The following is a 54,144-nucleotide window of genomic DNA, read 5'->3' as shown; positions in this document are numbered from 1 at the left end:
GCGGGATCGGTCTGCCCGGCGGCGCGGTCTTCATCGAGCAGGGCCGGATCAAGGGCCGCTGGAAGCACAGTCTGATCTCGGCGGCCGGCCCGCTGGCGAACGTGCTGTTCGCGCTGGTCTGCACGGCCCCGTTCTGGCTGGGCGCCCTCGACGGCGTGCCGGTGGCCTTCCAGTTCGCGCTGGCCTTCCTGGCGTTCCTCCAGGTGACGGCGGCGCTCCTGAACCTGCTGCCGGTGCCGGGGCTCGACGGCTACGGGGTGCTGGAGCCCTGGCTGTCGTACAAGGTGAAGCGGCAGGTCGAGCCGTACGCGCCGTACGGCTTCTTCATCGTGATCGCGCTGCTCTTCGTGCCCGCGATCAACGGCGCCTTCTTCGACGCGATCGACGCGCTGATGCGCTCGCTCGGCGTGCCGGAGGCGAGCCGCTACTGCGGTTCCCAGCTCTTCCGGGTCTGGGAGGAGACGCCGGAGTTCTGCCAGGTCCGGTGAGGTCCTAGCCCTGCGCGGCTGCCTGCTTCTCCGCCTTGGCGCGGCGGATGTAGTACCAGGCCATGTTGGAGGACAGGCCGGCGAGGAGGACCCAGATCACGCCCAGGAAGTTGCCCTGGACGAAGGAGACGACGGCCGCGGCGACGGCCAGGGCGCAGACCACGAGGGCGTAGAGGGCGAGGCGGGGCATGGGGGACGGCTCCTGTCCGGGTACGGCTGATGGTGCCCGTCCAGTGTCCCCCATGCCCGTGGGCGCCCGGTCTCCGGCTCGGAGGTCGGCTCGGCGTCGGCTCAGACGTCGGTGACGCGCAGGCCCGCGTGGGCCTTGTAGCGGCGGTTGACCGAGATGAGGTTGGCGACGAGGGACTCGACCTGGTGGGCGTTGCGCAGCCGGCCGGCGAAGACGCCGCGCATGCCGGCGATGCGGCCGGCGAGGGCCTGGACGATCTCGACGTCGGCGCGCTCCTCGCCGAGGACCATCACGTCCGTGTCGATCTCCTCGATGGACTCGTCCTGGAGGAGGACGGCCGAGAGGTGGTGGAAGGCGGCGGCGACCCGGGACTCCGGGAGCAGCGCGGCGGCCTGCTCGGCGGCGGAGCCCTCCTCGGGCTTCAGGGCGTAGGCGCCCTTCTTGTCGAAGCCGAGCGGGTTGACGCAGTCCACGACGAGCTTCCCGGCGAGCTCCGCGCGCAGCGACTCCAGGGTCTTGGCGTGCCCGTCCCACGGGACGGCGACGATCACGATGTCGCTGCGGCGGGCGACCTCGGCGTTGTCGGCGCCCTCGACGCCGTGGCCGATCTCCGCCGCGATGTCCCGGGCGCGCTCGGCGGCGCGGGAGCCGATGATCACCTTCTGGCCGGCCTTGGCGAGCCGGTAGGCGAGGCCGCGGCCCTGGTCGCCGGTGCCGCCGAGGACGCCGACGACGAGACCGGAGACGTCGGGGAGGTCCCACGGGTCCTTGGGGGCGGGCTTGCTCTCAGTCGTAGTCATGGCCCCGACATTACCGACCGGTCGGTGCTCCCGTACGGGTGGAGCGGGGACAACTGTCGGCGCGGCGGGCCCGGCTGGGGCAGGATGCCGTCCCATGGATGCCGTGAGGGTCGCGTTGCTGCGGGAAGTGCTCGCCGGGACGGAGTGGCCGGGGGCCGCCCGCCGGTTCGCGGGGGCGCTCAGGTCCTCGGTCGTCCCCCACCGGGGCGGGCTGCTCCTCGTGGGCACGGAGGAGTACGAGCCCTGGCACCTGGCCGCGCATCTGGTCGACGAGGCCGCCTGGTCGGGGCTCCCGGAGCTGGCGCCGACGCTGGTACGGCACAAGGTGCGGCCCGGCGATCCCGCGCACCTGGCCGTCGGGCTCGGGCGTCTGGAGGCGGCGGGGCGCGGGGCGACGCTGCTGATGGTGGCGCCGGAGCGGCCGGACGCGGGGCTGCTCCAGCGGGTGCACGACGCCCGGCGGGCGGGCGCGACGGTGCTGTCGCTCGACGGCGGTGACACGGAGGTGCGGGGCCTGGCCCACGAGACGCTCACGGTGGCCGAGGACGCGGGCGTGGACCTGGACACCGTCCAGCACCTGGTGAGCGCGGCGGCCGGCGAGAACAGCCTGCCGTCCCCCCGGGGCGGCCGCCGCCTCCGCGACCGCCTCTCCGGCCTCGCGGACCGCCTGACGGCCCCGCCGCCGGCCCGCTGGTAGCGCGGGGCCTTCCGCGAGGCCTCGCTCGGGGCCTCCGGGCCCTCCCGCGCTCGGGGCCTCCGGCGCTCGGGTCCGTAATTCGGTTGCCCCCGGCATCCGCCGGACGGAGCATGGCCCCTCGTGTCCTCCCCCCTGTTTTCGAAGCTCTCCGCCCTGTTGCCCGACCTGGCGCCGTGGCGGTCATCGCCCGACTTCCGGCTGCTGTGGGTGCAGGGGCTCGTCACGTACTTCAGCAGCGCGATGGCGATGATCGCCCTGCCGTTGCAGATCAAGGAGCTGACGGGCTCGCCGCTCGCGGTGGGCGCGATGGGCGCGGTCGAGCTCGTGCCGCTGGTGGTGTTCGGCCTGTACGGCGGGGCGCTCGCGGACGCGGTGGACCGGCGGAAGGTGATCCTCGCGACGGAGGCCGGGCTCGGCCTGCTGGCCGGTCTGCTGCTCGTCAACGCGCTGCTGCCGGAACCGATGCTGTGGCCGCTGTACGTGGTGGCCGCCGGGGTCTCGGCGCTCGCCGGGCTCCAGCGCCCGGCGCTCGACTCGCTGCTCGCCCGGATCGTGCCGCACGAGCAGCAGACGGCGGCGGCCGCCCTGAACTCGCTGCGCTGGCAGATGGGCTCGATCGCGGGCCCGGCGATCGCGGGCCTCGTCGTGGCGTACGCGGGTCACGCGCCCGCGTACGGGGTGACGATCGCCGGTTTCGCCGTGTCGGTGCTGCTCTGCCGCCGGCTCTCCCCCGCGCCGGCCGCGCATGACGCGGAGAAGCCCTCGCTGCGGGGCATCGCGGAGGGCGCGCGGTACGCCTGGTCGCGGCCGGTGCTGCTCGGCACGTACGCGATCGACCTCGCCGCGATGTTCTTCGCCTTCCCGAACACGATCTTCCCGTTCCTCGCGGACGAGCTGGACGCCGACTGGTCGCTCGGCCTGATGTACGCGGCGGGCTCGGTCGGCTCGCTGGTGCTCGGACTGACCAGCGGCTGGACCTCGAAGGTGCGGCGGCACGGCCTGCTCGTGGTCGGCGGCGCGGCCGGCTGGGGCCTGTCGATCGCGGCGGCCGGCTGGTTCGGGAACGTCTGGCCCGTGCTGCTGTGCCTGGCCTTCGCGGGCGCCGGCGACATGCTGAGCGGCCTCGGCCGGGCCACGATCTGGAACCAGACGATCCCGGAGGAGCTCCGCGGCCGGCTGGCCGGCATCGAGGTGCTCTCCTACAGCGTCGGCCCTCAGCTCGGCCAGGTCCGCGCCGGCGTGATGGCCGGCTGGACCGGGACCCGTAGCGCCGTCTGGACGGGCGGCGTCGCCTGCGTCGCCTCGGTCGGCCTGCTCTGCCTGGCCCTCCCCAAGCTCCTCACCTACGACTCCGACACCGACGAGGACTCCCTCCGCCGCAAGGCCCAGCAGGAAGAGGTCCGCCGCGAGGCGGCGGGCACGGCCTGACCCGGACGTCGGGCACGTCCTACTCCGGGACGTGCGGCGGGACGGCCGGCGGGGGCCCGTCGGGGCCGTGGAAGACGGTCCCGGCGGGCCCCCGGCGGTCACTCGTCCGGGGTGCGGTCCTTTCCGGCTTCGTCGTGCCAGCGCGGGTCGGTCTCCCACTCCAGGTTCCGCTCACGGGCGGTCTCCATGGCGTGGGAGGCCTCCTCACGGCTGGCGTACGGGCCGAAGCGGTTCTTGGCGGGGCACTCGGGGCCCTCCTCGACCTTCTTGTGCTCCAGGCAGTAGTACCACTCGCCCGGTTTGCCCACGGTGCGCTTCTTGAACAGGGCCATCGTCGTCGGCTCCTTCCTCCGAGACCATGCTGCCCCAGACCCGGTCGTTAGACTCGCTGGCATGTCTGGCCAGTCGCTTCTCGTACCGGGGGAGCTCTCCCCCCACCGCTCCGTTCCGGGTTCCATCCGCCGCCCCGAGTACGTCGGGAAGCCCGCCCCGGCCCCGTACACCGGGCCCGAGGTGCAGGATTCCGACACCGTCGAACGGATGCGGATCGCCGGCCGCATCGCCGCCCAGGCGATGGAGGAGGCCGCCAAGCACATCGCTCCCGGTGTCACCACCGACGAGCTCGACCGGGTCGCCCACGAGTACATGTGCGACCACGGCGCCTACCCCTCGACCCTCGGCTACCGCGGCTTCCCGAAGTCGCTGTGCGCCTCGATCAACGAGGTCATCTGTCACGGCATCCCGGACTCCACGGTGCTGCGGGACGGCGACATCGTGAACCTGGACGTCACGGCGTTCATCAACGGCGTCCACGGCGACAACAACGCCACCTATCTCTGCGGCGACGTCGACGAGGAGTCGCGGCTGCTCGTGGAGCGCACCCGCGAGTCCCTGAACCGGGCGATCAAGGCGGTGAAGCCGGGCCGCCAGATCAACATCATCGGGCGGGTCATCGAGTCGTACGCCAAGCGGTTCGGCTACGGCGTCGTGCGGGACTTCACCGGGCACGGCATCAACTCGTCGTTCCACTCCGGCCTGATCGTCCCCCACTACGACTCCCCCCACCACACCACCGAGATCAAGACCGGCATGACCTTCACGATCGAGCCGATGCTGACGCTCGGCACCCACGACTACGACATGTGGGACGACGGCTGGACCGTGGTGACCAAGGACCGGAAGCGGACGGCGCAGTTCGAGCACACGCTCGTGGTGACCGAGAACGGGGCCGAAATCCTTACGTTGCCCTGACCGCCCCAAGGGGTAGCGTTTTACCGACAGGACGTCGGGAACCAGTTGACTTAGGTAAGCCTAACTTGGCAGGATCGTCACTGGTTCCCGTTCCATCGGTCTCGGAGGCACGCCTTGGACACGCCCTTCTCCACCCTGATCCGTACGGCTTCGCACGAGCAGCACACGGAGGCGGAGACGTCGTCCTTCATGGGTGACCTGCTGGGCGGACGTCTGGCGGTCGACGCCTACGCGCGGTACACGGAGCAGCTCTGGTTCGTCTACCGGGCCCTGGAGGAGGGCGCCGAGGCGCTGCGCCAGGACCCGGTCGCCGGGCCGTTCATACAGCCCGAGCTCTTCCGCACGGACGCCCTGGAGCAGGACCTCGCCCATCTGCGCGGCCCCGGCTGGCGCGCCGGGGTCTCCCCGCTGCCCGCCACCGTCGCCTACGCCGAGCGGGTCGCCGAATGCGCCCGCGACTGGCCGGCCGGATACGTCGCCCACCACTACACGCGCTACCTGGGCGACCTGTCGGGCGGCCAGATCATCCGCGACAAGGCCGAACGGACCTGGGGCTTCGCCCGCAAGGGCGACGGCGTCCGCTTCTACGTCTTCGAGCAGATCTCCAACCCGGCCGCCTTCAAGCGGGAGTACCGGGAGCTCCTCGACGGCGTCAACGCCGACGACCTGGAGAAGCAGCGCATCGTCGACGAGTGCAAGCGCGCCTTCGCCTTCAACACCGCGCTCTTCCAGCAGCTGGGCACGGAGTTCCCGCTCAGCGCGTGAGGGTTCCCTCCAGGCGGACCCGTCCGCCCAGCTCCACGATGCCGTCAGGGCCGGGTGCGGTGAGCAGCTGCGAACCCCGGCCCTGAGTGATGTTCAGGGCCCGGCCGAGCTCGGCGGTGAGGAGCAGGGCGGCGGCGCCGGTCGCCTCGTCCTCGTCGATGCCGTCGCCGCGGCCGGGGAAGCCCCGCGCCCTGACCCGGCCGGCGGCCTCCTCCTCCCACGCCCAGGCGTAGATCCACTCGCCCGGTTCGGGCACGTCGAGCGCGTCGACCTCGGCGGCGGAGCCGTACTGGCGCAGGGTGCGGGACGGCGCCCAGTCGGCGCGCGCCTCGATCCAGGTGAACTCGCCGTCCCCGCGCACCCACACCTCGCCGGCGGGCGGGCAGATGACCTCCAGGTCGAGCAGCCAGGCGGCGCCGATCAGCGGGTAGCCGGCGAACGGCAGCCGCACGCTGGGGGTGTAGATGTCGACGATGCCGCGCTCCGGGTCGTCGACGAACACCGTCTCGCTGAAGCCGAGTTCCTTGGCGAGTGCCTGCCGGGACGCCTCGTCGGGATGGGTGCGGGCGTCCCGTACGACTCCGAGCGCGTTGCCGTGCCGGCCGTCGCCCGCACAGAAGACCCGGAGGACGTCGATGTCAGTGGCGGTCGTGTTCATGGCGGAATTCAACCACCAGACGGTACGGCGGCAGGGCCGCACCCGACGAACGGGTGCGGCCCTGTCCGGCCCGGGCGCGGCTGGTCAGGAACCCAGGGCCCGGCGGCGTACGGCGATGACGACGGCGGCACCGGCGGCGGCCGTCACGCCCGAGACGGCGAGCAGGAGGCCGTTCGGGGCGCCGGAGCCGGTGGCGGCGAGGGCCGCGGTGCCGCCGGCCCCGCCGACGGTCCCGCCGCCGCCCGTGGTGCCGCCGGTGGTGCCGCCGGTGGTCGTGGAGGAGCCGCCGGCGGTCGACGGGAGCGGGGCTCCCGCGTCGGCGGACAGGGTCAGGGTGACCGGGTCGACGGCCGTGCCGGGGCCGTAGAAGCTCATGCCGCTCGGCGCGGCGAACTGGGCGGCGCCGTCCTTGGTGAGCTTCGCCGGGATGTTCGCGAGGGTCACCGCTCCGTCCGTCGCCGTCCAGTCGGCCTTCGACAGGTCGAGCTCGGCGAAGGCCACGTCGTTCCGGGTGCCCCGGGCGGTGGTGACGTCGGCGGTGAGGGTGCCGCTGGAGCCCTTGGCCGTGACCTTCACGTCGCCGATGGTCCAGTCGATGCCGTGCGCGGCGCACGCGAAGGCGAGCTTTCCGGAGAAGGCGGCGTCGGCCTTGCGGGCGTCGGCGTCGAGGTCGGCCTTGACGAAGCCGAACTCGTAGGAGGAACCGTTCTTCCTCGCGCCGGCGGACGGGGTGACGGTGCCGCCGCAGGTCTGGGCCACGTACGTCCGCCAGCTCTGCTTCACGCCCCAGGTGAGACGGCCGTCGACGACACCGGAGGGGGTGGCGGGGGTGGCGGTCGCGGGTGCGGCGGTAGTGGGTGACGTGGTGGCGGGTGCCGTGGTGGGCGGGGCCGTGGTCGGGGGCGCGGTGGTGGGCGGGGCCGTGGTCGGCGGGGCGGTGGTCGGCCGGGCGCCCGCCTTGACCGTGAGGGTGGCCGCGTCGAGCGCGTCGCCCTCCTTGTAGAAGCCGGCGAACGCCGCCGCGCCGTCCTTCGTCAGCTTCGCCGGTATGTCCTTGAAGACCATCGCGCCGCCCGCGCCCTGGGCCGGCCGGACGCCGGTCATGTCGAGCGCGGCGAAGGCGATGTCGTCGCGGGTGGTGAAGGTGCCGTCCTTCTCCTTGGTGACGACGTCCGCGGTGATCTCGCCGGTGGGCGCGGCCGTGCCCTTGGTCGTCAGCCGTACGTCCGAGATCCGGATGTCGAGGACGCCCTCGTGGGCCTCGAAGTGGACGCCGCCCTTGAAGGAGTTGGCGGTGGCGTGGCTGCCCGTGTCGTACGTGCCGGTGCCGTCCACGAACGTGAAGACCCCGTTGCCCGCGGCCTGCCGGGCGCCGCCCTCGACGGTGGTCCTCCCGTGGGCGAAGGGCTGGGCCAGGTACGAGCGGAAGGACTGCTTGATGCCCCAGTCCAGGGTGCCGTCGCTCAGCGTCATCGGCGGCGCGGCCGCGTCGGCCGCGGCGGCGGGCAGGGCGAGCGCGACGGCGCCCGTGCCGAGGGCGGCCGCCGTGGCGACGGCGGCTGCCAGGGTGACGGAACGGCGCAGGGGGGTGGCCATGGGCGGGTCTCTCCTAGGGGTGCGAAAGGGTGCAAAGGGGTATGAAGGGGTGCGCGCGGGCGCGCGGGAGCCGGCGCGGGGCGCCTGGGATGCGGGACGGGGTACGGGGGGGGGAAGTCCGGGACGGTGTACGGGAGATGTGCGGGCTGGTCCGGGGTGGCGCGGGCCGCCGGGTCAGCCCGTGGGCGTGCCGGTACGGCGGCGGCGCACGGCGGCGAGGACCGCGAGGACGGCGACGAGCAGCGCACCGCCGCCGATCGCGAGGTAGGTGCCGGTGGCGGAGGTCTCGGTGGCCGGGGTGGCGGCGGTGGCGGCCGGGGCTTTCGGCGTGGTGGCGCCGGCGGACGGCGTGGGCCCGGCGTCGCTGCCCAGGTCGGGGAGCGGGGGCAGCTGGGCCTTGGTGTCGACGGCGACGGCGAGTGAGACGGGGTCCATCGCCGTGCCCGCCCGGTACATCCCGCCGAATGCCTCGGCGCCGCCCTCGGTGAGGGTGGCGGGGGCTTCGGTGACGAGGGCGATGCCGTCCTTCGCGGCGAAGCCGGGCGCGGCGAAGGTGACGAGGGGGACGGCAGCGCGGGTCGTGCCCGCGGTCGTGACGTCGGCGCTGAGGGTGCCGGTGCCGTCGGCGACCTTCACCCTGACCTTGCCGAGGGTGAGGTCGAGGTGGGCGCCGGTGAAGCGGACGCTGCCCGCGAAGGCGGCGTCGAGGCGGCGCTTCGTGGCGTCGTAGCTGCCCTTCCCGTCGGGGAAGCGGAAGAGCGCGCCGCCGTCCTGGGCTCCGCCGGTGAGCTTCCATCCGCCCTGGGCGATGGCGCCGGTGACGTACTCGCGGAAGGTGCGGCGGACGCCCCAGTCGACCTGGCCGCGCAGGGCGGCGGGCGAACTCGCCGTGGGCGAGGGGCCGGTGGAGGGGCCGGTGGTCGGCCGGCCGGTCGGCGGGGTCGGGGTCGGCTTCGGGGTGGTGGTCACGTCGACGGTGAGGCTGACGGGGTCCAGTGGGGTGCCCGCCGGGTAGTAGCCGGCGAAGGCGGTGGCGCCCTGGGCGGTGAGGGTGGCGGGCACGCCGGTGAGGGCGAGGGGGCTGCCGCCGCCGCGCATGTCGACGCCGCCGAGGTCGAGGGCGGCGAGGGGCACGCGGGAGGTGACGGTCACGCGGTCGCTGCCCTTGGCCTTGCTCGCCATGTCGGCGTAGAGGGTGCCGCGTCCGTTCCGGATGCTGACGCGGGGGCGGCTGAGGGTGAGGTCGAGTTCGTTGCCGCCGTCCGCCCTGCGGTGGCCGGTGAAGCGGACGCCGCCGGTGAAGGCGGCTTCGAAGGCGCCGGTCGCCGGATCGTAGGAGCCCTGGGCGGAGTGGAAGCGGAACCGGCTGCCGCCGGTCGTCGCGGCGCCGCCGGTGAGGCTCCAACCGCCTTGTGCGATGGGCCCGGTGACGTAGCTCTGGAAGGAGGACTTGATGCCCCAGTCGAGCCGTCCGCCCTGCACCGTACGGCTCTCCGCGTGGGCGGCGGTGGCCGGTGCCAGGGCTCCGAGCAGGGCCGCGAGCAGGGTCGCGGCAAGTGCGCGGGCGGATCTGGACAGCAGCATGGAGCCCCTCCGAGGGCTAGTGACTTAGGTAAGGCTAACCTAAGCTACATCGAGTCGGGGTGGAACCCCGCCGCCCCCGTGCACCCCCGGGGACGGACCAGGAGACGAACGACAGGACGGTGCCCGGTGCGCAGAACTCGCCTAGCGGGAGCGCTGACAGCAGCGCTCGCCCTCGCCTTCGCGGCGACCGGCTGCGGCGGCACGGGCCCCGGCGGGGGCGGAACCGGGAGCGGGGGCGGAGCCGGAAGCGCGCCCGCCGCGCGGGCGGCCCTCGCCCCCGACCGGGTCGAGCCGCTGGCCGCACCGGCCGCGCCCCGACTGCCCGTCACCGTCCCCTCGGCCGACGGCCGGAAGGTCACCGTTTCCTCCGCCGACCGGATCGTGCCGCTCAGCGGCTCCCTCAGCGAGATCGTCTTCACGCTGGGCCTCGGCGACCGTGTCGTCGCCCGGGACATCACCGCCACCTTCGAACAGGCCGCGGGGCTGCCGGTGGTGACGCGGGGTCACGACGTCTCCGCCGAGAGCGTGCTCTCGCTCCGGCCGACCCTCGTGCTCGCCGAGTCCACCACGGGACCGGCCGAGGCCATCGCCCAGATCCGGGACGCGGGCGTCCCGCTCGTGGTCGTGAAGCCCGCCGAGGGGCTCGCCGACGTCGGCACCCGGATCGACGCGGTGGCCGCCGCCCTCGGCGCGCCCGGCTCCGGCACGGAGCTGCGCGAGCGCACCCGGGCGCGGATCGACGCCGTACGGAAGGGGATTCCGGCCGGCCGGGAGAAGCCGCGGGTGGCGTTCCTCTACGTGCGCGGCTCGGCCGCCGTCTATCTGCTCGGCGGGGCCGAATCCGGCGCGAGCTCCCTGCTCGAAGCGGCCGGGGCGGTGGACGCGGGCAAGGAGTCGGGGCTCACGAAGGACTTCACGCCGATCACCAGCGAGGCGCTCGCGCAGGCCGCGCCCGACGCGCTCCTCGTCATGAGCAAGGGCCTGGCCTCGGTCGGCGGCGTCGACGGTCTGGTGCGGATCCCGGGCGTCGCCGAGACCCCGGCCGGCGCCGCCCGCCGGGTCGTCACCGTCGACGACGGCGTCCTCCTCAACTACGGCCCGCGCACCGACCAGGTCCTGAAGTCCCTGGCCGGCCAGTTGTACGGGGAGGCGAGGTGACGGCGGCTCCCCGGACGGACCAGCCCGTCCGTCCCCTGCCGGACCGGGCCGACCCGCCGGCCGCGGCCGACCGCCCGCGGCGCGGCCGGGCCACCGTCCTCACGCTCGGTCTGCTCGCCGCCCTGCTGCTGCTCTCGCTGCTGTCCGCCGGGGTCGGGGCGTACGAGATCCCGCTCGGCGACGTCCTCGCCTCCGTCCGGCACCGGACCGGGCTCGGCGGGCACGCGCTCGACCGCACGGCGGAGAGCGTCCTGTGGAACATCCGGCTGCCCCGGGTGGTCCTGGCCGTCCTGGTCGGCGCGTCCCTGGGCTGCGCGGGCGCCCTGATGCAGGGCGTGTTCGGCAACCCGCTCGCGGAGCCCGGCGTCATCGGCATCTCGGCGGGCGCGGCGGTGGGCGCGGTCGGGGCGATCGCACTGGGGCTCACCTTCCTCGGCAACTGGACGGTGACGGTCTGCGCGTTCGTCGCGGGGCTCGCCACGGTGCTGCTGGTGTACGCGATGTCCCGCTCGGGCGGGCGTACGGAGGTGGTGACGCTGATCCTCACCGGCATCGCGGTGAACGCCTTCGCCGGGGCCCTGATCGGCCTCTTCCTCTTCTTCGCCGACAACGCGCAGGTCACCCAGATCACCTTCTGGCAGCTGGGTTCGCTGGCCCAGGCGACCTGGCCGAAGGTCCTCGCGGTGCTGCCGTGCGCGCTGCTCGGCCTGGCCGTCGCGCCCTTCCACTCGCGGCGGCTCGACCTGCTGGCGCTCGGCGAGCGGCCCGCCCGCCATCTGGGCGTGGACGTGGAGCGGTTGCGGGTGGTGCTGATCCTGGTGGTGGCGCTGCTCACGGCGGCGGCGGTCGCGGTGGCCGGGATCATCACCTTCGTCGGCCTGCTCGTACCGCATCTGCTGCGGATGGCGAACGGCCCCGGCCACCGCTTCCTGGTGCCGGGCAGCGCGCTGGGCGGGGCCGTCGTCCTCGCGGCCGGTGATCTCGCGGCCCGTACGGTCGCGGCGCCGGCCGAACTTCCGCTGGGCGTCCTCACCGCCCTCCTCGGCAGCCCCTTCTTCTTCTGGCTGTTGCGCAGGACCCGTCGCAAGCAAGGTGGTTGGGCATGACATCGGTACGACTCCGGGGACTGCTGCCGCGGCCGCGCGCCCGGTCGCTCCCCTCCCCCGCCGCGCCCGGCGCGCTCGTCGCCGAGGCCGTCGGCGTACGGGTGGACCGGGGGCGCCGGACGGTCCTCGACGGGGTGGGGATCGGGGTGCGGGCCGGCGAGGTGCTCGCGCTCGTGGGGCCCAACGGCGCCGGGAAGTCGACGCTGCTCGCCGCGCTCGCGGCGGATCTGGCCCCGGACGCCGGGGAGGTACGGATCGGGGGGCGGCCCGCGGGCGACTGGCCGGCCGGGGAACTCGCCCTGCGCCGGGCGGTGCTGCCGCAGGCCGCCGCGCTCTCCTTCCCGTTCCCGGTCGCCGAGGTGGTGCGGATGGGCCGGGCCCCGTGGGCGGGGACCGCGCGGGAGGAGGAGGACGAGGCGGCCGTCGCCGGGGCGATGGCGGCCACCGAGGTCGCGGCCTTCGCGGGGCGGCCCTTCTCGGCGCTTTCGGGCGGCGAGCGGGCGCGGGTGGCGCTGGCCCGCGTACTGGCCCAGCGGACCGGTCTGTTGCTGCTCGACGAGCCGACCGCCGCGCTGGACCTGCGCCACCAGGAGCTGGTCCTCCGGGTCTGCCGGGAGCGCGCGGCGGCCGGGGACGCGGTGGTGGTCGTCCTGCACGACCTGGGGCTCGCCGCCGCGCACGCGGACCGGGTCGCGGTGCTGCACGAGGGGCGGATCGCGGCGGACGGGCCGCCGGCGGCGGTGCTGGACGCGGAGTTGCTGAGCGGGGTCTACCGGCAGCGGGTGGAGGTGTTCCCGCATCCGCGGACGGGCGTTCCGCTGGTGGTCCCTGTGCGCGCGGGCGGGGCGGCGGCCTCCGTTCCCGCCGCTCCTACCGCCACGTAAACCAAATCAGGACAATCCTCCCCGCTTGACCTGCTCTTGACCAAGCCATGAGAACCCCATGAAGTCCCTGTGATTCCGCCGTGTCCGGTCCGCCGGGCCTGAGAGCTGAATCACTGGACGGGTGGGTATGGCTGAGGTAAGCCTCGGTTAAGTTAGGTCCGCCTCACCCCCGTCCCCGCTTTCCTGGAGCCCTCATGCGAGCCGTCCGCCTCTCCGTCGTCACCGCCGCCGCGACCGCGGCCGCTCTGACCGCCGTCACGGGCTGCGCCGAGAAAAGCGATTCCAAGGCCGACGACGGCACCATCACCGTCGTCGCCAAGGACGACTCCTGTGAGGTCTCCAAGAAGGAGTTCCCGGCCGGCCACGTGAAGCTGGCCGTCGAGAACCGCGGCTCCAAGGTCACCGAGGTCTACGTCCTCTTCCCGGACGACCGGATCGTCACCGAGCGCGAGAACATCGGCCCCGGCACCAAGGCCACCATCACCGCCGAGGTGAAGGCCGGCGACTACGCCATCGCCTGCAAGCCCGGCATGAAGGGCGACGGCATCCGCCAGCAGGTCAAGGTCACCGGCGCCGGCCAGGCCGCCGCCAAGCGCTCCCCCGAGATGGACACGGCCGTCGCCGCCTACCGCCAGTACGTCCAGGCGCAGGCCGACGAGACCCTCCCCAAGGTGAAGGTCTTCACCGACGCCGTCCGCGCCGGTGACATCGAGGCCGCCAAGAAGGCCTACGCCGACTCCCGCATCGGCTGGGAGCGCACCGAGCCGGTCGCCGAGTCCTTCGGTGACATCGACCCCAAGGTCGACGTCCGCGAGGACGGCCTGGAGGACGGCCAGGACCCGGCGAAGGACTGGACCGGCTGGCACCGCCTGGAGAAGGCGCTCTGGCAGGACAAGAAGATCGGCGACCGCGAGAAGCAGCTCGCCGACCTCCTCGACAAGGACCTCGCGGACTGGGTGAAGCGCGTCGGCAAGGCCGAGATCACCCCGACCTCCATGGCCAACGGCGCCAAGGAGCTCCTGGACGAGGTCGCCACCGGCAAGGTCACCGGCGAGGAGGAGCGCTACTCGCACACCGACCTCGTCGACTTCAAGGCGAACGTCGAGGGCGCGCAGAAGTCCTTCGAGCTGCTCAAGCCGGTCGCCTCGAAGAACGACGCCAAGCTCGTCGCCGAACTCGACAAGCAGTTCGCCGCGCTGAACACGCTGCTCGACAAGTACCGCGCCGACAAGAGCGGCTACGCCTTCACCTCGTACGAGAAGGTCGGCAAGGCCGAGCGCAAGGAGCTCTCCGACGGCGTCAACGCGCTGGCGGAGCCGCTCTCCAAGCTCGCCGCCGCGGTCGTGAAGTAGCAGGGGGACCACTCATGAGCGACGAGACGAACACCACGGAGCAGGCCGCCGCGCCCTCCCGCCGCAAGGTCATCGGCTGGGGCGGCGCCGGGCTCGCGCTCGGTGCCGCCGCGGCCGGCGGCGCCGTGGCGCTGACCCGGGACGGCGACGGCACCGCCCCGGTCGCCGACACCGGCGGTGCCGTGCCCTTCCACGGCGCGCACCAGGCCGGCATCGCCACCGCCGTGCAGGACAGGCTGCACTTCGCCTCCTTCGACGTGAAGACGAAGGACCGCGCGGAGCTGGTCCAGCTCCTCAAGGACTGGACGCGGGCCGCCGAGCGGATGACGGCCGGCGCCGAGGTCGGCGAGGGCGCCTACGGCGGCCTGCCGGAGGCCCCGCCGGACGACACCGGCGAGGCGCTGGGCCTCAAGCCCTCCCGCCTCACCCTCACCATCGGCTTCGGCCCCTCGCTCTTCGACGAGCGTTTCGGGCTGAAGGACAAGCGGCCCGGGGCCTTGGTGGATCTGCCCAAGTTCCCGGGCGACAACCTGGACGCGGCCCGCAGCGGCGGCGACCTCTGCGTGCAGGCCTGCGCGGACGACCCGCAGGTCGCCGTGCACGCCATCCGTAACCTGGCCCGCATCGGCTTCGGCAAGGTCGCGGTGCGCTGGTCGCAGCTGGGCTTCGGCAAGACGTCCTCGACGACCCCGGACGCCCAGACCCCGCGCAACCTCTTCGGCTTCAAGGACGGCACCCGCAACATCGCGGGCACCGACACCGAGCGGCTCGCCAAGCACGTGTGGGTCTCCGGCAAGGACGCCGAGGGCGCCGCGGCCTGGATGGACGGCGGCTCGTACCTGGTCGCCCGCCGCATCCGCATGAACGTCGAGACCTGGGACCGCACCCCGCTGGCCGAGCAGGAGGACATCTTCGGCCGCGACAAGCGCGAGGGCGCCCCGGTCGGCAAGGCCAAGGAGCACGACGAGCCGTTCCTGAAGGCGATGAAGCCGGACTCCCACGTCCGGCTCGCCCACCCGGACAGCAACAACGGGGCGACGATCCTGCGCCGCGGCTACTCCTTCACCGACGGCACGGACGGTCTCGGCCGTCTGGAGGCGGGCCTGTTCTTCCTGGCGTACCAGAAGGACGTCCGCACCGGCTTCATCCCGGTGCAGACCTCGCTGGCCAAGTCCGACGTGCTCAACGAGTACACACAGCACGTGGGTTCGGCGCTCTTCGCCGTCCCGCCGGGCGTCCGTGACAAGGACGACTGGTGGGGCCGGGCGCTGTTCTCGTGATCGAGGAGGGGAACCGAGGTGCTCGGTAACTATCTGATCGGCCTGCGCGAAGGCCTCGAAGCCAGCCTGGTCGTCTGCATCCTCATCGCCTATCTGGTGAAGACGGGACGCCGTGACGCGCTGAAGCCGGTCTGGATCGGCATCGGTGTGGCCGTCGGCGTGGCCCTGGCCTTCGGCGCCGGCCTGGAGTTCGGCTCGCAGGAGCTGACCTTCGAGGCACAGGAGCTGCTCGGCGGCTCGCTGTCCATCGTGGCGGTGGTCCTGGTGACCTGGATGGTCTTCTGGATGCGGCGGACGGCCCGGCACCTCAAGGCCGAGCTGCACGGCAAGCTGGACGCCGCCCTGCGGATGGGCACGGGCGCGCTGGTCGCCACCGCGTTCCTCGCGGTGGGCCGGGAGGGCCTGGAGACGGCGCTGTTCGTGTGGGCCTCGGTGCGTGCCTCATCGGACGGCACGTACGCGCCTCTGACCGGCGTCCTCCTCGGTCTGCTGACGGCGGTGCTGCTCGGCTGGCTGTTCTACCGGGGCGCGCTGAAGATCAACCTGGCGAAGTTCTTCACCTGGACCGGCGGCATGCTGGTCGTGGTGGCGGCGGGCGTCCTCGCGTACGGCGTGCACGACCTCCAGGAGGCGCGCTTCCTCGGCGGCCTCGCGGACAAGGCCTTCGACGTCTCGGCGACCATCCCGCCGGACAGCTGGTACGGCACGGTCCTCAAGGGCGTCTTCAACTTCCAGCCGGATCCGACGGTCCTTCAGGTCACGGTGTGGGCGCTGTATCTGATCCCGACGCTCGCGCTGTTCCTGGCCCCGATAGGGTCGGGTGCGTCCGTGCGGGTGAAGAAGCAGAAGGCGACCGATGACAAGGCTGAGGCTGCGGCGAGCGCCGAGACGGCCGGTTGAGCGACTGACGGCAGGATCGCCGGGCCGGCCGGCGCGACCGCTCGAACGCGGGACGCGCCGACCGGTCCGGCTGTTCGCGGCGACGGCGGCGGCGACCGTCCTGTCGCTGACCGCGAGCGGCTGTGTGACCGTGCACGGCGAGACGGCGCTGCTGCCGCCGGCGACGAAGGCCGAGGCGGCGCAGGCCCTCGCGGACTTCACGGCCGCCTACAACCGGGCCGACAAGGCGTACGACCCGGCGCTCGACGCGGGCCGGGTCACCGGTCCGCTCGGCGAGATCAACCAGGCCGGCCTGCGCGCCCGGTCGATCAACACGCCCGGCGGGAACAAGAACCACAGGCCGCTCGAGCTGACGGACGCGCGTTTCGTGCTGCCCAGGAAGGCCGGCTGGCCGCGCTGGTTCGTCGCGGACACCGACACCAACCGGGACGTCGACCAGGGCGCCGGCGACCAGCGCTGGCTGCTGGTCTTCGTGCGCAACGGGCCGCAGCAGCTGTGGGAGGTCGCCTACCTCGGCATCCTCGGCGCCTCGGAGGTGCCCGAGTTCGCCGAGGAGGCCGGATACGCGGTGCCGGTCCCGTCGGACGGTGACGCGCTCGCGGTCGCCCCCCGGGACCTGGGCAAGCGGTACGTCTCCTATCTGAAGGACGGGCAGGGCCCGTTCGCGCCGGGCGCGCACACCACCGAGTGGCGGGCGCAGCGGGAGAAGACGGCCAAGCGGCCGGGGCTCGCCACCCAGTACCTCGACAAGACCACCGACCAGGGCGACTTCGCGCCGCTCGGGCTGCGGACGCGGGACGGCGGCGCGCTCGTCTTCTTCGCCACCCGGTACTTCGAGCGGCAGACGACGGCGAAGGGCTACCGGCCCAAGGTCGGTCCTGACGTCAAGGCGCTGCTGACCGGCGAGATCAAGAACACGGTCACCCGCGAGTGGGTGTCGAGCCAGGCGGTCCTGGTGAAGCCGGCGGGCGCGGACCGCGACGCCGTCACGGTCGCGAGCCGGCTCCAGGGCGTGGTGGGCGCGGAAGGCTCGTAGGGCCCTTGGGGCCCTTGGGGCCCGTCTTCCGGGGCGGGCCGGATCGGGGCGCGGGGCCTCAGCGGGTCAGGGGCCAGGCGATCTCGTGGGCGGTGTGCTCGCCATCGCCGTCCGCCTCGCGCTCGGCGGCGTGGCGCGCGCAGGCGTCCTGGAGGGTCTCCAGGAGGTTCAGCGGGTCGGGCAGCGGGTGCTCGGGGCCGCGGACCCAGGCGACGACGGGATGGTCGTCCTCGTCGCCGGGGAGGCGGGCGGGCGGTACGAGGACGTAGCTGCCGCGGCAGTGCCAGCGCAGCCCCGGGTGTTCGTCCATCGTCTCCGGGTGGCAGTCGAGCTCACACGGCCACCACTCGTCCTCGTCCTCGGGGGTGCCGCGGGTGGCGGTGAAGAAGAGCATGCGCCCGCCGACCGTGTCGACGTCGGCGGACTCGGCGACGGGCCCGACCTCGACGCCCTCGGCGAGGAGGCGGTCGAGGGCGGCGCGGCCGGCGGCCAGCGGCACGTCGAGGACGTCGTGGACCATGCCGGTGGCGGTGACGAAGTTGGCCTTGGGCTCGTTCCTGGCCCAGCGCTCGATCTGGGCGCGGTCGGTGGTCGACTGCGTCTGCCAGGCGAAGGAGACGGGGTGGCGGGCCGGGGTCGGACAGCCGATCCGCTCACAGGAACAGCTGTAGCCGACGGGGTACGCGGCGGGGGCGAGGGGCAGTCCGGCGGCGGCGACGGCCAGGAGCAGCTTCTCGCGGTCGTTCCCGTCGTCGGCCGCCGCGCGTTTGGGGCGCCTGCGCAGCCACTGTGCGAGTTTGCTCTCCGTGCCGCGGTAGCGGCCGATGCCGTCGCCCATCTATCCCCTCACACCTCATGCTCGCCCGTTCGGCTCTGCCCATGGTCCCACCATCCTGCGCCCCGGGTGACCGGAGTGCGGAACCGGGGTCGGCCCGAGGCGCCCGACGGCGGTCAGTTCCTCGGCGCGAGGCCGCGCAGGGCGAGGTCGACGAGGGCGTCGGCGTAGGCGTGGGTGAGCGGCAGGGTGCGGTGGAGCCAGCGGTGGTGGAGGGGTCCGACGAGGAGTTCGACGGCGAGGCGGGGGTCGGCGTCGGGGTCGGCCTGGCCCGCCGCCTGGGCGGCCTCGATGCGGCGGACGTAGTACTGGAGCTGGGGTTCGAGCAGGGCTTCGGTGAAGCGGGCGCCGAGTTCGGGGTCGACGATCCCCTCGGCGGCGAGGGCGCGGGTGGGGGCGTCGAAGGCGGGGTCGTTCATCTCGTCGACGGTGGCGCGCAGCACGTACCGGAGGTCGGCGGCGAGGTCGCCGGTGTCGGGGATCTCACTGTCGGCGTCACCACCAAGGGCCTCGTTGGCGCGGGCCGCGAGGTCGAGGAAGGCGTCGAGGAGTACGGCCGCCTTGGAGGGCCACCAGCGGTAGATGGTCTGCTTGCCGACTCCGGCGCGGGCGGCGATGCCTTCGATGGTGGTCTTCGCGTAGCCGGTCTCGGAGACGAGGGCGAGGGCGGCGTCGAAGATGGCGCGGCGGGAGCGCTCGCTGCGGCGGGAGGCGTCGGGGGCGGCTTTGGCGGGCCTGGTCTCGGACATGGGCCCAATCTAGCAGCGAACGAGACGAGACGTCTCGCCATGGGTCGTATGAGATGACGGCGCCGAACCACCCGAACGGTCCACTGCGCGAAGGCCGCCGAGAGCGGACCATGGGGTCCACCGATCTTCGGTTCTTCCGTCCACCCGTCCGTGAGGAGCCCTCATTGCGCCCCACTCCGCGCACGTCCTCGCCCCGCCGTTATCTGATGTGCCCACCCGCGCACTTCACGGTGACGTACTCCATCAACCCCTGGATGGACCCCACCAAACCGGTCGACCTGCCGCTCGCCCTCGCCCAGTGGGAGGACCTGCGCGACCGCTACCGGGCGCTCGGCCACACTGTGGAGCTCCTGCGGCCCGACCCGGCGCTGCCGGACATGGTCTTCGCGGCGAACGGCGCCACCGTCGTCGACGGCCGGGTCCTGGGCGCCAAGTTCGCCCACCCGGAGCGGGCGCCCGAGGCCGACGCGCACCTGTCCTGGTTCCGCAGGAACGGTTGGGCGGACGACGCCGTGCGGGTGCCCGAGCACGTGAACGAGGGCGAGGGCGACTTCGCCGTCACCGCCTCCTGGATCCTCGCCGGACGCGGCTTCCGCTCCAGCCCGCTCTCCCACGACGAGGCGCAGGAGTTCTTCGGCCGCCCGGTGATCGGCCTGGAGCTGGTGGACCCGCGCTACTACCACCTGGACACCGCGCTCTGCGTCCTCGACGACACCCGCGACGAGATCATGTACTTCCCGGAGGCCTTCTCCCCCGGCAGCCGCGCGGTCCTCGCCCGGCTGTTCCCCGACGCGCTCGTCGCCACCGCCGAGGACGCGGCGGCCCTCGGGCTCAACGCGGTCAGCGACGGCCTGCACGTCCTCCTGCCGCAGGCGGCGGTCGGCCTCTTCGACCCGCTGCGCCGCCGCGGCTTCGAACCCCTCGGCATGGACCTCGGCGAACTCCTCAAGGGCGGCGGCAGCGTGAAGTGCTGCACCCAGGAGCTGCGCCCCTAGACCTCCGGGTCTAGTCGTCGAGCTCCGGCGGCCAGGAGTCGCCCCAGTCCGCGTCACGGGCCTGCTTGTACAGGGGCCCGTGCCGCTTGGTGACGTTCTCCCTGGCCAGCCCGTCGGGGCCGCAGAGGTCGAGCTGGACCAGGCCCTTGCGGATCTGCGGCCTGCGGATGACGCGGGAGACCGTGGGGGTCACCGGGAACCTGGTCGCGGCGACGTAGCTGTACTTCTCGTCCTCGTACGGCAGCGAGCCGCCCTTCACCCGCCGGTGCAGCGAGGAGCGGCTGACCCGGGCCGCGAAGTGGCACCAGTCCGTGCCCGGCTCGATCGGGCAGGCCCCGCTGTGCGGGCAGGGCGCGGCGACGGTGAAGCCGGCCTCGACGAGCAGGGTGCGGGCGGCGATGATCCGCTCGTAGCCGTCGGGGGTGCCGGGCTCGACGATCACGACCGCCTGCCCGACCCGCGCCGCCTCCGTCACCAGCGCCGTCCGGTCGGCCTCGGTCAGCTCCTTGAGGACGTACGAGACGGTGACGAGGTCCGCGGCGGCGAGGCTCAGCGCGGCGCCGATCCGCTCGCGCCGCCACTCGGCGTCCAGCACCCCGGCGGCCAGTTCCCGGCCGAGCGCGAGGGCGGGCTCGGCCCAGTCGAGCACGGTGGTGCGCGGCGGCTCCTGCCCCCACGCCTCGGCGACGGCCCAGCCCGCCGCGCCGGTGCCGCCGCCCACGTCGGTGTGCGTGCGGGGTGCCCAGTCGGGCGCCGCGTCCCGGAGGGCGTACAGGGCGCCCCGTACCGCCTCGAAGGTCGCCGGCATCCGGTACGCGGCGTACGCGGCGACGTCGGAGCGGTCGCGGAGCACGGGGGCGTCCGTCGGGGTGGTCCCCCGGTAGTTGGCGATCAGCCGCTCGACGGCCTTGGCGGCCTGGCTGGGCGGCAGCCCGTCGAGGAGCCCGGCGAGGGCGGCGCGCAGGGACTCGGCGGAGGCAGGTGAGGCGTTCACCGAGACAGTCTAGGCGGCGGGGCCGGGCGCCCTTTCCGCCCCGCCGGGGCCTTCAGAGCTCGCCGCGGGTGGACTGCCAGGGGCGGCACAGGCCGAGGAAGACGGCGAGGGCGAGCAGGGCGCAGGCGACCTGGACGACGGCCATGGGGACGGCGGTGTGCTCGCCCGCGATGCCGACGAGGGGGGAGGCGACGGCGCCGACGAGGAAGGAGGTGGTGCCGAGGAGCGCGGAGGCCGATCCGGCGGCGTGCGGAGTGCGGGTCAGGGCGAGGGCGTTGGTGTTCGGCAGGGCGACGCCCATCGCGGACATCAGGACGAAGAGGGCGGCGGCGATCGGGAAGAGGCCGACCTCGCCGAAGACGCCGGTGGTCATGAGGAGCAGCGCGAGGGAGGCGAGGAGGATCGTCCCGAGGCCCCAGCCGAGCACCTTGTCGAGGCGGACGCGGCCGACGAGGAGCTTGCCGTTGACCTGGCCGAGGGCGACGAGGCCGACCGAGTTGACGCCGAAGAGCAGGCTGAAGGTCTGCGGGGAGGCGCCGTAGATCTCCTGGACGACGAACGGCGAGGCCGAGATGTACGCGAAGAGCGCGGCGAAGCCGAAGCCGCCGGCCAGCATGTAGCCGGCGAAGACCCGGTCGGCGAGGAGGCCGCGCATGGTGCGCAGGGCCGCGCCGACGCCGCCGTGGTGGCGGCGCTCGGGCGGCAGCGTCTCGTCGAGGAACCGCCAGACGACGAAGGTGAGCAGGACGCCGATGACGGTGAGGACGTGGAAGACGCCCCGCCAGTCGGTGATCCGCAGGATCTGGCCGCCGATGAGCGGGGCGACGATCGGCGCGGCGCCGGAGACCAGCATGAGGGTGGAGAAGAAGCGGGCCATCTCGACGCCGTCGTAGAGGTCGCGGACGACGGCGCGGGCGATGACGATGCCGGCGGCGCCGGCGAGGCCCTGGAGCAGCCGGGCGCCGATGAGGAGTTCGGCGGTGGGCACGAGGGCGCAGGCGGCGGTGGCGAGGACGTAGACGACCATGCCGGCGAGCAGCGGGCGGCGGCGTCCCCACTTGTCGCTCATGGGGCCGACGACGAGCTGGCCGAGGGCCATGCCGGCGAGGCAGGCGGTGAGGGTGAGCTGGACGGTGGCGGCGGGGGCGTGGAGCGAGCCGGTGACCTCCGGCAGCGCCGGCAGGTACATGTCCATGGAGAGCGGGGGCAGGGCGGTGAGCCCGCCCAGGACGAGCACGATCAGCAGCCCGGTGCGCCGGGCGGCGGTCACCACGGGGGCTGTTGCGGTTATGTGCCCTTGTGTTGTCTTCTGGCCGCTCTCGGGCATCGACTGCTCCATTTCGTTTGAAACCTTGCCTATGCTCTCAGCTCGATCGGCATGGTCGAGACCTCAGTAGAACGGATGGGCGAACATGGAGAGAACGGTGCGCTGGGGAATCCTGGCGACGGGCGGGATAGCCGAACGCTTCACCACGGACCTGCTGACGCTCGACGGGGTCGAGGTCGTCGCGGTCGCCTCCCGCACGGAGGCCTCCGCCAAGGCCTTCGCGGACCGCTTCGGGATCCCGCGGGCGTACGGGGAATGGGCCGGGCTCTTCGCCGACGCGGACGTCGACGTGGTGTACGTGGCCAACCCGCACGCCGCCCACCGCGCCGCGGCCGGCCTGGCCCTGGAGGCCGGCAAGGCGGTGCTGTGCGAGAAGTCCCTCACGCTCAACGCCCAGGAGGCCGGGGAACTGGTCGGCCTCGCCCGGGACCGCGGCCTCTTCCTCATGGAGGCCATGTGGATGTACTGCAACCCGCTGATCCGCCGGCTCGTCCAGCTGGTCCGCGGCGGCGCGATCGGCGAGGTCCGCACCGTCCAGGCCGACTTCGGGCTCGTGGGCCCCTTCGACGCCGGCCACCGGCTGCTCGACCCTGCCGTCGGCGGCGGCGCCCTCCTCGACCTCGGGGTCTACCCGGTGTCGTTCGCGCACCTGCTGCTCGGCGAGCCCTCCTCCGTACAGGCACACGCGCTGCTCTCCCCCGAGGGCGTCGACCTGAACACGGGCATGCTGCTCGGCTGGGACTCGGGCGCCTCCGCGCTGCTGTCCTGCTCGCTCGTCGCCGACACCCCGCTCACCGCGTCCGTGACGGGCACCCTCGGCCGCATCGACGTCCCGCGCGGCTTCTTCTACCCCGAGCGGTTCACCCTGCACCGCCACGGCGCCGAGCCGGAGGAGTACGTCAACGACGACCACCCGCACTCGCTGCGACACGAGGCCGAGGAGGTCATGCGCTGTCTGCGGGCGGGCGCCACCGAGTCCCCCCTCGTCCCCCTCGACGGCTCGCTCGCCGTGATGCGGACGCTCGACGCGGTACGGGAGCGCGTCGGCGTCCGCTATCCCTCGGAGGTCGCCGCCATACGGGCGTGAGCCCCGGGTTGCCCGCCTCCGTGACACAGCAGGCGGCGGTGGTGACGGGAACGCCCGGCCGGGTCACGTACGGGACCGTACGGAAGTCGGCGCGGGCGCCCGAAGCGCAGCCGCCGGTACAGCCTCATGTCGGGCCCCTCGGGCAGCTGGGGGCGGCGATGGGGGTCCCCCTGCTCGAGCGAAGCCGAGAGCCGGCGGCGGCCGCGGCGCCGGCCGCCGGCAGCTGGGTCGCGAAGGCGAGCGCGGCGGCCGCGCCGGTGACGCCGTCCGTCATTCGCTGCCTTGTCGAGTACAGAACATCCACGTGTCGGACGGATGAGTTCACGGTGCACACGTCTCGCGTACGCTGCGCGCCCATGAGCATCGCAGTGGTGACGGGAGCGGGATCGGGCATCGGCCGGAGCGTGGCGCTGGCGCTCGCGGAAGCCGGCTGGTCGGTGGCCCTCGCGGGCCGCCGCGCGGACGCCCTCGCGGAGACGGCCGCGGCCGTCCCGGGCGGCGACTTCCTGACCGTCCCGACGGACGTGACCTCCCCCGAGCAGGTCGCCGCCCTCTTCGCGGCCGTACGCGACCACTACGGCCGCGTCGACCTGCTCTTCAACAACGCCGGCACCTTCGCCGGCGGCGGCGTCCCCGTCGAGGACCTCGACCCCGACACCTGGCGCGCCGTCGTCGACGTCAACCTCACCGGCGCCTTCCTCTGCGCCCAGGCCGCCTTCCGCGCCATGAAGGACCAGACCCCGCAGGGCGGCCGCATCATCAACAACGGCTCCATCTCCGCCCATGTGCCGCGCCCGCACTCCATCGCGTACACGGCGACGAAGCACGCGATGACCGGCCTCACCAAGTCCCTCTCCCTCGACGGCCGCCCCTACCGCATCGCCTGCGGCCAGCTCGACATCGGCAACGCGGCGACCGAGATGACCGCCCGCATGCAGACCGGCATCCTCCAGGCGAACGGTGAGCTCGCGGCCGAGCCGGTGATGGACGCGGCCGACGTGGCGGCGACCGTGGTGCACATGGCGGCCCTGCCCCTGGAGGCGAACGTCCAGTTCGCCACGGTCATGGCCACCGCGATGCCGTACATCGGCCGGGGGTAGCACCCCCGGCCCGTGCGCGGGGGACTACGCCTGCCCGGTCTCGAAGCGGCTGATCTTCCCGCCGTCGACGGTGAACTGCCACTTGGTGCGCATCTCGCCCCAGGTGTCGTTGCGGTAGCGGGCGACGAGCACCCGCCCGTCGCCCTTCTCGGACTCGATCTCCATGTGCCCCCGCGAGGAGAACACCTCCTTCTCCGTCCAGGCCTCCAGGTCGCGCTCCGACCCGTCGTCGGACATCGTCGCGCCCGGCGCGAGCGTCGCCCGGAAGGCCTCCTGGTCGTTGGCGTTGAGGGCCGTGACGAAGTCACGCACGGCGGGGTCGCTGAGCTGGTTCACGGGAATCGTCATGCCCCACCCGTACACCCGACCTCCCCCGCCGCCCGTACGCCCGGGCCGCGAGGTCCCCCCGACAGCCGTTCCGGACCCCCGCCGGCCGCGCCCTGACGACTTCTCAGCGCCACCCGGCGTACCGCCCGCGTGTTCCCTCGCCGCGTCCCCTCCCGGCCCGGCACTATCGCTCCACCCACAGGAACCACCCAGGAGGAGTCATGTCGGACATCGGCGCGGTCGTCAGGCTGTACGCGAAGGGGGCCCCGGTCGGGGTCGAGGACGGAGCCCTCGTCGGCTTCCTCACCGACCGGGCCCGGGCCGCCGAATGGCTGGTCACCCGCGAGACCGACGGCTTCCGGTTCACCGCGAAGGGCACCGACGACACCATCGCCTCGGCCGGCGCCGACCGCGCCCCCGCCCTCGTCCGCCCCGACGCCTCCCCCGCGTCCGTCTGGCGGATCCAGCGCGTCGACGACACCGGCACCACCACCCTCACCTCGCTCGCCGAGCTCCGCACCGGCACCCACCTCATCGACCAGCACGGCCTCGCCCTCGGCCGCGACCTCTTCGAGGACCGCTCCCTCCGCCCCAAGCGCGTCTTCGTCCGCACCGACGACCGCGACCCGCAGTGGACGATCGAGGTCCTCGACTGAGCGCACCCCCGCGAACACCCTGTCCGAATGCCGCCAGCACCCCGGGGCACGCGCGCGCGAGGCTGACCGCATGAACACGGACACGCTCACGTACACCGCGCTCCCCATCGCCGCCGGCACCCTCGCCCTGCTGCGCCTCGCCGACGACGCCGGCCGGGCACCGGAGCCGTACACCGTCACCGACGGCGGCGACCCGCTCCGCTGCTGCCTGCGTCCCTCCGTCCCCGGCGACCGGATCGCCCTCGTCTCGTACGCGCCCCTGCGCCGCTGGGCCGCCGCCACCGGCGCCGACCCGGGCGCCTACGACGAACAGGGCCCCGTCTTCATCCACGCCGACGACTGCGGCGGCCCCACCCCCTCGGCGACCTACCCCTTCGCCCGCGCCGGAGCCCTCCGCACCGTCCGCCGCTACGACTCCGCCGGCCACATCGCCGGCGGCCGCCTCCTCGCCCTCCCCGACGCCTCCCCCGACACCGTCGACCAGGCCTTCACCGACGCCTTCACCGAAGCCTTCGCCGACCCCACCGTCGCCCTCGTCCACGTCCGCGCCCTCGAATACGGCTGCTTCATGTTCGAAGTCCGCCGCCCCCGCCCCTGACCACGGCACACGAAAGGGCCCCCGCCGGGAAATCCCGGGCGGGGGCCCTTTTCGTGAAGGGGGCAGACGAGTCGGGCTGTACGCCGGGTTCTGTGCCCCGGGACCTCGCGGTCGTCGGGGCGACGGCCATCCATCTAGGGCCGGCGTTGCCGCCGGCCTCGTGCGGTCTACCCGCGGACTCGGGCGAGCAGCCCTCGAACATCCGCGCAGGGACACCGGGGTGTCCCCTCTTGACCTTGCTCCGAGTGGGGTTTACCTAGCCGCCTGAGTCACCTCAGGCGCTGGTGGTCTCTTACACCACCGTTTCACCCTTACCGAGGGCCGAAGCTCCCGGCGGTCTGTTTTCTGTGGCACTGTCCCGCGGGTCACCCCGGGTGGCCGTTAGCCACCACCCTGCTCTGTGGAGCCCGGACGTTCCTCGGGGGGATCCGGGGATCCCCACGCGGCCGTCCGCCCGGCTCGTCTGCCGTGCCGACCATGCTACCCGCAGGGGGGCGGGTGCTTGACCTTGCCGTGGCGTCAGGGTTTCTACTGGGCGGCATGCGTATCGGCGAGATCGCCGCGCTGGTCGGGGTGACCCCCAGGGCCGTGCGGTACTACCACCAGTCGGGGCTGCTGCCCGAGCCCGCGCGGCGGGCGAACGGATACCGGGAGTACGGGGTCCGGGACGCCGTGCTGCTCGCGCGGATCCGGCGGCTGACCGAGCTGGGGCTCGGGCTCGACGAGGTGCGCGGGGTGCTGGCGGACGACGAGGGGAGGGGGCTCGTGGAGGTCCTGGAGGAGCTGAACGAGGATCTGGCGCGGCAGGAGGCCGTGATCAGGGAGCGGCGGGAGCGGCTCGCGGTGCTGCTCGCGGAGGCGCGGGCCGGGCGGCTGCCTGCCGAGGGGCCGGTGTCGCCGGAGCTGGCGGCGCTGCTGGCGGGCGTGGGCGAGGTGCCGGGTTCGCCGATGGCGGCGAAGGACCGGGAGATCCTGGCGCTGCTCGACGTGGTGGTGCCCGAGGAGGAACGGGCGCGGCTGATGGAGCTGATGCGCGGGGCGGCGGACAGCGCGCCCGAGCTGTACGGGCTCCTCGACGCGCTGGCCGACGCGGCGCCGGACGACCCCCGGGTGGACGGGGCGGCCCGCGCCCTGGCCGCCGTCCTGCCGGACGGGATCGCCGTGGAGCTGCCTCCGGCGGGGTCCGGCGGCCTCGCCGACACCTTCTTCGCGGACCTCGCCCCGGCCCAGTCGGCGGCCGTACGCCTGGCGGTCCGCCTCGTCGGAGAACGAGCCGGAGAACGAGTCGCGGAGCGACGGGAGGGCGGCCGATGAGCCGTGGCGACGGCTCCCGCCCGCGCCCGCTGCGGCTGCTCCGGCTCGTCGCGTACGTGGCGCTGCCCGCCGAGCTGGTCCTCGCCGTCCTGCTCGTCGGCGGGATACGGATACCCGGGGCCGTGTGGGCCCTCGCCGAGGTGCTGATGGCCGTCCTCCTGACGGCCGAGGGCCTGGCCTACCGGGGGCTGCGGCGGCGCGGGCTGTCCCGCCGCGAGGCCGTGGCGGAGCTGGTGCCCGAGCCGGTGCTGCGGCTGGTCGGGCACGAGCTGCGGCTGATGGCGAGCCTCGGGCGCTGGGTCGCCCGGCGGCCGCAGGGGGTGGCGGGCGCGGACGGGGTGTTCCCGCACGCGCGGGACCAGGCGGCGCTGATGTACGGCTTCGCGTTCGTGTGTCTGGTCGAGACGGCCGGCATGTCGTATCTGCTCGCCGAGTGGCCGGTGGTGCACGCGGTCGTGCTCGTCCTCGACGTCTACACGGTGCTGTTCGTCCTCGGGCTGCACGCCGCGTCGGCGACCCGCCCGCACACCCTCACCGGGGACGTCCTGCGGGTCCGGCAGGCCGCGCACGTCGACGTACGGGTCCCGCTCGACCGGATCGCGGCCGTCCGGCAGGAGCTGTGCTTCTCGCACGAGAAGAAGGACGGCGAGCTGAACCTGGCCGTCGGCTCTCAGACCTCCCTGACGGTCGAGCTGACCGAGCCGGTCGACGCGCCCCGGCTGCTCGGCGCGCCCCGGCCCGTACGGCTGATCCGGCTGCACGCGGACGACCCGAAGGCGCTGTACGGGGCGCTCACGCGGGCGCGAACAGCACTTTCGCCGCTCCAGGGTCCGCCTCCGACAGCCTGACCCGCAGCCACTCGCCCAGGGGCAGGCGGGAGGTGCCGCCCTCGATGCGGGCGACGACGGCCGGGTCGTCCAGGTGGACGGTGCCGACGGCGGGTTCGCGTTCCTTGACGTCGATCACGTACGCGTCGAAGACCTCGCCGATCCGCTCGCGCAGCAGGGCCGCCTCGACGATGTCGACGCTCTCGCGTTCGACGGTGTTGGCGCGGCGCGACCCGGCGGCCATCTCGTCGGGCAGGGCGGGCAGGGCGGCCCGTACCCACTCGGGCGGCTCGTCGCCCGCGACCGCCGCCACGCACAGCTCGCCCGCGTACCGGTCGACGAGCCGGCGCAGCGGGGCGGTGCAGTGGGTGTACTCGTCGGCGACGGCGGCGTGCACGGCCGGGGTGGGGACGTGGCCGTCGGTGAAGACGGTGTACCCGGCGCCGCGCAGCAGGGTGGTGCACTCCTGGAGGAAGGCGGCGTGGCGCGGGTTGGTGGGGTCGGCGGAGCGGACCACGTCCGCGTACGAGACGTGGTGCGGCCAGTCGACGCCGAGGGCGTGCGCGGAGCGGCGGAGCCGGGCGACGGCGCCGTCGGGGGCGGTGGGCAGGGTGCGCAGGATGCCGGTGCCCGCCGCGGTCATGAGGTCGGCGGCCGCCATGCCGGTGAGCAGCGAGATCTGGGCGTTCCAGGCGTCCGCGGGCAGCGGGGCCCGGTAGGCGAGCGAGTAGGTGTGGCCGGTCTCGACGATCTCCTGCTCGGGGACGTTGAGGGAGATGCCGCCGCGCTCGGCTTCGAGGGCCTCGCGGAGCCGCCCGATGTCCCGGAGGAGCGCGACGGGCTCCTCGGCCGTGCCGTCGTCGATCCGCCGCTGGACGGTGTCGTAGTCGAGCTTGGCGCGGCTGCGGACGAGCGCCCGCCGGACGTCGGTGGCGACCCGGCGGCCCTGGGCGTCGAGGTCGATGCGCCAGAGGAGGGCGGGGCGCGGTTCGCCTGGCAGGAGGCTCGCGGCGCCCTCGGAGAGCACGGCCGGGTGCAGCGGGACCTTGCCGTCGGGGAAGTACAGGGTGAGCACCCTGCGGTGGGCCTCCGCGTCGAGCGCGGAGCCCGGGGCGACGAACGCGGCGACGTCGGCGATGGCGTAGTGGACCCGGTAGCCGCCGTCGGCCCTGCGGGCCAGGTGCATGGCCTGGTCGAGGTCGGTGGAGGTCGGCGGGTCGACCGTGAAGAAGGGGATGTCGGTCGCGTCGTACGAGGGGAGGCGGGGGTTCTTCGCGGCCGCCTCGGCCTCGGCGAGCACCGCCGGCGGGAAGGCCTCCGGGACGGCGAGCTCGGTACGGAGTGCGCGCAGGGCGGCCCGGAGCGGAGCCTCGGCTGCGCCGGTCACGTGGATGTGGCGGCGGGGCATGGACCGAGCGTATGGCCCGGGGTGAGGCCCGGCACGTCGGGGGAGCGGGGGGCACGGGCGGGGCCCGGCACCTCGTAGGCTGGACGGCCGGGGCCGCACCCCCACCCCGTACGGACGAAGGAGAACCACCGTGCTCGTGCTGTTGCCGCCCTCCGAAGGCAAGGCCTCCTCGGGGCGCGGGGCGCCGCTCAAGCCGGAGTCGCTGTCCCTGCCGGGGCTCGCCGGGGCGCGCGCGGCCGTCCTGGACGAGCTGGTCGACCTGTGCGCCGCCGACGAGGAGAAGGCCCGCGAGGTCCTCGGCCTCAGCGAGGGCCTGCGCGGCGAGGTCGCCAAGAACGTCGAGCTGCGGACGGCCGGCGCGCGGCCGGCCGGCGAGATCTACACCGGCGTCCTCTACGACGCCCTGGGTCTGGCGACCCTGGACGCGCCGGCGGCGCGCCGGGCCGGCCGTTCCCTGCTGGTGTTCTCGGGTCTGTGGGGCGCGGTGAAGGTCACCGACCGCATCCCCTCCTACCGCTGCTCGATGGGCGTCAAGCTGCCCGGCCTCGGCGCGCTGGGCGCGCACTGGCGGGGCGCGATGGCGTCCGTCCTGCCCGAGGCCGCCGGTGACGGCCTCGTCCTCGACCTGCGCTCCTCGGCGTACGCCTCGGCCTGGAAGCCCAAGGGCGAGGTCGCGGCCCGGACGGCCACCGTGCGCGTGCTGCACGCGCCGACCCGCAAGGTCGTCAGTCACTTCAACAAGGCGACCAAGGGCCGGATCGTCCGCAGCCTCCTGGAGGCGGGCGCCGAGCCCGGTTCGCCGGCGGAGCTGACGGAGGCGCTGCGGGATCTGGGGTACGTGGTGGAGGCCGGTGCGAAGGCGGGGGCGCTCGACGTCCTGGTGGACGAGATCCACTGAGGCCGCCCGCTCTCGTTGCATCCTGCGCAACGCTCGTTGCGGGTTCTGCTCGTCCTGGACAGGATGAGACGCATGAGGCCCATGACGAGCGTGTTCGCCCTTGAAGCCCCCGTCGTCCCCGTCGTCGTGATCGAGGACGCCGCCGACGCCGTGCCGCTCGCACGCGCCCTGGTGGCGGGCGGGCTGCCGCTGATCGAGGTCACGCTGCGGACGCCGGCCGCGCTCGACGCCGTGCGGGCCATCGCGGCCGAGGTGCCGGAGGCGGTCGTCGGCGCGGGCACGGTCGTCTCGGCGGCCGGGGTCGCGGACGCGGTGGGCGCGGGAGCGCGGTTCCTGGTGAGCCCCGGGTGGACCGAGCGGCTGCTCGGGGCGATGCGGGAGTCGGGCGTACCGTTCCTGCCGGGCGTCTCGACGGCCTCGGAGGTCGTGGCCCTCCTGGAGCACGGCGTGCGGGACATGAAGTTCTTCCCGGCCGAGGCCGCGGGCGGAGTGCCGTACCTCACGTCCCTGGCGGGCCCGCTCCCCCAGGCCCGCTTCTGCCCCACCGGCGGCATCTCCCTCGCCTCCGCCCCCGCCTACCTCTCCCTGCCGAACGTCGGCTGCGTCGGCGGTACGTGGATGCTCCCGCCCGACGCCCTCGCCGCCCGCGACTGGGCCCGCGTGGAGACCCTCGCGCGCGGGGCGGCGGCGCTGGGCGCCCCCAGCGCCCCGCGAGGTCCGCGCGATCACACGGTCGCAGGTTCGAACCGGACGCCGACGTGGTCGGTCACCGGGCGGTAGCCGAGGCGCTGGTAGAGGGCGTTGCTGGTGGGGTTGGCCAGGTCGGTGAAGAGGAGCACCTGCGCGGTGCCGGCGTCGACCGCGGCCCGGGTGACGGCGGCGGTGGCCCCGGCCGCGTAGCCCAGTCGGCGCTCGGCGGGCGGAGTGTAGACGAGGTGGACGCGGGCCTGGCCCCCGATCGTCCGGGAGACGGCCGCCATCGAGACCGGCCGCCCGTCGGGCGCCTCCCAGAGGTGCAGCCGCCCCTCGGTGATCCGCTCGGTGACGAAGCCCGTGTAGTCCTCGGCGGGCTCGTCCCCGATCGCCGCCGCGAACTCCTTCGTCCACCCGGCGACGAGCGGCACGTCCGCCTCGGTCGCGACCCTGCCCCGCCCGCCCGGCGCCGGGTCAGGCGGGATCGGCTCGCCGAGCCGGAAGAGCCGCATCCGCCCGGTGACGGCCCACGGCCGCCCGCTCGCCTTCGCGTACGCCTCCACCGCCGCCGTCTCGCCGCGCACCGTCGCCGGCCGCTCCCCGGCGGGCAGGGCGAGGGGCAGGGCGCGGGCCGCCTCCTCGGTGGTCGCGCCGAGGTCGATGCCCGCGGCCGGCGTGTACGCGAGGACGCCGGTGACCCGGCCGTCCGGCTCCGCCCACCAGCCGAGCCGTTCCGCCCGGTCCATCAGGGTCAGCACGGCGGTGTTGCGCGCGGGCTCGGCGGCCAGGTGCCGCGCGGCGGCGGCCCGGAACTCGGCGGGGTCCTCGGTGAGATGCCAGGTCATGACGGGATGGTGGTACGGGGCCGGGGCCCCGCGCCACCCGTTTGTCCGCGCCCGGCGGCTCAGCCCCGCAGGTGGGAGGTGTCGTTGAGGAGCCGTACGGACGCGTTGCCGTCGGCGTAGTAGGCCACGGCGGAGATCGACGCCGCCGAGAGCTCCATCCGGAACAGCGACTCCGGCGGGGCGCCCAGCGCGAGCCGCACCAGGGTCTTGATCGGCGTGACGTGGGTGACGAGGAGGACGGTCCGTCCCGCGTACTCCGCCGCCAGCCGGTCCCGGGTCGCCGCGACCCGCCGCGCCACGGTCGCGAAGCTCTCGCCCCCGCCGGTCGGCGCCGCCTTCGCCGACCCCAGCCAGGCGTCGAGGTCCGCCGCGTACTTCTCCCGCACCTCTCCGAACGTCAGCCCCTCCCAGGCGCCGAAGTCCGTCTCCCGCAGCCCCTGCTCGACGCGCACGTCCAGCCCGAGCCGTGCGGCCACGGCGGCGGCGGTCTGCCGGCAGCGGGTGAGCGGCGAGGTGACGATCTCCTGGATCGTGCCGCGCGCGGCCAGCGCCTCGGCGACCGCCTCGGCCTGCCGCAGCCCGGCCGCCGACAGCTCGGGGTCGCTTCCTCCGCTCCCCGAGAACCGCTTCTCCGGCGTCAGCGCGGTCTCCCCGTGCCGCAGCAGCACGAACGTCGCCGGCGCGCCCATGTCGGGCCCGGCCCAGCCCTGGCGGGGGGCTGCGGCCCGCGCGGGCGCGGCGGCGCTCGGCGGGGCCTCGTGGCCCTGGTGGGTCAGGGCAGCCGCCGCGGCCTCGAAGTCGCCGGAGGCCACCGAGGAGGCGACGGCCTCGTCGGCGGCGAAGAGGCCGTCGTCGTGGCCGTCGTCCGGCGCGGTCGGGCGCGATGTGGCGCCCGGCCAGGCGCCGGACCCCGTGGCGGAAGGGGCCGAGGTGGCCGCCGTGGTGCCCGCCGACGGGCCCGCGAGGGCCGCTCGGGCGCGGGCGGCGCCGGCCGTGGCGTCGCCGGGCGGGCCGGCGGGCGGCGGGGTCGCGGCGTTGCGGGCGGCGGAGGCGTCGAGGCCGGCGGTCGAGGCGGAGGGCGACCACTGGCGGCCGTGCTTGCCGGCGTCCATGGCCTCGTTGGCGAGGCGGTCGGCGTGCTTGTTGCGCTCGCGGGGGATCCACTCGTAGCGGACCCGGCCGGCCGGGAAGACGCGACCGGCCTCGGCCGCGAGCGGCTTCATGTCCGGGTGCTTGATCTTCCAGCGGCCGGACATCTGCTCGACGACCAGCTTGGAGTCCATGCGGACGTGGATCGTGGCGTCCGGGAACAGCTCCCGGGCCGCCTTGAGGCCCGCGACCAGGCCTTTGTACTCGGCGACGTTGTTCGTCGCCACGCCGATGTACTCGGCCGCCTCCGCGAGCGTCTCGCCGGTGACCGGGTCGAGGACCACGGCACCGTACCCGGCGGGCCCCGGGTTGCCCCGGGAACCTCCGTCCGCCTCGACGATCAGCTCACGCGAAGACGCAGAAGACGTCATTACAGACCGGACTCCGAGGTGCGGACGAGGATGCGGCTGCAGTTCTCGCAGCGGACGACCTTGTCGGGCGCGGCGGCGCGGATCTCGTTCACCTCGGTGATGTCGAGCTCCAGGCGGCAGCCCTCGCAGCGGCGCTGCTGGAGCCGGGCCGCGCCGACGCCGCCCTGCTTCTCGCGCAGGCGGTCGTACAGCTTGAGCAGGTCCTCGGGGATGGCGCCGGCGACGAGCTCGCGCTCCTTGCCGACGGTCGCGGACTCGGCGTCCAGCTCGGCCTGGGCGGCGTCGCGGCGCGCGGTGGCGTCGTCGACCTTGGCCTGCACGGCGGAGACCCGCTCGGTGAGCTCGGTGACGCGCTCCTGGAGGGACTCGCGGCGCTCCATGACCTCGAGCACGATCTCCTCCAGGTCGCCCTGGCGCTTGGCGAGGGAGACGATCTCGCGCTGGAGGTTCTCCAGGTCCTTCGGGGAGGAGACGGCGCCGGAGTCGAGCCGCTGCTGGTCGCGGGCGGCGCGCTGGCGGACCTGGTCGACGTCCTGCTCGGCCTTGGTCTGCTCGCGGGCGCAGTCGCTCTCCTCGGTCTGCGCGGCGACGAGCAGGTCGCGCAGCTGGGTGAGGTCCTTGGTCAGCGACTCGATCTCGGCGTGCTCGGGCAGCGAGCGGCGCTTGTGGGCGAGCTGCTGGAGTCGCACGTCCAGGGCCTGGACGTCGAGAAGGCGGATCTGGTCGGCGGGCGCGGCGTTCAGTTGGGGGCTCCAGGGGAGGTGTAGTCGGAAGGGGCGCGCGAAGCGCTCTCCGGAAGGGCGACGGCGGGGACGAGGTGGGCGGACCAGGGGTCGGTGACCGTCTTCGAGACGTGGACGCGGAGGTCCCAGCCGTGGCGGTCGGAAATCTCGTCGAGCTGGGCGGCGGCCTGTTCGCACCAGGGCCATTCGGTCGCCCAGTGGGCGGCGTCGATCAGGCCGATCGGGGCCTGCTGGGTGGCCTCGGAGACCGGGTGGTGGCGGAGGTCGGAGGTGAGGAAGGCGTCCACGCCTGCGGCTCGTACGGCGCCGAAGAGGCTGTCGCCCGAGCCGCCGCTGACGGCGACCCGGCGCAGGATCATGTCGGGGTCGCCGGCGACCCGGATGCCCTGCGCGGTGGCGGGCAGCCGCTTGGCGGCGCGGGCGGCGAACTCGGCGAGGGTCTCGGGGTGGTCGAGCTCGCAGATCCGGCCCAGGTTGTTCTCGGGCACGAGGGGCCCGGTGACGCGGAGGTCGAGCGCGCCGGCGAGGGCGTCGGAGACGCCGGGCTCGGCGGTGTCGGCGTTGGTGTGCGCGACGTGGAGGGCGATGTCGTGCTTGATCAGGCTGTGCACGACGCGGCCCTTGAAGTGGCCGGCGGCGACCGTCGTCGTCCCGCGCAGGTAGAGCGGGTGGTGGGTGACGATCAGGTCGGCGCCGAGGGCGATCGCCTCGTCGGCGATCTCCTGGACCGGGTCGACGGCGAAGAGCACGCGGCCGATCTCGGCGTCGGGGTCGCCGCAGACGGTGCCGACGGCGTCCCAGGATTCGGCTCGCTCTGGTGGCCAGAGGGCGTCGAGCTCGGCGATGACTTCAGACAGACGGGGCACGGAGGAAAGGCTACCTGGCTCCCGCGCCCCGTCGTCCTGGCCTGTGGACGACCCCGCGCTACTTGACCAGGTCGGCGCGCAGGTCGTCGAGGACGCTGTTCGCCGCGGTCACGCCGAGGCCGAGGTACCAGGTCTCGTCCGGGACGTCCTTGGCCTGGCCGGACTTGACGGCCTTGAGGTTCTTCCAGAGCGGGTTGCCCTGGGCGGCGTCCTTCTTGGTGGCCTTGGCGTCGCCGTACACGCCGGTGAAGATCCAGTCGGCGTCGGCCTCGTCGATCTTCTCGGGGCTGATCTCGGCCGCGAGCTCGTTCACCTGCTGGTTCTTCGGCCGGGGCAGGCCGGTGTCCTCCAGGATCGTGCCGATGAAGGAGGCCTTGGCGTACAGCCGGATCTTGCCCGGGAGGTAGCGGACCATGGAGATGGTCGGCTTGTCCGGGCCGATGTCCTTGCCGAGCTGCTCGGCCTTGGTCTCGTAGGCGGCGAGCTTCGCCTTCGCCTCGGCGGTCTTGTCGAGCGCGGCGGCGTTGAGGAGGTAGTTCTCCTTCCAGGTGAAGCCCGGACGGATGGAGAACACGGTCGGCGCGATCTTCGACAGCTCGTCGTACTTGTCGGCGGCGCGGAGCTGGCTGCCGAGGATGAGGTCGGGCTGGAGGTTGGCGATGGCCTCCAGGTTGAGGTTGTTGATGGTGCCGATGGACTTCGGGGTGCCGGCGTCCTTGGCGAGGTAGCCGGGGATGCCGTCGTCGCCCTCGGAGGGGGCGTAGCCGACGGGCTTGATGCCGAGGGAGACGACGTTGTCGAGCTCGCCGACGTCGAGGACGACGACCCGCTTGGGGGCGGCCTTGAGCTCGGTCTTGCCGAGGGCGTGGGTGAGGGTGCGCGGGAACTGGCCCGGCTTGGCGTCGGTGCCCATGGCCGCGGTCTTCGCGGCGGCGTCGCCGAAGTCCTTGCCGCCGGTGGCGACGTCCTTCTTCTTCGCCGCGTCCGGCTTGGCGGATGCGGAGCTCGTACCGGCGTTGTCGTCGCCTCCTCCGCAGGCCGCGAGCGAGAGCGCGGCGGCGAGGGCGACGGCGGCGGCGGTGCCGCGGCGGCGGAGGGACATGAGAAGGCTCCTGTACGGGTCGTCCTGGCGGGGACCGGGTGTCCTGGCGGGACGGGGGCGTCCCGCCGGGGACTGGGCGTCCTGGCGGAGGGGGATCCGCCGGGGACTGGGCGTCCTGGCGGAGGGAGAACCTCCGCTTAGGTTCGCCTTACCTTACTCACCACGGGCCACTCCAGCACAACCGCCCCCCGCCCCTCAGCCGAACCCCCGCACGACCACCCTTATGTGTGAAGTGACCCGGCTCGTGTTGTTCGGCTGGAAGTGCGAAAACTAGCTTCGTGGCCGGAGGTGACGAGTCGATGACAGCGTGTGCCATCGAGACCGCGGCCGAGGACGACGACCACGACACGGACCGCGACACGGACGCCGGGTGGCCGACCGGGTTCACGATCACGGCGAACGGCGCGTACGCGGCCAGGCTCGCGGGCGCCGGCAGCGCCCTGTACGTGGAGCGGTGGACCCTCGACGGCCCGGAGCCGTACGCCGTGCCGCTCCCCCTCGCCCAGCCGGAGGAACCGGGCACCCGGGTGCTGCCCCTCGCCGACGGCCGGGTCCTCGTGGCCCGCCGGGTGGACGGCCGCCGCAACACCTTCTCGCTGCTCTACCCCACCGGCCCCGCCACCGGCGAGCTCCAGCTCGGCGCGGTGGAGGCCCCCGGCTCCGAGCACCTCGTGCTCCTGCCGCCCGCGCCCGACGGCGTCCGCGCCTACGCGATGTGCGTCGGCCCCGACACCACCACGCTGTGGCTGGTGGCGGGCGGCGCCTTCGGCCCCGAGCAGGTCGCCGAGGTGAAGGGCCGCTGCACGGGCGGGGTGTGGCTGGACCGGGCGGGCCGGATGCTCGCCCTCGACCGGCGGCTCGACGACGGTCCGGTGAAGGCCGTCGCCGTCGACCTGGAGCGGGGCGGCGAGGTGACCCCGCTGCTCCAGATCACCGAGGAGAGCGACGACCGGCTGCTCCTCGCGGACCCCGACAGCGGGCTGCTCCTGATCCGCTCCGACGCGCCGTCCCCGGGCCACGACCGGCTCGGCTGGGGAGTCCTCGGCAGCCTGCTGCCGGTGCGGTTCCCGGAGTGCCTGCGGCTCGACGACGCGGCGCTGACGCCGTTCGCGGTCCAGCCGGGCCAGGTCCTGATGCCGGAGAGCTGCGCGGTCGCCCTCCGGATCGACGCGGCCGGCGGCAGCTGGGTCGGCACCTGGCAGCCCTCGTCCCGCCGGCTGGGGCAACTGGCCGCCCCCGCGGGCTGGCTGGCCGGCGCCGGCCTGTGGACGGCCGGGGGCCTGCTGCGGCTCCCGTACGCGACGGCCGAGGTGCCCTGCGGTCTCGCCTCCGTCGAACCCCCGCCGGACCCCGGCCCGGAGCCGGTCGTCATCGCCGCCGAGGAACCCCGCGTCTGCCGCCCGGTGCCCTTGCAGCAGGCACCGCTGACGGACCGTCGACCCGGCGGCTGAGCCGTGCCTCCGCCGGAACCGCCGTCCCCGGACGGACGTTCCGGCCCCGCCGCCGGTGCTGGGGGGGGGTGACTTGCCGATCAGGCCGTCGCGAGCCCGGCCTGATCGACAAGACACCCCCGAGGGGCCGGGCGCTCAGCCCAGCGACTGCCGGCGGCCCGTCGCGGCGGAGCGCCTGATCGCGTCGAGCAGGCGGTGGTTGTGGACCGCCGTGCCGAAGTCGGGCCCGGCGGAGTCGCCCGTGCGGATCGCCCGCGCCAGGTCCGCGTACACCCGCCGCACGTTCCCCACCGGCCCCGCGGTCGGGGCCCCGGCCGGGGCGGTGGGGTCGAGGAGGTAGCGCTCGGGCAACGCGAGCGTCTCGACGGGGGCCCCGTTGGCGTCCGCGCGGGTGAGGACGAACTCGGGGCCGACCAGCGAGTCGTCGGTGGAGCGCAGCACGAGCCGGCCGGCCCGCCCGTGCACCTCGACGCGGAAGCCCTCGCCCCGCGGTCCGCCCGTCATGAAGTGCGCGGAGGCCGCCGCCCCCGATTCCAGCAGACCCGCCACCACGATCTGGTCCGGCGAGGTCACCTCGATCTCCTCGCCCGTCTCCTGGAGGGTCACCGTCCTGATCCGGGTCGTCAGGCTCGCGGACACCTCGGTGAAACGGCCCACGATCGACTCGTACATGTCGAGGGAATGGCCGCCGACGACCGCCACGTGGTCGACGCCCTTGGTCTTGTCGAACAGGTGGGCGTACCGCTGCGACCAGACCTCGGCGGACGCGATCGAGTAGGTGAGCGAGGTGGAGAGCACCTCGCCGACCGCGCCGTCGGCGAGCAGGTCGCGCAGGTACCGCACCATCGGGTGGTGGCGGGACTGCAGCCCGACCGCGTGCCGGACCCCGGCCGCCTCGGCGCTGGTACGGAACCGCTCGGCGGTCTCCGCGTCGAGTGCCAGCGGCCATTCGCTGTACACGTGCTTGCCGGCCGCGATCGCGGCCTCCACCAGTCCGTCCCGCTCGGGGAGTTGGACGGCGAGGGTGACCAGGTCGACCTCGGGGTGCGCCATCAGCTCCCGCGCGTCGTCGAAGACGTGCCGCGCGCCCCACACCCCGGCCGCCGCGCGGGCCGCTTCCAGGCTCCTGCCGGCGACCGCGGTGATCTCGTAGTCGTCCCGCGAGGCGGCGAGGGCGGGCAGGTGGATGGCCCGCCCCCAGCCGCGCTCGGCGTGCGCCCCGATCACTCCCACCCGAATCCTGTCCGCCACGACGACTCCCCCTGGTCCGCTCTTCTCCGGTGACATGGATCATGGTCCGCGAGCAAGGGCCGGAGCGGAAGGAGGCACATTCATGTCCCAGGGGAACACCGATGTGACCGTCCAGGTCGGCGCGGTGCGGGAGTGCGAGAATCCCGCCGCCGCGGACGCCTGCGCGGTGCTCGACGTCCTCGGCAGGGTCAGCGGGAAGTGGAGCATCGCCATCCTGCTGGTCACGACGCGGGGCCCGGCCCGCTTCACCGAACTGGAGCGGCAGGTCAAGGGAATCAGCCGCCGCATGTTGACCCTGACGCTGCGCAACCTGGAGCGCGACGGCCTGCTGACCCGCACCGTCCACCCGACGATCCCGCCGAAGGTCGAGTACACGGCGACCCCGATGGCGCGTGAGCTGTACGACTCCCTGGTCGCCCTCGCCGGCTGGGCCGAGCGGCACGCCGAGGCGATCGACCGGGCCCGCGAGGCGTACGACAGGACGTGACGGGTCCGCATCACTGGATCCACATCACTAGAATCATGCGTCGCACAGCAAGGCCGAACGACCGATTCATACGGGGTGAGTTCCAGCATGTCGGAGGCAAGCACGGAGGGGCAGGAGCCGAACGGCTCCGGTAGGCACCGCGGTGAGGCGTCGTCGTCGGAGGACTCCGCGTCCTCGCCGCACGGCCGCCACCGCCGGGAACCCGACGCGCGGTGACCGGACACGTCGACGCGACACCGTGAAGGGCCCCGGGTCTCCCCGGGGCCCTTCACCGTTCCCCACCTTCCCCCGGCCCCCGTCTCAGCCCTTCTTCAGGCCGAGCACCTCCCCCGCCGCGAAGGTCTCGCCCGCCGGGCGGGACGCGTAGTGCGGAGTCAGTACGGCGTCGAGTTCCTCGTACGTGAACGCCTCCTTGGCCGTGTCGAACTTCGCCGACACCTTCGGCCGGTCCACGACCGCGACCATCCCGCCGTGCACGACGAGCAGCTGGCCGTTGACGCCTGCCGCCGCCGGGGAGGCGAGGTAGCCGACCAGCGGTGCCACGTGCTCCGGGGACAGCGGGTCGAGTTCGCCCTCGGCCGCCGGCTCGGCGAAGCCCGCGAAGACGTCCTCGGTCATCCGGGTACGGGCCCGCGGGCAGATGGCGTTGGCGGTCACCCCGTACCGGGAGAGCGCGAGCGCCGATGAGGTCGTGAGGCCGACGATGCCGCCCTTGGCCGCCGCGTAGTTGGGCTGTCCGGCGGAACCGGCGAGGAACGCCTCGGACGAGGTGTTCACGATCCGGCCGTAGACGCCGGTCTCGCCCGCCTTGGAGCGGCCCCGCCAGTGCACCGCGGCGAAGTGGGTGGTGTTGAAGTGGCCCTTGAGGTGGACCCGTATCACCGAGTCCCACTCGTCCTCGCTCATCGAGAAGACCATCCGGTCGCGCAGGATGCCCGCGTTGTTGACCAGGATGTCCAGCTTCCCGAACTCGCTCACGGCCAGGTCGACCAGGCCCCGGGCCGTCTCGAAGTCGGAGACGTCACCGAGGTGCGCGACCGCCCGTCCGCCGGCCGCGCGGATCTCGGCGGCGACCTCCTCGGCGGGCGCCGCGGAGGCCTCGCCCGAGCCGTCGCGCCCGGCCTGCCCGTAGTCGTTGACGACGACGGCCGCGCCGAGCCTGGCCAGTTCGAGCGCCTCGGCACGGCCGAGACCGCGCCCGGCGCCGGTGACGACGGCGCTCAACCCCTCAAGAGGGAGTGACATGGAAAGGGGTCCTCTCAGACGCTCGGATCGGATCAGATCTCGATGCAGGTACGGAGGGCGACACCGGTCCGCATCTGCTCGATGGCCTCGTTGATGCCCGCCAGCGGGACCCGGTGGGTGATGAGCGACTCCAGGTCGATGCGGCCGGCCCGCCAGAGCGCGATGGTCCGCTCGTACGAGGTGAGCACGTCCCCGCCGCCGTACATCGAGGGCAGGATCCGCTTCTCGTCGAAGAACAGCTCGAACATGTTGAGCTGGAGGAAGTCGTCGAGGGCACCGGCGCCGACCACGCACAGGGTGCCGCCGCGGCGGGTCGTCTCGTAGGCGGTGCGCGCGGTGGCGGACTTGCCGACGACCTCGAAGACGTAGTCGAAGCCCTCGCCGCCGGTGATCCGCTGCTTGGCGTCGGCGAGCGCGTCCGGGGCGACCGCCTCGGTGGCGCCGAAGCGCAGCGCGGCCTCGCGGCGGGACTCGACGGGGTCGACGGCGATGATCTGGGCGGCGCCCTGGAGCTTCGCGCCCTGGATGGCGGAGATGCCGACGCCGCCGCAGCCGATGACGGCGACAGAGGAACCGGCCTCCACCTTGGCCGTGTTGATGGCGGCGCCGAGGCCGGTCGTCACGCCGCAGCCGATGAGGGCGGCGATGTCGAAGGGCACGTCGTCCGGGATGGGCACGGCGCAGCCCGCGGCGACGACGACCTCCTCGGTGAAGGTGCCGGTGCCCGCGAAGCCGAAGACGTCTCCGCCGGGGCGCTTGAAGTTGGGGACTCCGGCGTTGAAGAACCCGGCCAGGCAGAGCTGGGTCTGGCCGCGCTTGCAGGCGGGACAGGTGCCGCAGGCCGGCAGCCAGCAGAGCAGGACGCGCTGGCCGGGGGTGAGTCCGGTGACGCCGTCGCCGACGTCGAGGATCTCCCCCGCGCCCTCGTGGCCGGGGATGAACGGGGCGGGCTGCGGCAGGATGCCGCTCATGGCGGAGACGTCGGAGTGGCAGAGGCCCGTGGCCCGGACCCGGATCCGCACCTTGCCGGGGCCGAAGCCCACCGCCTCGACGTCGTCGAGGACTTCGAGTTTGTCCTGGCCGATCTCGTGCAGTACGGCTGCGCGCATGGTGCGGCTCCCATCGGGCTGGTGCGGTCGGGTGGATCGGGTGGACCTGGGTCGACCGGGGCGGACCGGGTGGACCGGGCGGGCCGGGCGGATCGGGTGGATCGGTGGGCCCGGCCGATCGGGTGGCTCAGGAGTGCTCGACGACGGTGTCGGCGAGTACGGGCGCGTCGTCGCGTTCCACGGCGGTGACCGTCACCTGGACGCTGCCCTCACCGGCCCACATCCGGATCCGGAGGGTCTCGCCGGGGAAGACGATCCCGGCGAAGCGGGTGCGGTAGGCGCGGACCCGGGTGACGTCCCCGTCGAGGAGGGTGTCGACGACGGCCTTGAGGGTCATCCCGTACGAGCACAGGCCGTGCAGGATCGGCCGGTCGAAGCCGGCGAGCTTGGCGAACTCCGGGTCGGCGTGGAGCGGGTTCCAGTCGCCGGACAGCCGGTAGAGCAGGGCCTGTTCCTCGCGGATCGGGCGCTCGGCGACGGCGTCGGGGCTCCGCTCCGGGACCGCGAGGCGCTCCGACGGCCCGCGGTCGCCGCCCCAGCCGCCCTCGCCCCGTACGAAGATCTGGGCGTCACTCGTCCACAGCGGTCCTTCGTCGTCGGCCGCCTCGGAACGCAGCACCAGGACGGCGGCCTTGCCCTTGTCGTAGACGGCGGCGACGCGTGAGGTCGAGACGGCCCGGCCGCCGGTCGGCACGGGCCGGTGGAGGGTGATCGACTGGCCCCCGTGCAGGACGGCGGCCAGGTCGATGTCGACGCCGGGGGCGGAGAGGCCGCCGACGACCCCCATGCCGGCGCCCGCGACGGTGGCGAAGCTGGGGAGGACGTGGAGCCTGGACTCCAGGGTGTAGCGGAGCTCGTCGGGGTCGGTCGCGGGCACGCCCGCGCCGAGGCCGAGGTGGTAGAGCTGGACGTCCTTGTGGTCCCAGGAGATCTCGGCGCTGCGGGGTTCGGCGGCGACGGCCTTGGCGGGGTCGATGGGCATCTGGCTGCTGCTCCTCGTGGCGGTGAAAGACCTCGGCGCGACCGTCCGCACCGTCGGTCGCACCGAGGCCGTGCGGGACCGTCCCCGAACACGCCCGTTCTAGAACGCGTTCTAGGTCGGTGGACCCCATGTATAGCCCAGCCGCCAGGACTTGTGAACCCTTCCCGCGCCACCCTTCTGACGGTACGTCAGGCCTGCCGCGCCCGCCCGGCGCACGGCCCGGCCGGGACATTTGTCACGGGCGGGTCCGTACATCCACGCCTGCCGGAGAACGGCCCCCGGTTCGTAGCGTCGTGGGCATGACGACAGACACCCCGCACCACCCGGCGGTCGCGTTCGGCGCCGCGAGCAAGACGTTCGGCGCGGTCCGCGCCGTCGACGGCCTCGACCTCAGCGTGCGGCGGGGCGAGACCGTGGCCCTGCTCGGCCGCAACGGCGCGGGCAAGTCCACGACCATCAGCCTGCTCCTGGGCCTCGACGAGCCCGACAGCGGCCGCGTCACGCTGTTCGGGGACACCCCGGAGCGGGCCGTCTCCGCCGGCCGGGTGGGCGCGATGCTGCAGGAGGGGCGGCCGGTCCCCCGGGTGACCGTGCGCGAGCTCGTCGCCTTCGTCGCCCGCACCTACCCCGCGCCGCTGCCCGTCTCCGAGGCCCTGGCGCTCGCCGGACTCACCGACCTCGCCGGCCGGCGCGTCGACCGGCTCTCCGGCGGCCAGACGCAGCGCGTCCGCTTCGCCGTCGCCCTCGCGGGAAACCCGGAGCTCATCGTGCTCGACGAGCCGACCGCCGCCCTCGACGTCGAGGCCCGGCAGGAGTTCTGGGACTCCATGCGGGGCTACGCCCGCCGCGGCAACACGGTCCTGTTCTCCACCCACTACCTGGAGGAGGCCGACGCGTACGCCGACCGGATCGTCGTCCTCGACCGGGGCCGCGTCCTCGCCGACGGCACCGCCGATGAGCTCAAGCGGGCCAACGGCGGCGCCCTCGTCTCCTTCGACCTGGCCGGCGGCCCCACCGACTGGCTCGGCCCGCTGCCCGGCGTCACCTCCTACGAGATCCGCGGCGACCGCGCGCGGCTGCGCACCACCGACTCCGACGCCACCGTCCGCGCCCTGGCCGAACGGGACGCGATCCGTTCCCTCGAAGTCGCGCCGGTCTCCCTGAACGACGCCTTCCTCGCCCTGACCCACCGCGCGGCCGGCGAGGCCGCCGGGGCCGCCGGGACCTCCGGGGCCGGGACCGCCCCCGTGTCCGTACCCGCATCCGTACCCGCTTCCCAGACCATGGAGACCTCGCGATGATCACCTCGTACGTACGCCTCGAAGTGCGGCGGACCCTGCGCGACCCCGGCTTCACGATCTCGACGATCGGGGTGCCGGTGATGATGTACCTCCTGTTCACCAACCTCGGTGCGGACGACAGCGCCTACAAGACGGCGGCCATGGTCGGCATGGCCGCGTACGGCGCGCTCGGCGCCGCGCTGTCCGTCGGCACGGGGGTCGCCGAGGACAAGTCCACCGGCTGGCTGCGGCAGTTGCGGATCACCCCCATGACGCCCCGCCAGGTCGTGACGGGCCGGGCCCTGACCGGGTCGGTCGTCGTCCTGCCCTCCATCGCCGGCGTGCTGCTCGCGGGCGGGCTCGCCAACGGGGTGCGGATGGACGCCTGGCAGTGGCCCGTGGTGGCGCTCACCCTGTGGCTCGGCTCGCTCCCCTTCACCCTGCTCGGCATCGGCAACGGCTACCGGCTCACCGCCCAGACCACCGGGGTCGTCAACGTCGCCTGCAACCTCGGGCTCGCGGTCGTCGGCGGGCTGTGGTTCCCCGTCGCCCTCTTCCCCGACTGGCTCCGCACGCTCTCCGAGTACACCCCCACCAACCGTTTCGCCGAGCTGGGCGTGGCGGTGACGGACGGCACGGCCCCCGCCGCGACCGCCCTCGCGGTCACCGCGGTGTGGGCGGCACTGTTCGGGGCGTACGCGGCGGTCTCGTACCGGCGTTCGGCGAGGACGGTGTAGGAAAGTGGACATGACGAACGGGTGGCGACGAGGACGGCGGCCTCGACGGGACGCGTCCCCGGACGCACCGGAGCGGAACGGGCGAGGCGCGGGCGTACGGGCGCGGCTGCGGGCGCGGTCCGACCGGGGGCCGACCGGGCTCAGCCTCCTCCCCTGGCTCCTCATGGGGCTCGGCGCGCTCTCCCACCTCATCGGCGGCGAGGCCCCGAACCCGTGGCTCGGCGTCGTCGGACTGCTCGCCTTCAACACGCTGTACATCGCGGTCGTGTTCCGGGCCTTCGACGAGCGCGCCAGGGAGACCCCGCTGACCTGGGCCCTGCTCGCCGCGCTCGGCGCGCTCACCTTCGCGCTGGCCATCGGCTACGGCCGGGAGTGGCTGCTGTTCTTCCCGCTCCTCGGCCTCGCGGTCGGCGCGGTGGTGCGCCGGGGCAGGCTGCTGACCAGGATCGGGCTGCCGCTGGTCCTCGCGGTCGGCGTCGTGACGTTCTGGAAGGACACCTGGGACTCCTTCGGCATCGTCTACGGCACCTTCATCTCGATCATGGTGACGGCGACGATCCTCGCCCTGGACGAGACGGTCCGGCAGCTGCGGGCGACCCGGGAGGAACTCGCCAGGACCGCCGTCGAGAAGGAGCGGCTGCGCTTCTCCCGCGACCTGCACGACCTGCTCGGCCACACCCTCTCCGTGATCGTGGTCAAGACGGAGGTCGTACGCCGGCTCGCCCCGCACGACCTCGACGCGGCGCTCGACCAGGTCCGCGACATCGAGTCGGTGGGCCGCCAGGCCCTCACCGAGATCAGGGAGGCCGTCACCGGCTACCGCGAGGGCGGCCTCGCCACCGAACTCGACCGCGCCCGCGACGCGCTCTCCTCGGCCGGGATCGAGCCGGTGGTGCGCCGCTCGGGCCCGCTCCTCGAACCCGCCGCCGAGGCCCTCCTCAGCTGGGTCGTCCGCGAGTCCGCGACCAACGCGGTCCGCCACAGCGGCGCCACCCGCTGCGAGATCGAACTCTCCGGCACCGCCGAACGCGCCCGCCTCACCGTCACCGACAACGGCCGCGGCCCCTCCGGCACCGCCCCTGGCAGCGGTCTGCGCGGCCTGCGCGAGCGGCTGGCCGCCGCAGGCGGCACTCTTGACTCGGGACCGGCCCCCCGGGGCGGGTTCCGGGTCACCGCGGAACTCCCCGTGGAGGCCCAGGGCCCGCACGAGGGGGAGCCGACCCAATGATCAGAGTGCTGCTCGCCGAGGACCAGGGCATGATGCGCGGCGCGCTCGCGCTGCTGCTCGGCATGGAGCCCGATATCGAGGTCGTCGCCCAGGTCGGACGGGGCGACGAGATCGTCGACGCGGCCCTCCTCTCCCGGCCCGACGTCGCTCTCCTCGACATCGAGCTCCCCGGCCGCTCGGGCCTCGACGCCGCCTCGGACCTCCGCGACGAGGCTCCCGACTGCCGGGTCCTGATCCTCACCACCTTCGGCCGGCCCGGCTACCTCCGCCGCGCGATGGAGGCCGGCGCGGTCGGCTTCCTCGTCAAGGACGGTCCGGTCGAGGAGCTGGCCGAAGCCGTCCGCAAGGCCCTCCGCGGCGAGACCGTCATCGACCCGGCCCTCGCCGCCGCCGCCCTCAGCGCCGGCCCCAACCCCCTCACCGCCCGCGAACGCGACGCCCTCTCCGCCTCCGTCGACGGCGCCACCATCTCCGACATCGCCGCCGCCCTCCACCTCTCCGAGTCCACCGTCCGCAACTACCTCTCCTCCGCCATCGGCAAGACCGGCACCCGCAACCGCATGGAAGCCGTGCGCGCGGCGCGGCAGCAGGGCTGGCTGTAGGGCCGGCTGTGGGGCGGCGTCACGGGCCCGGCGCGGCTCACCCGCGGCGCGGGGCGGCTCACCCTCGGCGCGGGGCCTTCTTCGGGAGCCACAGCAGCATCAGCAGGGCCGCGGCGAGGAGGATGGCCGTCGAGACGCGGAACGCGGCCGCGTAACCGGCGGTGAGGGCCTCGGGGTCGTGGGCGGCGCCGGTGGTGGCCGCGGCGACGGTGGAGAGCGCGGCGAGCCCGAGGGCCCCGCCCATCGTCCGGGAGGTGTTGACGAGGCCCGCGACGAGACCCGCGTCGTCCGGGGACGCGCTCGACGTGGCGAGGGTGGCCAGCGGGGTGGTGGCGAGTCCGATCCCGGCCATCATCAGGACGCCGGGCCCCAGGATCGTCCCCAGGAACGTGCCGTCCGCGGTCATCGTCGACTGCCAGGCGAACCCGGCCGCGCCGACGAGGGCGCCGAGCACCGCGAGGTTCCGGGCGCCGACGGGAGGGATCAGGCGCGGGGCGAGCTTCGAGCCCAGGATGACGCTCAGGGAGCTGGGGACCAGGGCGAGGCCGGCCTGGAGCGGGGTGTGTCCGAGGACGTTCTGCGCGTACACCGTCATGAAGTACCACATGCCGAAGGAGCTCGAACCGCACAGCAGGATGGCCACGTTGGCCGCCGCCACCGCGCGCGTACGGAAGATCTTCAGCGGCATGAGCGGGGCGGACGCGCGGGCCTCGACCGTGACGAAGGCGCCGAGGAGGGCGAGGCCTCCGAGGAGCGTCAGCAGGGTCGCGGGGTCCGTCCAGCCCGCCTGCTCGGTGCGGACGATCCCGTACGCGAGGGTGGCGAGCCCGCCGGTGACGAGGAGGGCGCCCGGCAGGTCGAGCCGGCGCCCGCTGCCGGTGCGGCTCTCCCGCAGCCAGAGCAGCGCGCCCGCGAGGACGAGCGCGCCGACCGGGACGTTGATGAGGAGGACCCAGCGCCACGAGAGCAGGTCGACGAGGAGGCCGCCGACGAAGCCGCCCGCAGCGCCGCCGGCCGCCCCCACCGCCGTCCAGGTCGCGATGGCCCGCGTCCGGGCCGCGCCGGCCGGTACGGCGTCCGTGACCAGTGTCAGGGTGGCGGGGGCGAGGACGGCGGCGCCGAGCCCCTGCACGGCGCGGCCCGCGATCAGCTGCCAGCCCTCCTGCGCGAGCCCGCCGGCGACCGAGGCCCCGGTGAACAGCCCGAGGCCCAGGAGGAACATCGCCTTCCGCCCGTACAGGTCCGCGGCCCTCCCGCCGAGCAGCATGAAGCCGGCGAAGGCGATCGCGTACGCGTTGAGCACCCACTGGAGCGCGAGCTCCGAGAGCCCGAGGCCGGTCCGCATCGAGGGCAGCGCGACGTTCACGACGGAGACGTCGAGCACGACGAGGAACTGGCCCGCGCAGGCGATCAGGACGACCGCCCAGGGCCGGGACCGCGCGGGCGCGGACGGCGTTCCGGACGTGCTGAGCGGGGCGGAGTCGGTCTGCGGCATGTGTGTCATGGTCGCCGACCGGCTTCGCCCCTGTACATACGGCGTGGGTCCTACGCCCGGCGGCCCGGTCCCACGCGCGTGCGTGGGCGGGTCCGTCCCGCGGGGCTATGCCTTGCGGAGGAGGGTGACGACGGCGGCGCCGCCGAGGCCGATGTTGTGGGCGAGGCCGACGCGGGCGCCGGTGACCTGGCGGGGGCCGGCCTCGCCGCGGAGCTGCCAGACGAGTTCGGCGGTCTGGGCGAGGCCGGTGGCGCCGAGGGGGTGGCCCTTGGAGATGAGGCCGCCGGAGGGGTTGACGACCCAGCGGCCGCCGTAGGTGGTGGCGCCGGATTCGACCAGCTTGCCGGAGGCGCCTTCGGCGCACATGCCGAGCGCCTCGTAGGTGAGGAGCTCGTTGATGGAGAAGCAGTCGTGGAGTTCGACGACGTCGACGTCCTCGATGCCGAGCCCGGAGCGTTCGTAGGCCTGCTGGGCGGCGGCCCGCGACATGGGCCGGCCGACGGCGTCGATGCAGGAGCCGGAGGCGAAGGAGTCGCCGGTGTCGGTGGTCATGGACTGGCCGGCGATCTCCACCGCCCGCCCCCTCAGCCCGTGTTCGTCGACGAAGCGTTCGGAGACGACGACGGCGGCGGCCGCGCCGTCGGAGGTGGGCGAGCACTGGAGCTTGGTGAGGGGCCGGTGGACGGTCTTGGCGGCGAGGATCTCGTCGACCGTGTAGACGTCCTGGAACTGCGCGTGGGGGTTGTTCGCGGAGTGCTGGTGGTTCTTGGCGCCGACGGCCGCGAGCTGGACCTCGGTCGTCCCGTACCGCTCCATGTGTTCGCGGGCCGCGTTGCCGAAGATCTGGGCGGTGGGCGGGGACATCTCGAAGCCGTGGGCGGCGGCCATGATCCCGTAGTGCCGGGCGACGGGCGAGGTCTTGCCCCCGACATCAGCGGCTCCGCCGCGGGCACCCGCGCCCGCGCCGCCGCCGAGCGCGCCCTTGCTCATCTTCTCGAAGCCGAGGGCGAGAACGCAGTCGGCGACGCCGCCCTCGACGAACTGGCGGGCGGTCATGAGGGCGGTCGAGCCGGTCGCGCAGTTGTTGTTGAGGTTGTAGACGGGGATGCCGGTGAGGCCGAGCTCGTACACGGCGCGCTGGCCGGCCGTGGAGGCCTGGAAGCAGTAGCCGACGGCGGCCTGCTCCACGCGCGCGTAGGGGACGCCCGCGTCGGCGAGGGCCGCCGTGCCGGCCTCCCGGGCCATGTCCCAGTACTGCCAGTCCCGGGTCTCGGGCTTCTCGAACTTCGTCATGCCGACACCGACGACGTACGCCTTGGCCATCTGTCTCTCCCCCTGGTCAGTCTCGCGGCAGGCCGAGCAGGCGCTCGGCGACGACATTGAGCTGGACTTGCGTGGTGCCGCCCGCGATGGTGAGGCAGCGGGACATGAGCAGGCCGTGGACGGCCCGTTCGCCGGGTCCTTCGCGCACCGCGCCTTCGGGGCCGAGGAGTTCGAGGGTGAGTTCGGCGAGTTTCTGCTGGTGGAGGGTCTGGACGAGCTTGCGGACGCTGGCGCCCGCACCCGGTTCGAGCCCTGACACCTGGAGCAGGGTGGTCCGCAGGCCGATGCACGCGAGCGCGTGCGCCTCGGCGAGCAGCCCCCCGACCCGTACCCGTACGGAACTGTCCTCCCGCGCGGCCCGGTCGATGAGCGCTTCCAGGCCGGTGTCGAAGGCGACCTGGTCGGCCATGTGGACGCGTTCGTTGCCGAGCGTGTTGCGGGCGACCCGCCAGCCGTCGTCCACCTCGCCGACCACGGCGTCCGCCGGGAGGACCGCGTCGTCGAACCAGACCTCGTTGAAGAGCGAGTCCCCGGTGATCTCCTTCAGCGGCCGTACGTCGATCCCGGGCGTGTTCCGCATGTCGACGAGGAAGTACGTGAGCCCCTGGTGCTTGGGCGCGGCGGGGTCGGTCCGCGCGAGCAGGATGCCGTGGTGGGCCCACTGCGCGGCGCTCGTCCACACCTTCTGGCCGTTGATCCGCCAGCGCCCGTCCTCCATGCGCTCGGCCCGGGTCCGCAGCGAGGCCAGGTCCGAGCCCGCCCCGGGCTCGGAGAACAGCTGGCACCACAGGCGCTCCCCGCGCAGCGTCGGGCCGAGGTGCTCTGCCTGCTGCGCGGGCGTGCCGTGGGCGAGGAGCGACGGCACGACCCAGGTGGCGATCCCGAGACCCGAGACCGTAATCCCCGCCTCGTCCAGTTCCCGCTGGACGGCCAGCTGCTGGAGCGGCCCCGCGCCGAGGCCGTACGGCTCCGGGAGGTGCGGCGCCGCGTATCCGGTGGGCGCGAGGGCGCGGCGGGCGGCGGCCGGATCGAGCCCGACGGCGGGCCCGACGGCCTCCCTGGCCGCCGCCCGGAATCCGTCGGCCTCCGGCGGCAGATCGAGCCGCAGCCCCCGCCGTACCCCCTCGGCCGCCTGGCGCAGAGCGGCGAGCCTGTGCCGGTCCCCGCTCCCGAGGAGCTGACGGGCGACGAGGGCCCGCCGGAGCAGCAGGTGGGCGTCGTGCTCCCAGGTGAAGCCGGTGCCGCCGAGGATCTGAATGCAGTCCTTGGCGCAGCTGTACGCCGCGTCCAGCGCCGTCGCGGCCGCCAACGACGCGGTCAGCGGCCGCCCCTCGTCGTCGCCGGCGGCGGCCCGTGCCGCGTCCCAGGTCAGCGCACGCGCCTGCTCGAGCCGCACCAGCATCTCGGCGCACAGATGCTTCACGCCCTGGAACTGCCCGATCGGCCGCCCGAACTGCTCCCGCGTCCGCGCGTGCTCCGCCGCCATCTCGACGGCCCGCGCCGCGGTGCCACACGCGTCCGCGGCGAACAACACGGCAGCGAGGTCCCGGACGAGGGCGGTGACGGCGGTGGTCCCTGCGGCTGTGGGAGCGGGTGTGGCGGTGGCGGTGGCCGCGGCTGTGGCTGGGCCGGTGGCGGCGGCTGGGGCGGGGCCGGTGGCGGTGCCGGTGGCGACGGCTGCGGCGGTGGCGCCGGGGGTTTCGGTGAGGGTCAGGGCGCGGGTGGCCGTGACGTGGGTGGCGTGGGCGGTGATCTCGGCGGTCGGCCGGGTCGGGTCGGCGCTTTCGTGGGGCCGTACGGCGAGCGTGTCGGCGTCCACGGCGAGCCAGACGCTGCCGTCGGCGGTCGCCGCCCGGAGGATCACCAGGTCCGCCTGGGCGCCGCCGAGAACGGGTGGCGCGGTGCCGTCGAGCAGGTACCCGCTCGCGGTCCGTACGGCGGTGAGGGTGCCGGTCCCGCCGATCGCGACGGCCGCGATCCGCTCCCCGCGCGCGATCTCCCCCGCGAGCTCTTCCCGCCCGGCCCGGTGCAGCAGTTCGGCGGCGAGTACGGAGGGCAGGTACGGCCCCGGCAGCAGTGCGCGCGCCGCCTCCTCCACGACGACGACGAGGTCCCCGAGCCCGCCGCCCCCGCCTCCGGACTCCTCGGGCAGGTGCAGCCCGAGCAGCCCCTGCTCGGCGGCGGCGTCCCAGTAGCCGGGGCGACCGGTCGCGGTGTCGGGGACGTCCAGGTGCTTGCGGACTTCCTCGGGCGGTACGGCGCGGGTGAGCCAGCCCCGGACGGATCGGGCGAGCTCCCGCTGTTCGTGCGTGATGGCGATGCCCATGCCGCGCAGACTAGAACACGTTCCATTCTGACGGAAGGTCAGAAACGAGTCGAGAAAAATCTGCATGACGCAGAGGAAGGAACGCTGCCGACACCCGCGCGCGGACGGCTGACGACAACGAACGACCTGTCCTCGCGGCCCCGTTGTCAGTGGTGCGTGACACGCTCCCGGTACAGCAGGGCACACGACAGAGAGCGAGCACACCATGGGCACCTGGGACATCGGCCCCTTCGACAACGACACCGCCGCGGACTTCTCCTACCACGTGGACGAGGCCCCGGCGGAGAAGAAGGCGGACGTCCTGCGCACCGCCTTCCGCGAGGTGATCGAGACCGGCCCCGAGTTCCTGGACTCGTACCCGGCGGACAAGGCCATCGCCTCCGCGGCCCTGCTCGCGGCCCAGTGCCCCGGCGGCGACCCGGTCACCACCGCCTACGGCCCCAAGGAGCCGCTCCCGCCCCTCCCGGCCGAGCTCCGCCCGGAGGCAATGGCCGCCCTCGACCGCATCCTCACCGAGCCCTCCGAACTCCTGGAGCTCTGGGAGGAGTCGGACGGCGAGGCCTGGAAGACCGGCATCAGGAAGCTGCGCGCGGTCCTCGCCGAGGCGTGACCGTGGCCTGACGGGGCGGCGGCGGTGAGGCGGGGCCGGGGTGTGGTTCCCGGGCGGGGCGTAGGGCACGATGGGCGCCCGTAGTCGCGTACCCGCCAGTAGGAGTCACCATGTCCGAGCCCACTCCCGAGATCCTTGCCGCGTTCGAGGCGGCGAAGGGCTTCATGCCCGTGGTGGAGGGCCTGGCGCTCTACGGCGCCGCCGCGGAGGCCGCGAAGCTCGGGCTGCCGCTCCTTGAGGTGGGGACGTACTGCGGGCGGTCGACGATCCTCCTGGCGGACGTGGCGCGGCAGGCGGGGACGGTGGCGGTGACCGTGGACCACCACCGGGGCAGCGAGGAGCAGCAGCCGGGGTGGGAGTACCACGACCCGACCGTGGTCGACCCGGAGGTGGGCCTGATGGACACGCTGCCCACCTTCCGCCGGACCCTGCACAAGGCGGGTCTCGAAGAGCACGTGGTGGCGGTGGTCGGCCGCTCGCCGCTGGTCGCGAAGGCGTGGGGCGGGCAGCTCGGCCTGGTGTTCATCGACGGCGGGCACACCGACGAGCACGCCACGAACGACTACGAGGGCTGGGCCCCCAAGGTCGCCCCCGGGGGCCTGCTCGTGATCCACGACGTCTTCCCGAACCCGGAGGACGGCGGCCAGGCCCCGTACCGGATCTACCTCCGCGCCCTGGAGTCGGGTGACTTCGAGGAGGTCTCGGTCACCGACTCGCTGCGGGTGCTCCGCCGCGTGGGCTGAGACCGCGTGGGCCGAGACCTCCCTGGCTCATCCGGGTCAGAAGCGGGAGGTGACGTAGAGGCAGTTGGTGTAGCTGTAGCCGGGTTCGATCTTCGCCTTGCTGGACTTGGTGTCGCCCGCGGTGGAGGTGCCGGTGGACGCCCGCTTCTGGAGGAAGTGGTAGTCGCCGGCGGGCAGCAGCAGGGTCGCCTTCGGGTACTTGGAGGACGGCCCGGAGCAGGCCTTGATCTTCTGGCCGTTCGAGAAGATCGGGCCGGGGTACTTGGTGCAGGTTCCGCAGGCCTTGAGGGTGACCTTGCCGGTCATCGGGCCGGTGTAGAGCAGTTCGACCTCACCGGGGCCGTCGTTGCTGACCACCATGACCATGCGGGTGCCGCCGGGGACCTCGGCCGGGGGCAGCTTGTTGCCGGCCGCCGGTTCCTCGTCGGCGATCTCGGCGGCGATGGCGATCGAGCGGGCGTGCGCCGCCTGCGGGCTGCTCGGGTACGCCTTGGCGTACTCGGTCATGGTCTCGATCGCGCCGGTGAAGTCCTTCTTCTTGAACTGGAAGGTCCCGCAGGCGAAGTCGCCCGTCTGGACGGCCTCCGCGGCCTCCTTCGCGGCGCCCTGGAGCGACGGGTCCGGCATGTTGTCGAGCGAGGAGCGCAGGGCGCGCAGCTCGCCGGTGGTGTCGCAGGGCGCGGAGCCGCCGGTGAGGGCGTCGGTCCTGGTCTTGATCGCCGCGCGGACGGCCGGCTCGACGCGGGTCGCGTGGCTCGACTTCGGGAAGGTGTTCAGGAGCTCGTTGAGGCTCTCGCTCGCCGTCGGATCCGCGGTCCGCACCCCGAGGGCGGCCGTCCCGCACTCGTAGAGCGACTCGGCCAGCGGTTCGTCCGTCTTCGCGGGCCGTGAGCCGAGGAGCTCCTTGTCGACCGTGCCGGGCAGTCCCCGCAGGTGCTTCAGCGGTGCGATGGCCTGGCAGTACTGCTTCTTGCCGTACGGGGCGGAGACCGTCGCGTAGTACGCGTCGAGCCGCTCCGGCACCAGTTTCCCGGCCCGCGACCCCGCGTGCTTCGTGCCCAGGTCCTGATAGGTCACGAGCGCCTTGGCGAACGTCGGCTGCGCCTTGTCGAACGCCAGGCCGTCCGCCGACTTCACCAGCGCGTCGGCCGCCGCGAGCCGTTCGAGCAGCGCCTGCTCCTTCGCCTCGTCACGCGCCGCCCCGTACGCCAGCGAGCC

General features: G+C 73.8%; 54 protein-coding genes and 1 other RNA gene (2 of these 55 cut by a window edge). 29 read left to right on the top strand and 26 right to left on the bottom strand.

The window, feature by feature from the left end; genetic code table 11:
- On the top strand, positions 1–488 hold the 3' portion of the coding sequence (locus ACZ7G1_RS27430; protein ID WP_470879509.1) for a site-2 protease family protein. It extends 310 nt beyond the left edge of the window; 488 of the gene's 798 nt are visible here — the last part of the coding sequence; its start codon lies beyond the left edge, outside the window; it ends in the stop codon at positions 486–488.
- A 4-nt stretch (positions 489–492) separates the two neighbouring features.
- Here ACZ7G1_RS27430 and ACZ7G1_RS27425 read toward each other — a convergent pair whose 3' ends face one another.
- The gene (locus ACZ7G1_RS27425) at positions 493–732 is read right to left on the bottom strand and encodes a hypothetical protein (protein WP_470879508.1); all 240 of its coding nucleotides are present in this window, start codon (positions 730–732) and stop codon (positions 493–495) included.
- Positions 733–779: 47 nt separating this feature from the next.
- Complete coding sequence (gene npdG, locus ACZ7G1_RS27420) at positions 780–1,478, bottom strand: NADPH-dependent F420 reductase (RefSeq protein ID WP_470879507.1); 699 nt, start codon at positions 1,476–1,478, stop codon at positions 780–782.
- A gap of 94 nt (positions 1,479–1,572) precedes the next feature.
- Here npdG and ACZ7G1_RS27415 point away from each other — a divergent pair, with 94 nt between their 5' ends.
- Entirely contained in the window at positions 1,573–2,175 is a 603-nt protein-coding gene (locus tag ACZ7G1_RS27415) for a hypothetical protein (RefSeq protein WP_470879506.1), read from the top strand.
- A 120-nt stretch (positions 2,176–2,295) separates the two neighbouring features.
- The gene (locus tag ACZ7G1_RS27410) at positions 2,296–3,603 is read left to right on the top strand and encodes an MFS transporter (protein ID WP_470879505.1); all 1,308 of its coding nucleotides are present in this window, start codon (positions 2,296–2,298) and stop codon (positions 3,601–3,603) included.
- Positions 3,604–3,701: 98 nt separating this feature from the next.
- Here the strand turns inward: ACZ7G1_RS27410 and ACZ7G1_RS27405 are convergent, their stop codons facing one another.
- Positions 3,702–3,935, bottom strand: a complete 234-nt coding sequence (locus ACZ7G1_RS27405) for a hypothetical protein (protein WP_470879504.1) — start codon at positions 3,933–3,935, stop codon at positions 3,702–3,704.
- Positions 3,936–3,996: 61 nt separating this feature from the next.
- Between ACZ7G1_RS27405 and map the strand changes: the two genes are divergently transcribed.
- Both map and ACZ7G1_RS27395 read left to right on the top strand, forming a co-directional pair.
- Complete coding sequence (gene map, locus ACZ7G1_RS27400; protein WP_470879503.1) at positions 3,997–4,854, top strand: type I methionyl aminopeptidase; 858 nt, start codon at positions 3,997–3,999, stop codon at positions 4,852–4,854.
- 114 nt (positions 4,855–4,968) lie between these two features.
- A complete protein-coding gene (locus ACZ7G1_RS27395) occupies positions 4,969–5,619 on the top strand; it encodes a biliverdin-producing heme oxygenase (RefSeq protein ID WP_470879502.1) in 651 nt (216 codons plus the stop codon).
- On the opposite strand, the gene ACZ7G1_RS27390 is transcribed toward ACZ7G1_RS27395, so the two are convergent.
- From ACZ7G1_RS27390 to ACZ7G1_RS27380, 3 genes are all read right to left on the bottom strand, one after another.
- The gene (locus ACZ7G1_RS27390; protein WP_470879501.1) at positions 5,609–6,277 is read right to left on the bottom strand and encodes a PhzF family phenazine biosynthesis protein; all 669 of its coding nucleotides are present in this window, start codon (positions 6,275–6,277) and stop codon (positions 5,609–5,611) included. The two genes, ACZ7G1_RS27395 and ACZ7G1_RS27390, sit on opposite strands and share 11 nt — an antisense overlap.
- An 84-nt stretch (positions 6,278–6,361) precedes the next feature.
- Positions 6,362–7,873, bottom strand: a complete 1,512-nt coding sequence (locus ACZ7G1_RS27385) for an HtaA domain-containing protein (RefSeq protein WP_470879500.1) — start codon at positions 7,871–7,873, stop codon at positions 6,362–6,364.
- A 174-nt stretch (positions 7,874–8,047) separates the two neighbouring features.
- Positions 8,048–9,457, bottom strand: coding sequence for an HtaA domain-containing protein (locus ACZ7G1_RS27380; RefSeq protein ID WP_470879499.1), 1,410 nt, complete (start codon positions 9,455–9,457; stop codon positions 8,048–8,050).
- A 78-nt stretch (positions 9,458–9,535) separates the two neighbouring features.
- Between ACZ7G1_RS27380 and ACZ7G1_RS27375 the strand changes: the two genes are divergently transcribed.
- The 7 genes from ACZ7G1_RS27375 (at position 9,536) to ACZ7G1_RS27345 (ending at position 17,173) form a co-directional block, all read left to right on the top strand.
- Entirely contained in the window at positions 9,536–10,615 is a 1,080-nt protein-coding gene (locus ACZ7G1_RS27375) for a heme/hemin ABC transporter substrate-binding protein (protein WP_470879498.1), read from the top strand.
- Between the two features lie 35 nt (positions 10,616–10,650).
- Complete coding sequence (locus tag ACZ7G1_RS27370) at positions 10,651–11,721, top strand: FecCD family ABC transporter permease (RefSeq protein WP_470879518.1); 1,071 nt, start codon at positions 10,651–10,653, stop codon at positions 11,719–11,721.
- Positions 11,718–12,605 carry a heme ABC transporter ATP-binding protein gene (locus ACZ7G1_RS27365; RefSeq protein ID WP_470879497.1) on the top strand — a complete coding sequence of 296 codons (888 nt, stop codon included), beginning with the start codon at positions 11,718–11,720 and terminating at the stop codon, positions 12,603–12,605. Before ACZ7G1_RS27370 ends, ACZ7G1_RS27365 begins: the two co-directional genes overlap by 4 nt.
- 194 nt (positions 12,606–12,799) lie before the next feature.
- Positions 12,800–13,957: an iron uptake system protein EfeO gene (gene efeO, locus ACZ7G1_RS27360; protein ID WP_470879496.1), complete on the top strand. Its 1,158-nt coding sequence runs from the start codon at positions 12,800–12,802 to the stop codon at positions 13,955–13,957.
- Between the two features lie 14 nt (positions 13,958–13,971).
- Complete coding sequence (gene efeB, locus ACZ7G1_RS27355; RefSeq protein ID WP_470879495.1) at positions 13,972–15,237, top strand: iron uptake transporter deferrochelatase/peroxidase subunit; 1,266 nt, start codon at positions 13,972–13,974, stop codon at positions 15,235–15,237.
- Between the two features lie 18 nt (positions 15,238–15,255).
- Entirely contained in the window at positions 15,256–16,137 is an 882-nt protein-coding gene (gene efeU / locus ACZ7G1_RS27350; RefSeq protein ID WP_470879494.1) for an iron uptake transporter permease EfeU, read from the top strand.
- On the top strand, positions 16,094–17,173 hold the full coding sequence (locus ACZ7G1_RS27345; RefSeq protein ID WP_470879492.1) for an SCO2278 family lipoprotein: 1,080 nt from the start codon (positions 16,094–16,096) through the stop codon (positions 17,171–17,173). The genes efeU and ACZ7G1_RS27345 overlap by 44 nt, the downstream gene beginning before the upstream one ends.
- Before the next feature lie 58 nt (positions 17,174–17,231).
- On the opposite strand, the gene ACZ7G1_RS27340 is transcribed toward ACZ7G1_RS27345, so the two are convergent.
- Together ACZ7G1_RS27340 and ACZ7G1_RS27335 are read right to left on the bottom strand one after the other, a co-directional pair.
- Positions 17,232–18,011: a bifunctional DNA primase/polymerase gene (locus tag ACZ7G1_RS27340; RefSeq protein ID WP_470879490.1), complete on the bottom strand. Its 780-nt coding sequence runs from the start codon at positions 18,009–18,011 to the stop codon at positions 17,232–17,234.
- Positions 18,012–18,124: 113 nt separating this feature from the next.
- Positions 18,125–18,757, bottom strand: coding sequence for a TetR/AcrR family transcriptional regulator (locus tag ACZ7G1_RS27335; RefSeq protein WP_470879488.1), 633 nt, complete (start codon positions 18,755–18,757; stop codon positions 18,125–18,127).
- A 164-nt stretch (positions 18,758–18,921) separates the two neighbouring features.
- Here ACZ7G1_RS27335 and ddaH point away from each other — a divergent pair, with 164 nt between their 5' ends.
- Positions 18,922–19,752: a dimethylargininase gene (gene ddaH / locus ACZ7G1_RS27330; protein ID WP_470879486.1), complete on the top strand. Its 831-nt coding sequence runs from the start codon at positions 18,922–18,924 to the stop codon at positions 19,750–19,752.
- Between the two features lie 10 nt (positions 19,753–19,762).
- Here the strand turns inward: ddaH and ACZ7G1_RS27325 are convergent, their stop codons facing one another.
- On the bottom strand, positions 19,763–20,746 hold the full coding sequence (locus tag ACZ7G1_RS27325; protein ID WP_470879483.1) for a small ribosomal subunit Rsm22 family protein: 984 nt from the start codon (positions 20,744–20,746) through the stop codon (positions 19,763–19,765).
- Positions 20,747–20,798: 52 nt separating this feature from the next.
- Complete coding sequence (locus ACZ7G1_RS27320) at positions 20,799–22,073, bottom strand: Bcr/CflA family multidrug efflux MFS transporter (protein WP_470879517.1); 1,275 nt, start codon at positions 22,071–22,073, stop codon at positions 20,799–20,801.
- Positions 22,074–22,158: 85 nt separating this feature from the next.
- Here ACZ7G1_RS27320 and ACZ7G1_RS27315 point away from each other — a divergent pair, with 85 nt between their 5' ends.
- On the top strand, positions 22,159–23,160 hold the full coding sequence (locus ACZ7G1_RS27315) for a Gfo/Idh/MocA family protein (RefSeq protein WP_470879482.1): 1,002 nt from the start codon (positions 22,159–22,161) through the stop codon (positions 23,158–23,160).
- A gap of 356 nt (positions 23,161–23,516) precedes the next feature.
- On the top strand, positions 23,517–24,260 hold the full coding sequence (locus ACZ7G1_RS27310) for an SDR family oxidoreductase (protein ID WP_470879480.1): 744 nt from the start codon (positions 23,517–23,519) through the stop codon (positions 24,258–24,260).
- Positions 24,261–24,284: 24 nt separating this feature from the next.
- Here ACZ7G1_RS27310 and ACZ7G1_RS27305 read toward each other — a convergent pair whose 3' ends face one another.
- A complete protein-coding gene (locus ACZ7G1_RS27305; RefSeq protein ID WP_470879478.1) occupies positions 24,285–24,608 on the bottom strand; it encodes a nuclear transport factor 2 family protein in 324 nt (107 codons plus the stop codon).
- Positions 24,609–24,808: 200 nt separating this feature from the next.
- On the opposite strand from ACZ7G1_RS27305, the gene ACZ7G1_RS27300 reads away from it, so the two are divergent.
- Both ACZ7G1_RS27300 and ACZ7G1_RS27295 read left to right on the top strand, forming a co-directional pair.
- Positions 24,809–25,243, top strand: coding sequence for a hypothetical protein (locus ACZ7G1_RS27300; RefSeq protein ID WP_470879477.1), 435 nt, complete (start codon positions 24,809–24,811; stop codon positions 25,241–25,243).
- 70 nt (positions 25,244–25,313) lie between these two features.
- Positions 25,314–25,841: a DUF1203 domain-containing protein gene (locus ACZ7G1_RS27295; RefSeq protein ID WP_470879475.1), complete on the top strand. Its 528-nt coding sequence runs from the start codon at positions 25,314–25,316 to the stop codon at positions 25,839–25,841.
- A gap of 63 nt (positions 25,842–25,904) precedes the next feature.
- Here the strand turns inward: ACZ7G1_RS27295 and rnpB are convergent.
- Positions 25,905–26,303: RNase P RNA component class A (gene rnpB, locus ACZ7G1_RS27290), an RNA gene on the bottom strand.
- Positions 26,304–26,381: 78 nt separating this feature from the next.
- Here rnpB and ACZ7G1_RS27285 point away from each other — a divergent pair.
- On the top strand, positions 26,382–27,155 hold the full coding sequence (locus ACZ7G1_RS27285) for a MerR family transcriptional regulator (protein WP_470879473.1): 774 nt from the start codon (positions 26,382–26,384) through the stop codon (positions 27,153–27,155).
- Positions 27,152–28,003, top strand: coding sequence for a hypothetical protein (locus ACZ7G1_RS27280; protein WP_470879471.1), 852 nt, complete (start codon positions 27,152–27,154; stop codon positions 28,001–28,003). The genes ACZ7G1_RS27285 and ACZ7G1_RS27280 overlap by 4 nt, the downstream gene beginning before the upstream one ends.
- Here ACZ7G1_RS27280 and ACZ7G1_RS27275 read toward each other — a convergent pair.
- Positions 27,948–29,390, bottom strand: a complete 1,443-nt coding sequence (locus ACZ7G1_RS27275) for an RNB domain-containing ribonuclease (protein WP_470879469.1) — start codon at positions 29,388–29,390, stop codon at positions 27,948–27,950. The genes ACZ7G1_RS27280 and ACZ7G1_RS27275 overlap by 56 nt on opposite strands.
- Before the next feature lie 130 nt (positions 29,391–29,520).
- Between ACZ7G1_RS27275 and yaaA the strand changes: the two genes are divergently transcribed.
- Entirely contained in the window at positions 29,521–30,288 is a 768-nt protein-coding gene (gene yaaA, locus ACZ7G1_RS27270; protein WP_470879467.1) for a peroxide stress protein YaaA, read from the top strand.
- Positions 30,289–30,369: 81 nt separating this feature from the next.
- The gene (gene eda, locus ACZ7G1_RS27265) at positions 30,370–31,068 is read left to right on the top strand and encodes a bifunctional 4-hydroxy-2-oxoglutarate aldolase/2-dehydro-3-deoxy-phosphogluconate aldolase (RefSeq protein WP_470879516.1); all 699 of its coding nucleotides are present in this window, start codon (positions 30,370–30,372) and stop codon (positions 31,066–31,068) included.
- Here the strand turns inward: eda and ACZ7G1_RS27260 are convergent.
- From ACZ7G1_RS27260 to ACZ7G1_RS27240, 5 genes are read right to left on the bottom strand one after another with little or no spacing between them, the layout of a single operon-like run.
- Complete coding sequence (locus ACZ7G1_RS27260; protein ID WP_470879465.1) at positions 31,014–31,826, bottom strand: GNAT family N-acetyltransferase; 813 nt, start codon at positions 31,824–31,826, stop codon at positions 31,014–31,016. The two genes, eda and ACZ7G1_RS27260, sit on opposite strands and share 55 nt — an antisense overlap.
- 59 nt (positions 31,827–31,885) lie before the next feature.
- Positions 31,886–33,346: a bifunctional RNase H/acid phosphatase gene (locus ACZ7G1_RS27255; protein WP_470879463.1), complete on the bottom strand. Its 1,461-nt coding sequence runs from the start codon at positions 33,344–33,346 to the stop codon at positions 31,886–31,888.
- Positions 33,346–34,089 carry a zinc ribbon domain-containing protein gene (locus ACZ7G1_RS27250; RefSeq protein WP_470879515.1) on the bottom strand — a complete coding sequence of 248 codons (744 nt, stop codon included), beginning with the start codon at positions 34,087–34,089 and terminating at the stop codon, positions 33,346–33,348. Before ACZ7G1_RS27250 ends, ACZ7G1_RS27255 begins: the two co-directional genes overlap by 1 nt.
- Positions 34,086–34,955, bottom strand: a complete 870-nt coding sequence (locus tag ACZ7G1_RS27245) for a Nif3-like dinuclear metal center hexameric protein (protein WP_470879462.1) — start codon at positions 34,953–34,955, stop codon at positions 34,086–34,088. The genes ACZ7G1_RS27250 and ACZ7G1_RS27245 overlap by 4 nt, the downstream gene beginning before the upstream one ends.
- Before the next feature lie 58 nt (positions 34,956–35,013).
- Positions 35,014–36,057: an ABC transporter substrate-binding protein gene (locus ACZ7G1_RS27240; protein WP_470879460.1), complete on the bottom strand. Its 1,044-nt coding sequence runs from the start codon at positions 36,055–36,057 to the stop codon at positions 35,014–35,016.
- Between the two features lie 299 nt (positions 36,058–36,356).
- Between ACZ7G1_RS27240 and ACZ7G1_RS27235 the strand changes: the two genes are divergently transcribed.
- Positions 36,357–37,508, top strand: a complete 1,152-nt coding sequence (locus tag ACZ7G1_RS27235; RefSeq protein ID WP_470879458.1) for a hypothetical protein — start codon at positions 36,357–36,359, stop codon at positions 37,506–37,508.
- A 135-nt stretch (positions 37,509–37,643) separates the two neighbouring features.
- On the opposite strand, the gene ACZ7G1_RS27230 is transcribed toward ACZ7G1_RS27235, so the two are convergent.
- Positions 37,644–38,759, bottom strand: coding sequence for a Gfo/Idh/MocA family protein (locus tag ACZ7G1_RS27230; protein WP_470879457.1), 1,116 nt, complete (start codon positions 38,757–38,759; stop codon positions 37,644–37,646).
- Between the two features lie 82 nt (positions 38,760–38,841).
- On the opposite strand from ACZ7G1_RS27230, the gene ACZ7G1_RS27225 reads away from it, so the two are divergent.
- Positions 38,842–39,246: a winged helix-turn-helix transcriptional regulator gene (locus ACZ7G1_RS27225; RefSeq protein ID WP_470879455.1), complete on the top strand. Its 405-nt coding sequence runs from the start codon at positions 38,842–38,844 to the stop codon at positions 39,244–39,246.
- Between the two features lie 300 nt (positions 39,247–39,546).
- Here ACZ7G1_RS27225 and ACZ7G1_RS27220 read toward each other — a convergent pair whose 3' ends face one another.
- The 3 genes from ACZ7G1_RS27220 to ACZ7G1_RS27210 all read right to left on the bottom strand — a co-directional run bounded on the left by ACZ7G1_RS27220 (position 39,547) and on the right by ACZ7G1_RS27210 (position 42,582).
- Positions 39,547–40,491: a 3-oxoacyl-ACP reductase gene (locus tag ACZ7G1_RS27220; RefSeq protein ID WP_470879453.1), complete on the bottom strand. Its 945-nt coding sequence runs from the start codon at positions 40,489–40,491 to the stop codon at positions 39,547–39,549.
- Positions 40,492–40,523: 32 nt separating this feature from the next.
- Positions 40,524–41,600, bottom strand: coding sequence for a Zn-dependent alcohol dehydrogenase (locus ACZ7G1_RS27215; RefSeq protein WP_470879452.1), 1,077 nt, complete (start codon positions 41,598–41,600; stop codon positions 40,524–40,526).
- Between the two features lie 127 nt (positions 41,601–41,727).
- On the bottom strand, positions 41,728–42,582 hold the full coding sequence (locus tag ACZ7G1_RS27210) for a MaoC/PaaZ C-terminal domain-containing protein (RefSeq protein WP_470879451.1): 855 nt from the start codon (positions 42,580–42,582) through the stop codon (positions 41,728–41,730).
- A 299-nt stretch (positions 42,583–42,881) separates the two neighbouring features.
- On the opposite strand from ACZ7G1_RS27210, the gene ACZ7G1_RS27205 reads away from it, so the two are divergent.
- Genes ACZ7G1_RS27205 through ACZ7G1_RS27190 form a run of 4 tightly spaced genes read left to right on the top strand, consistent with a single transcriptional unit; the run spans position 42,882 to position 46,429 of the window.
- On the top strand, positions 42,882–43,883 hold the full coding sequence (locus ACZ7G1_RS27205; RefSeq protein ID WP_470879450.1) for an ABC transporter ATP-binding protein: 1,002 nt from the start codon (positions 42,882–42,884) through the stop codon (positions 43,881–43,883).
- Complete coding sequence (locus ACZ7G1_RS27200) at positions 43,880–44,599, top strand: ABC transporter permease (protein WP_470879449.1); 720 nt, start codon at positions 43,880–43,882, stop codon at positions 44,597–44,599. The genes ACZ7G1_RS27205 and ACZ7G1_RS27200 overlap by 4 nt, the downstream gene beginning before the upstream one ends.
- A gap of 10 nt (positions 44,600–44,609) precedes the next feature.
- Complete coding sequence (locus tag ACZ7G1_RS27195; RefSeq protein ID WP_470879448.1) at positions 44,610–45,827, top strand: sensor histidine kinase; 1,218 nt, start codon at positions 44,610–44,612, stop codon at positions 45,825–45,827.
- Positions 45,824–46,429 (top strand): response regulator, encoded by a 606-nt coding sequence (locus tag ACZ7G1_RS27190; RefSeq protein WP_470879447.1) that lies wholly within the window; start codon positions 45,824–45,826, stop codon positions 46,427–46,429. Before ACZ7G1_RS27195 ends, ACZ7G1_RS27190 begins: the two co-directional genes overlap by 4 nt.
- A gap of 58 nt (positions 46,430–46,487) precedes the next feature.
- Here ACZ7G1_RS27190 and ACZ7G1_RS27185 read toward each other — a convergent pair whose 3' ends face one another.
- The 3 genes from ACZ7G1_RS27185 to ACZ7G1_RS27175 form a co-directional block, all read right to left on the bottom strand.
- Entirely contained in the window at positions 46,488–47,933 is a 1,446-nt protein-coding gene (locus ACZ7G1_RS27185; RefSeq protein WP_470879446.1) for an MFS transporter, read from the bottom strand.
- A 96-nt stretch (positions 47,934–48,029) separates the two neighbouring features.
- Positions 48,030–49,247 carry a lipid-transfer protein gene (locus tag ACZ7G1_RS27180; protein ID WP_470879444.1) on the bottom strand — a complete coding sequence of 406 codons (1,218 nt, stop codon included), beginning with the start codon at positions 49,245–49,247 and terminating at the stop codon, positions 48,030–48,032.
- A 16-nt stretch (positions 49,248–49,263) separates the two neighbouring features.
- Positions 49,264–51,573: an acyl-CoA dehydrogenase gene (locus ACZ7G1_RS27175; RefSeq protein WP_470879442.1), complete on the bottom strand. Its 2,310-nt coding sequence runs from the start codon at positions 51,571–51,573 to the stop codon at positions 49,264–49,266.
- A 205-nt stretch (positions 51,574–51,778) separates the two neighbouring features.
- Between ACZ7G1_RS27175 and ACZ7G1_RS27170 the strand changes: the two genes are divergently transcribed.
- On the top strand, positions 51,779–52,183 hold the full coding sequence (locus ACZ7G1_RS27170; RefSeq protein ID WP_470879440.1) for a DUF4259 domain-containing protein: 405 nt from the start codon (positions 51,779–51,781) through the stop codon (positions 52,181–52,183).
- 110 nt (positions 52,184–52,293) lie between these two features.
- Positions 52,294–52,926, top strand: a complete 633-nt coding sequence (locus tag ACZ7G1_RS27165; RefSeq protein WP_470879438.1) for a class I SAM-dependent methyltransferase — start codon at positions 52,294–52,296, stop codon at positions 52,924–52,926.
- A gap of 36 nt (positions 52,927–52,962) precedes the next feature.
- Here the strand turns inward: ACZ7G1_RS27165 and ACZ7G1_RS27160 are convergent, their stop codons facing one another.
- Positions 52,963–54,144, bottom strand: the 3' portion of a protein-coding gene (locus ACZ7G1_RS27160; protein WP_470879437.1) for a hypothetical protein. It continues 501 nt past the right edge of the window; only the last 1,182 of its 1,683 coding nucleotides appear in the window; the start codon falls outside the window, past its right edge; its stop codon occupies positions 52,963–52,965.

The organism is Streptomyces sp. NPDC037273 (assembly GCF_055603625.1).
Note: the sequence above shows the minus strand (reverse complement) of the source record. Positions and strands in the feature narration are given on the sequence as shown.

Bases quoted from the DNA above. Each gene is read 5' to 3' on its own strand.
- ACZ7G1_RS27425 (WP_470879508.1), bottom strand. From the start codon at position 732: ATGGGGGACACTGGACGGGCACCATCAGCCGTACCCGGACAGGAGCCG.
- npdG (WP_470879507.1), bottom strand. From the start codon at position 1,478: ATGACTACGACTGAGAGCAAGCCCGCCCCCAAGGACCCGTGGGACCTC.
- ACZ7G1_RS27415 (WP_470879506.1), top strand. From the start codon at position 1,573: ATGGATGCCGTGAGGGTCGCGTTGCTGCGGGAAGTGCTCGCCGGGACG.
- ACZ7G1_RS27405 (WP_470879504.1), bottom strand. From the start codon at position 3,935: ATGGCCCTGTTCAAGAAGCGCACCGTGGGCAAACCGGGCGAGTGGTAC.
- map (WP_470879503.1), top strand. From the start codon at position 3,997: ATGTCTGGCCAGTCGCTTCTCGTACCGGGGGAGCTCTCCCCCCACCGC.
- ACZ7G1_RS27390 (WP_470879501.1), bottom strand. From the start codon at position 6,277: ATGAACACGACCGCCACTGACATCGACGTCCTCCGGGTCTTCTGTGCG.
- ACZ7G1_RS27385 (WP_470879500.1), bottom strand. From the start codon at position 7,873: ATGGCCACCCCCCTGCGCCGTTCCGTCACCCTGGCAGCCGCCGTCGCC.
- ACZ7G1_RS27380 (WP_470879499.1), bottom strand. From the start codon at position 9,457: ATGCTGCTGTCCAGATCCGCCCGCGCACTTGCCGCGACCCTGCTCGCG.
- ACZ7G1_RS27365 (WP_470879497.1), top strand. From the start codon at position 11,718: ATGACATCGGTACGACTCCGGGGACTGCTGCCGCGGCCGCGCGCCCGG.
- efeO (WP_470879496.1), top strand. From the start codon at position 12,800: ATGCGAGCCGTCCGCCTCTCCGTCGTCACCGCCGCCGCGACCGCGGCC.
- efeB (WP_470879495.1), top strand. From the start codon at position 13,972: ATGAGCGACGAGACGAACACCACGGAGCAGGCCGCCGCGCCCTCCCGC.
- ACZ7G1_RS27345 (WP_470879492.1), top strand. From the start codon at position 16,094: ATGACAAGGCTGAGGCTGCGGCGAGCGCCGAGACGGCCGGTTGAGCGA.
- ACZ7G1_RS27340 (WP_470879490.1), bottom strand. From the start codon at position 18,011: ATGGGCGACGGCATCGGCCGCTACCGCGGCACGGAGAGCAAACTCGCA.
- ACZ7G1_RS27335 (WP_470879488.1), bottom strand. From the start codon at position 18,757: ATGTCCGAGACCAGGCCCGCCAAAGCCGCCCCCGACGCCTCCCGCCGC.
- ACZ7G1_RS27320 (WP_470879517.1), bottom strand. From the start codon at position 22,073: ATGCCCGAGAGCGGCCAGAAGACAACACAAGGGCACATAACCGCAACA.
- ACZ7G1_RS27315 (WP_470879482.1), top strand. From the start codon at position 22,159: ATGGAGAGAACGGTGCGCTGGGGAATCCTGGCGACGGGCGGGATAGCC.
- ACZ7G1_RS27310 (WP_470879480.1), top strand. From the start codon at position 23,517: ATGAGCATCGCAGTGGTGACGGGAGCGGGATCGGGCATCGGCCGGAGC.
- ACZ7G1_RS27305 (WP_470879478.1), bottom strand. From the start codon at position 24,608: ATGACGATTCCCGTGAACCAGCTCAGCGACCCCGCCGTGCGTGACTTC.
- ACZ7G1_RS27300 (WP_470879477.1), top strand. From the start codon at position 24,809: ATGTCGGACATCGGCGCGGTCGTCAGGCTGTACGCGAAGGGGGCCCCG.
- ACZ7G1_RS27295 (WP_470879475.1), top strand. From the start codon at position 25,314: ATGAACACGGACACGCTCACGTACACCGCGCTCCCCATCGCCGCCGGC.
- ACZ7G1_RS27285 (WP_470879473.1), top strand. From the start codon at position 26,382: ATGCGTATCGGCGAGATCGCCGCGCTGGTCGGGGTGACCCCCAGGGCC.
- ACZ7G1_RS27280 (WP_470879471.1), top strand. From the start codon at position 27,152: ATGAGCCGTGGCGACGGCTCCCGCCCGCGCCCGCTGCGGCTGCTCCGG.
- ACZ7G1_RS27275 (WP_470879469.1), bottom strand. From the start codon at position 29,390: ATGCCCCGCCGCCACATCCACGTGACCGGCGCAGCCGAGGCTCCGCTC.
- eda (WP_470879516.1), top strand. From the start codon at position 30,370: ATGACGAGCGTGTTCGCCCTTGAAGCCCCCGTCGTCCCCGTCGTCGTG.
- ACZ7G1_RS27260 (WP_470879465.1), bottom strand. From the start codon at position 31,826: ATGACCTGGCATCTCACCGAGGACCCCGCCGAGTTCCGGGCCGCCGCC.
- ACZ7G1_RS27255 (WP_470879463.1), bottom strand. From the start codon at position 33,346: ATGACGTCTTCTGCGTCTTCGCGTGAGCTGATCGTCGAGGCGGACGGA.
- ACZ7G1_RS27240 (WP_470879460.1), bottom strand. From the start codon at position 36,057: ATGTCCCTCCGCCGCCGCGGCACCGCCGCCGCCGTCGCCCTCGCCGCC.
- ACZ7G1_RS27235 (WP_470879458.1), top strand. From the start codon at position 36,357: ATGACAGCGTGTGCCATCGAGACCGCGGCCGAGGACGACGACCACGAC.
- ACZ7G1_RS27225 (WP_470879455.1), top strand. From the start codon at position 38,842: ATGTCCCAGGGGAACACCGATGTGACCGTCCAGGTCGGCGCGGTGCGG.
- ACZ7G1_RS27220 (WP_470879453.1), bottom strand. From the start codon at position 40,491: ATGTCACTCCCTCTTGAGGGGTTGAGCGCCGTCGTCACCGGCGCCGGG.
- ACZ7G1_RS27215 (WP_470879452.1), bottom strand. From the start codon at position 41,600: ATGCGCGCAGCCGTACTGCACGAGATCGGCCAGGACAAACTCGAAGTC.
- ACZ7G1_RS27210 (WP_470879451.1), bottom strand. From the start codon at position 42,582: ATGCCCATCGACCCCGCCAAGGCCGTCGCCGCCGAACCCCGCAGCGCC.
- ACZ7G1_RS27205 (WP_470879450.1), top strand. From the start codon at position 42,882: ATGACGACAGACACCCCGCACCACCCGGCGGTCGCGTTCGGCGCCGCG.
- ACZ7G1_RS27200 (WP_470879449.1), top strand. From the start codon at position 43,880: ATGATCACCTCGTACGTACGCCTCGAAGTGCGGCGGACCCTGCGCGAC.
- ACZ7G1_RS27195 (WP_470879448.1), top strand. From the start codon at position 44,610: ATGACGAACGGGTGGCGACGAGGACGGCGGCCTCGACGGGACGCGTCC.
- ACZ7G1_RS27190 (WP_470879447.1), top strand. From the start codon at position 45,824: ATGATCAGAGTGCTGCTCGCCGAGGACCAGGGCATGATGCGCGGCGCG.
- ACZ7G1_RS27185 (WP_470879446.1), bottom strand. From the start codon at position 47,933: ATGACACACATGCCGCAGACCGACTCCGCCCCGCTCAGCACGTCCGGA.
- ACZ7G1_RS27180 (WP_470879444.1), bottom strand. From the start codon at position 49,247: ATGGCCAAGGCGTACGTCGTCGGTGTCGGCATGACGAAGTTCGAGAAG.
- ACZ7G1_RS27175 (WP_470879442.1), bottom strand. From the start codon at position 51,573: ATGGGCATCGCCATCACGCACGAACAGCGGGAGCTCGCCCGATCCGTC.
- ACZ7G1_RS27170 (WP_470879440.1), top strand. From the start codon at position 51,779: ATGGGCACCTGGGACATCGGCCCCTTCGACAACGACACCGCCGCGGAC.
- ACZ7G1_RS27165 (WP_470879438.1), top strand. From the start codon at position 52,294: ATGTCCGAGCCCACTCCCGAGATCCTTGCCGCGTTCGAGGCGGCGAAG.